The organism is Kitasatospora sp. NPDC029367, assembly GCF_055569135.1.
Genome location: NZ_JBVHYH010000034.1, coordinates 1 through 57671, shown reverse-complemented (window position 1 = coordinate 57671; position 57671 = coordinate 1). Strand labels below are relative to the sequence as shown.

The 57671-nt window shown below is 73.2% G+C and carries 41 protein-coding genes and 1 tRNA gene (1 of these 42 running past the window's edge); 27 read left to right on the top strand and 15 right to left on the bottom strand.

The window, feature by feature from the left end; translation table 11 throughout:
- On the top strand, window positions 1-586 hold the 3' portion of the coding sequence (locus ACZ4W5_RS19870; protein ID WP_465655858.1) for a hypothetical protein. Its footprint begins 476 nt before the window's first position; 586 of the gene's 1062 nt are visible here — the last part of the coding sequence; its start codon lies beyond the left edge, outside the window; it ends in the stop codon at window positions 584-586.
- A 21-nt stretch (window positions 587-607) separates the two neighbouring features.
- Here ACZ4W5_RS19870 and ACZ4W5_RS19865 read toward each other — a convergent pair whose 3' ends face one another.
- The 7 genes from ACZ4W5_RS19865 to ACZ4W5_RS19835 form a co-directional block, all read right to left on the bottom strand.
- Window positions 608-1795, bottom strand: a complete 1188-nt coding sequence (locus ACZ4W5_RS19865; RefSeq protein ID WP_465655856.1) for an aminotransferase class V-fold PLP-dependent enzyme — start codon at window positions 1793-1795, stop codon at window positions 608-610.
- A 13-nt stretch (window positions 1796-1808) separates the two neighbouring features.
- Complete coding sequence (locus ACZ4W5_RS19860) at window positions 1809-3137, bottom strand: pyridoxal-phosphate dependent enzyme (RefSeq protein WP_465655854.1); 1329 nt, start codon at window positions 3135-3137, stop codon at window positions 1809-1811.
- Window positions 3134-4684 (bottom strand): Y4yA family PLP-dependent enzyme, encoded by a 1551-nt coding sequence (locus ACZ4W5_RS19855; RefSeq protein WP_465655852.1) that lies wholly within the window; start codon window positions 4682-4684, stop codon window positions 3134-3136. Before ACZ4W5_RS19855 ends, ACZ4W5_RS19860 begins: the two co-directional genes overlap by 4 nt.
- A gap of 208 nt (window positions 4685-4892) precedes the next feature.
- On the bottom strand, window positions 4893-5672 hold the full coding sequence (locus ACZ4W5_RS19850) for a class I SAM-dependent methyltransferase (RefSeq protein WP_360236893.1): 780 nt from the start codon (window positions 5670-5672) through the stop codon (window positions 4893-4895).
- 298 nt (window positions 5673-5970) lie between these two features.
- Window positions 5971-9558, bottom strand: coding sequence for a DNA polymerase III subunit alpha (dnaE, locus tag ACZ4W5_RS19845; protein ID WP_465655851.1), 3588 nt, complete (start codon window positions 9556-9558; stop codon window positions 5971-5973).
- A gap of 193 nt (window positions 9559-9751) precedes the next feature.
- On the bottom strand, window positions 9752-10441 hold the full coding sequence (locus tag ACZ4W5_RS19840) for a phosphonatase-like hydrolase (protein WP_465655849.1): 690 nt from the start codon (window positions 10439-10441) through the stop codon (window positions 9752-9754).
- A 5-nt stretch (window positions 10442-10446) separates the two neighbouring features.
- Window positions 10447-11208 (bottom strand): GntR family transcriptional regulator, encoded by a 762-nt coding sequence (locus tag ACZ4W5_RS19835; RefSeq protein WP_465655847.1) that lies wholly within the window; start codon window positions 11206-11208, stop codon window positions 10447-10449.
- 163 nt (window positions 11209-11371) lie between these two features.
- On the opposite strand from ACZ4W5_RS19835, the gene ACZ4W5_RS19830 reads away from it, so the two are divergent.
- Window positions 11372-12571, top strand: a complete 1200-nt coding sequence (locus ACZ4W5_RS19830) for a TIGR03364 family FAD-dependent oxidoreductase (protein WP_465655846.1) — start codon at window positions 11372-11374, stop codon at window positions 12569-12571.
- 146 nt (window positions 12572-12717) lie between these two features.
- Here ACZ4W5_RS19830 and ACZ4W5_RS19825 read toward each other — a convergent pair whose 3' ends face one another.
- Window positions 12718-13485, bottom strand: a complete 768-nt coding sequence (locus tag ACZ4W5_RS19825) for a maleylpyruvate isomerase family mycothiol-dependent enzyme (protein ID WP_465655844.1) — start codon at window positions 13483-13485, stop codon at window positions 12718-12720.
- 284 nt (window positions 13486-13769) lie between these two features.
- Between ACZ4W5_RS19825 and ACZ4W5_RS19820 the strand changes: the two genes are divergently transcribed.
- Window positions 13770-15986: a terpene synthase family protein gene (locus tag ACZ4W5_RS19820; protein ID WP_465655842.1), complete on the top strand. Its 2217-nt coding sequence runs from the start codon at window positions 13770-13772 to the stop codon at window positions 15984-15986.
- Window positions 15987-16071: 85 nt separating this feature from the next.
- Here the strand turns inward: ACZ4W5_RS19820 and ACZ4W5_RS19815 are convergent, their stop codons facing one another.
- Together ACZ4W5_RS19815 and ACZ4W5_RS19810 are read right to left on the bottom strand one after the other, a co-directional pair.
- Window positions 16072-16446: a cupin domain-containing protein gene (locus tag ACZ4W5_RS19815; RefSeq protein WP_465655840.1), complete on the bottom strand. Its 375-nt coding sequence runs from the start codon at window positions 16444-16446 to the stop codon at window positions 16072-16074.
- A 72-nt stretch (window positions 16447-16518) separates the two neighbouring features.
- Window positions 16519-16941 (bottom strand): SsgA family sporulation/cell division regulator, encoded by a 423-nt coding sequence (locus tag ACZ4W5_RS19810; protein ID WP_360236869.1) that lies wholly within the window; start codon window positions 16939-16941, stop codon window positions 16519-16521.
- A gap of 295 nt (window positions 16942-17236) precedes the next feature.
- Between ACZ4W5_RS19810 and ACZ4W5_RS19805 the strand changes: the two genes are divergently transcribed.
- From ACZ4W5_RS19805 to ACZ4W5_RS19710, 20 genes are all read left to right on the top strand, one after another.
- Window positions 17237-17713, top strand: coding sequence for a cupredoxin domain-containing protein (locus ACZ4W5_RS19805; protein WP_465655838.1), 477 nt, complete (start codon window positions 17237-17239; stop codon window positions 17711-17713).
- A 6-nt stretch (window positions 17714-17719) separates the two neighbouring features.
- Complete coding sequence (locus ACZ4W5_RS19800) at window positions 17720-18175, top strand: hypothetical protein (RefSeq protein ID WP_465655836.1); 456 nt, start codon at window positions 17720-17722, stop codon at window positions 18173-18175.
- A 160-nt stretch (window positions 18176-18335) separates the two neighbouring features.
- The gene (locus tag ACZ4W5_RS19795) at window positions 18336-20027 is read left to right on the top strand and encodes an enoyl-CoA hydratase-related protein (RefSeq protein WP_465655834.1); all 1692 of its coding nucleotides are present in this window, start codon (window positions 18336-18338) and stop codon (window positions 20025-20027) included.
- A 133-nt stretch (window positions 20028-20160) separates the two neighbouring features.
- Complete coding sequence (locus tag ACZ4W5_RS19790) at window positions 20161-21207, top strand: NADH-quinone oxidoreductase subunit B family protein (protein ID WP_402487793.1); 1047 nt, start codon at window positions 20161-20163, stop codon at window positions 21205-21207.
- A 106-nt stretch (window positions 21208-21313) separates the two neighbouring features.
- Window positions 21314-23101, top strand: coding sequence for a nickel-dependent hydrogenase large subunit (locus tag ACZ4W5_RS19785; RefSeq protein WP_360236854.1), 1788 nt, complete (start codon window positions 21314-21316; stop codon window positions 23099-23101).
- Entirely contained in the window at window positions 23098-23565 is a 468-nt protein-coding gene (locus tag ACZ4W5_RS19780; RefSeq protein WP_360236851.1) for a thioredoxin, read from the top strand. Before ACZ4W5_RS19785 ends, ACZ4W5_RS19780 begins: the two co-directional genes overlap by 4 nt.
- Window positions 23562-24209 (top strand): DUF5947 family protein, encoded by a 648-nt coding sequence (locus ACZ4W5_RS19775; RefSeq protein WP_402487787.1) that lies wholly within the window; start codon window positions 23562-23564, stop codon window positions 24207-24209. Before ACZ4W5_RS19780 ends, ACZ4W5_RS19775 begins: the two co-directional genes overlap by 4 nt.
- Window positions 24206-24850 carry a DUF6084 family protein gene (locus ACZ4W5_RS19770; protein ID WP_465655832.1) on the top strand — a complete coding sequence of 215 codons (645 nt, stop codon included), beginning with the start codon at window positions 24206-24208 and terminating at the stop codon, window positions 24848-24850. Before ACZ4W5_RS19775 ends, ACZ4W5_RS19770 begins: the two co-directional genes overlap by 4 nt.
- Window positions 24847-26229, top strand: a complete 1383-nt coding sequence (locus ACZ4W5_RS19765) for a hypothetical protein (protein ID WP_465655830.1) — start codon at window positions 24847-24849, stop codon at window positions 26227-26229. The genes ACZ4W5_RS19770 and ACZ4W5_RS19765 overlap by 4 nt, the downstream gene beginning before the upstream one ends.
- Entirely contained in the window at window positions 26226-26801 is a 576-nt protein-coding gene (locus ACZ4W5_RS19760; RefSeq protein WP_360236839.1) for a hydrogenase maturation protease, read from the top strand. The genes ACZ4W5_RS19765 and ACZ4W5_RS19760 overlap by 4 nt, the downstream gene beginning before the upstream one ends.
- Entirely contained in the window at window positions 26795-26899 is a 105-nt protein-coding gene (locus ACZ4W5_RS19755) for a DUF6893 family small protein (RefSeq protein WP_380397724.1), read from the top strand. Before ACZ4W5_RS19760 ends, ACZ4W5_RS19755 begins: the two co-directional genes overlap by 7 nt.
- Window positions 26900-27015: 116 nt before the next feature.
- A complete protein-coding gene (hypA, locus tag ACZ4W5_RS19750; RefSeq protein WP_360236836.1) occupies window positions 27016-27396 on the top strand; it encodes a hydrogenase maturation nickel metallochaperone HypA in 381 nt (126 codons plus the stop codon).
- 5 nt (window positions 27397-27401) lie between these two features.
- Window positions 27402-28205, top strand: a complete 804-nt coding sequence (gene hypB, locus ACZ4W5_RS19745; protein WP_360236833.1) for a hydrogenase nickel incorporation protein HypB — start codon at window positions 27402-27404, stop codon at window positions 28203-28205.
- The gene (gene hypF, locus ACZ4W5_RS19740; protein ID WP_465655827.1) at window positions 28202-30538 is read left to right on the top strand and encodes a carbamoyltransferase HypF; all 2337 of its coding nucleotides are present in this window, start codon (window positions 28202-28204) and stop codon (window positions 30536-30538) included. Before hypB ends, hypF begins: the two co-directional genes overlap by 4 nt.
- A gap of 6 nt (window positions 30539-30544) precedes the next feature.
- Window positions 30545-30838, top strand: a complete 294-nt coding sequence (locus ACZ4W5_RS19735; RefSeq protein ID WP_360236827.1) for a HypC/HybG/HupF family hydrogenase formation chaperone — start codon at window positions 30545-30547, stop codon at window positions 30836-30838.
- On the top strand, window positions 30835-31977 hold the full coding sequence (gene hypD, locus ACZ4W5_RS19730; protein WP_360236824.1) for a hydrogenase formation protein HypD: 1143 nt from the start codon (window positions 30835-30837) through the stop codon (window positions 31975-31977). The genes ACZ4W5_RS19735 and hypD overlap by 4 nt, the downstream gene beginning before the upstream one ends.
- Before the next feature lie 7 nt (window positions 31978-31984).
- Window positions 31985-33082 (top strand): hydrogenase expression/formation protein HypE, encoded by a 1098-nt coding sequence (gene hypE, locus ACZ4W5_RS19725; RefSeq protein ID WP_402487840.1) that lies wholly within the window; start codon window positions 31985-31987, stop codon window positions 33080-33082.
- Between the two features lie 183 nt (window positions 33083-33265).
- A tRNA-Met gene (locus ACZ4W5_RS19720) sits at window positions 33266-33339 on the top strand.
- 297 nt (window positions 33340-33636) lie between these two features.
- A complete protein-coding gene (locus ACZ4W5_RS19715; protein ID WP_465655824.1) occupies window positions 33637-35334 on the top strand; it encodes a phospholipase D-like domain-containing protein in 1698 nt (565 codons plus the stop codon).
- Window positions 35335-35461: 127 nt separating this feature from the next.
- Entirely contained in the window at window positions 35462-37138 is a 1677-nt protein-coding gene (locus ACZ4W5_RS19710; RefSeq protein ID WP_465655822.1) for a DUF885 domain-containing protein, read from the top strand.
- Window positions 37139-37163: 25 nt separating this feature from the next.
- Here ACZ4W5_RS19710 and ACZ4W5_RS19705 read toward each other — a convergent pair whose 3' ends face one another.
- The 5 genes from ACZ4W5_RS19705 to ACZ4W5_RS19685 are packed head-to-tail and all read right to left on the bottom strand — an operon-like array spanning window position 37164 to window position 47430.
- Complete coding sequence (locus ACZ4W5_RS19705; protein WP_465655820.1) at window positions 37164-38078, bottom strand: ATP-grasp domain-containing protein; 915 nt, start codon at window positions 38076-38078, stop codon at window positions 37164-37166.
- Window positions 38075-38863 carry a hypothetical protein gene (locus ACZ4W5_RS19700; protein ID WP_465655819.1) on the bottom strand — a complete coding sequence of 263 codons (789 nt, stop codon included), beginning with the start codon at window positions 38861-38863 and terminating at the stop codon, window positions 38075-38077. Before ACZ4W5_RS19700 ends, ACZ4W5_RS19705 begins: the two co-directional genes overlap by 4 nt.
- Before the next feature lie 7 nt (window positions 38864-38870).
- Window positions 38871-39875 carry a hypothetical protein gene (locus ACZ4W5_RS19695; protein WP_465655818.1) on the bottom strand — a complete coding sequence of 335 codons (1005 nt, stop codon included), beginning with the start codon at window positions 39873-39875 and terminating at the stop codon, window positions 38871-38873.
- A 37-nt stretch (window positions 39876-39912) separates the two neighbouring features.
- Window positions 39913-43749, bottom strand: a complete 3837-nt coding sequence (locus ACZ4W5_RS19690) for a hypothetical protein (RefSeq protein ID WP_465655816.1) — start codon at window positions 43747-43749, stop codon at window positions 39913-39915.
- Window positions 43750-43752: 3 nt separating this feature from the next.
- Entirely contained in the window at window positions 43753-47430 is a 3678-nt protein-coding gene (locus ACZ4W5_RS19685; RefSeq protein ID WP_465655814.1) for a PLL family lectin, read from the bottom strand.
- 772 nt (window positions 47431-48202) lie between these two features.
- Here ACZ4W5_RS19685 and ACZ4W5_RS19680 point away from each other — a divergent pair.
- The 4 genes from ACZ4W5_RS19680 to ACZ4W5_RS19665 all read left to right on the top strand — a co-directional run bounded on the left by ACZ4W5_RS19680 (window position 48203) and on the right by ACZ4W5_RS19665 (window position 57543).
- Window positions 48203-53866, top strand: coding sequence for a PA14 domain-containing protein (locus ACZ4W5_RS19680; RefSeq protein ID WP_465655812.1), 5664 nt, complete (start codon window positions 48203-48205; stop codon window positions 53864-53866).
- Between the two features lie 119 nt (window positions 53867-53985).
- Window positions 53986-55044, top strand: coding sequence for a ricin-type beta-trefoil lectin domain protein (locus ACZ4W5_RS19675; RefSeq protein WP_465655810.1), 1059 nt, complete (start codon window positions 53986-53988; stop codon window positions 55042-55044).
- A gap of 206 nt (window positions 55045-55250) precedes the next feature.
- The gene (locus tag ACZ4W5_RS19670) at window positions 55251-56576 is read left to right on the top strand and encodes a Tim44 domain-containing protein (RefSeq protein ID WP_465655808.1); all 1326 of its coding nucleotides are present in this window, start codon (window positions 55251-55253) and stop codon (window positions 56574-56576) included.
- Between the two features lie 49 nt (window positions 56577-56625).
- The gene (locus ACZ4W5_RS19665; protein ID WP_465655806.1) at window positions 56626-57543 is read left to right on the top strand and encodes an alpha/beta fold hydrolase; all 918 of its coding nucleotides are present in this window, start codon (window positions 56626-56628) and stop codon (window positions 57541-57543) included.
- Window positions 57544-57671 lie beyond the last annotated feature (128 nt).

The window sequence follows — 57671 nt, the reverse complement described above, 5'->3', positions numbered from 1 at the left end:
CGTCAGCCTGCTGCTGGACGAGTGCGGCGAGGTCACCGGGGTGAAGGTGTCCGGCGGAGGCGAGGCTGACACCCGCTACCGGGCGGGCTGGGAGTCCGGCGCCGTCGTCCTGGGCGGGCGGATGCCGCAGGACGCGGAGGCCGGCCACCTCCCGGCCGAGCGCGAGTACCTGGGCGCGTCCCCGCGGCAGACCCGCTGCATGAGCGTCGACCGGAGGGGACGGGACGTCAGCTGGCACGAGCTGCCCTCCTACCGGGTCATCGCCTCGCTGCGGCTGAGCGACTTCCCGGCCCCCGGCACCGGCGACTGCTCGGTGCACAACGACCCGTCCATCTCCTCCTGGAGCGGGTTCGTGGACGACGACACGGCGATGGTGACGCTCCACAACACCTACGACGAGGCTGCGGTGTACGTCTTCGGCGAGGAGCGCTGGCGCGAGCACAGCCACTGGCTCGCCGACCCCGCCACCGGCACCCTGCACGGCCGCGTCGAGTACCCGATGCCCGAGGTCGACGAGGTGATCCCGCTCGGTGACGGCACCTGGATCAGCAGGGACTGGAACACCTACCACCGCTGGCGCCGCTGAGCGCCCCTGCCACGGCCCGGGCTACAGGTCGGGCAGGACGGCCAGCAGCCGGTCGATCTCCTCGGGGGAGTTGTAGGCGTGCAGGCTGACCCGGACCGAGGTGTCGGTCTCGCCGGCGCGGCCCTGGCAGTGGCCGTCGGCGCGGACCATCAGGCCGTGGCTGGCGAGGACGAAGCCGAGGTCGTTGGAGGGGATCGCGCGGTGCCGGAAGGTGACGATGGCCTCGCGGCGCTGCACCGGGGAGTCGGCGGCCAGGCTCCGTTCGCAGCCGAGCACCCGGTAGGCGTCGGAGCCGCGCAGGCCGTCGGTGAGGCGGCCGGCCAGGGCGGTGGTCCAGCGCTGGATGCGGTCGGTGCCGGCGGCGTCGAGCCAGTCCAGGGCGGCCTCCAGGCCGGCGATCCCACAGGTGTTGGGGGTGCCGCTCCAGCCGCCGGGGCGGAACTCCGGACCGCGGGTGTTGCGGGCCCAGATCGCGCCGGTGCCGGGCAGGGCGAGCGCCTTGTGGCCGGAGAAGACCACGAAGTCGACGTCGAGCCGGCCGACGTCCACGGGCAGGTGGCCGACGCTCTGCGCCGCGTCCAGGCAGATCGGTACGTCGGGGCCGACGGCGGCCCGGATCCGGTGGACGTTCATGTCGGCGCCGTACACGTGGTGGACGTGGGTGGCGGCGACGAACGCCGTCCGCTCGGTGACGAGTCCGGGCAGCGCCCGGTGGTCGTAGTCGTGCGAGGCCGGGTCGTACGGGAGTTCGCGGACCCGGACGCGCACGCCGCGTTCGGCGAGCAGTTGCTGCGCCTCCAGCCAGGGCAGGGCGTTGGCCTGGTGGTCGGCGAACGGCACGATGATCTCGTCGCCGTCCCGCAGGTGCCGGGGGAGCCAGTCCCGGGCCACCGCGCGCAGGCCCTCGGTGGTGCCGCCGACGAAGTGCACGCCGGAGGGCTGCCCGGGCGCCGGGTCGCCGAGGAAGGCGGCGACCCGGGTGCGGGTGCGTTCGACCAGTGCGGTGGTGGCGTTGGCCCAGGTGTAGGTGCCGCGCCCGGCGTTGGCGTTGGCGGTGGTGAGGTAGCGGTGGACGGCGTCGAGCACCGCCCGCGGCTTCTGGGCGGTGGCCGCGCTGTCCAGGTAGGCCTGCTCGGGGGCGCCGGTGATGATCGGGAACTGCTCCCGCAACTCCCGGTGCCAGCCTTCCAGTTCGTCGAGAGTGCTCATTCGCGGCCTCCGCTCAGTCCCGGACCAGCGGCGCGCCCGCGTCGCGCCAGTCGATGATGCCGCCCGCCAGACTGCGGGCGTCCTGGTGCCCCATCCGGGTGAGCAGCGCGGCGTACCGGACCGACTTCTCGCCGACCGGACAGGCCAGCAGGACGGGCTGGCGGGTGCCGAACGGCAGGCCGCCGTGCAGGAGTTCGTCGAACAGCTCGTCGACGATGTTGACCGAGCCCTCGATGTGCAGCGCGGCGTAGGCGAAGGGGCCGCGCAGGTCGATCACCAACGGGTGCTCCTCGGCGATCCACTTGCGGGCGGCGTCCACGTCGACGGCCCGGGCGGCGGCCAGTTCGGCCTCGGTCAGGGTGCCCACCGAGTTCGGCCGGGCGGGCCGCTCGAACAGTTCGGGGCGGCGGTCGCGGACGTAGCCGAGGTAGCTCTCGACCCGGTCGCAGACGATGAACACGGCCGTCCGGCGCTCCTCGGTGTCCGCCAACTCGGCGTCCAGGGCGCGGAGGTGGCGCAGCGCGCCGTAGTAGGCGCCGCCGCCGGTCGGGCCGGCCAGCAGGCCGCAGCGGCGGACCAGGGTGAGCATCCCGTCGATGGCCTGCTCGGCGGTCACCGACGCGATGCTGTCGTAGGTGTCGGGGTCGAACAGGCCGACCTCGTGCACCTCGTCGATGGTGCGGATGCCGGGGATGAAGTCGGACTTGTGGGCGACCAGTCCGAGCACCTCGACCGCCGGGTTGTGGGCGCGCAGCACGGTCGCCACGCCGGTGGAGGAGCCGGCGGTGCCGACGCAGGCGATGAAGACGTCCGGGGCGCGGCCGTCGAGGTCGCGGACGATCTCCGGCCCAGTGCCGGTGAGGTGGGCGTCGAGGTTGAGCGGGTTGAAGTACTGGTCGGTGTGCAGGTAGCCGGATCCGGCCGTGGAGAGCATCCGGTGGATGCGGGTGAGCGGGTCGTCGGTGTCGGTGGGGTCGAGGCACTCGGCGCGGCCGGGCAGCTCCTCGATCTCGGCGCCGAGCAGCAGCAGGAGGTCCTTGATCTCGGGGACCTTCATCCGGTTGGTGACGCTCTTGAACGGCAGTCCGTGCATGCCGGCGATCAGCGCGAGCGCCTTGGCGGTGTTGCCGCTGGAGAGTTCCACGACGGTGTCGCCGCGGGCGACGGCGGCGGGGAGCGCCTCGCGGGTCATGTTCCAGGCGGCGCGGTCCTTGACCGAGCCGAAGGGGTTGAGCAGTTCGAGCTTGGCGTACAGGTCGATGTTCCGCAGACCGGTCACGGCCGGGTCGATCCGGACCAGCGGGGTGTCGCCGATCGCGTCGGTGATGCTGTCGTACCTCATGCCCGTCCGTCCCCCTGGGGTGTCGCGGCCCCCGTGGCGTCGAGGGGCCAGTACTGCTCGTCGAGGCGCCAGTGCCAGGCGCCGTCCTGCCGGTAGGCGGCGACCTTGCGGGCGACGGGCTGCCGGATGGGCCCGCCGGCGTTGAAGTCCATCAGGTAGCCCGCGGTGTTGGCGAAGGCGAGCAGGTCGCCGGGGGCGGGGAGGCGGGGGAGGTGGACCACCCGACGGGTGATCAGGTCCGCCTCCAGGCAGAGGTTGCCGAGCAGGTGGACGCCCACCGGGCTTCCCGAGCCGTCGGACGGAGCGGGCCCGCCGGAGCGGGGGATCAGCACCGGGTCCATCAGCACCCCGTGGTCCTCCAGCCCGGCGTCCCGGGCGTTCATCTCCAACCGCACCAGCCGGGGGCCGTCCGGGCCGTCCGGCCCCCGCCGCACCTCCAGGACGCGGGCGAGGGTGGCCCCGCACTGGTCGACCAGCGCCCGGCCGGGTTCGACGGCCAGGTCGTACATGTTCTCCAGCAGCAGGGTGGCCAGCGGCCGGCCGAGGGTGGGCGCCGGGTGGGAGAGCAGTTCGTCCAGGTAGGCCTCGGCGGCCACCGGGCGGTGCGCCGGGTACAGGCCCAGGGCGCCGCGCAGGGTGCCGGACTCGTTGCGCAGCCCGTAGCCGTGCCCCTGCCAGGTGAGCGGGGGCCGCCGGCCCAGGACGGCGTCGGTCAGTTCGGTGGTGTACCGCTCCCACTGGGCGGCGTCGGCCAGGTAGTTGACGCCGAAGCCGCCGCCGATGTCGATGGTGCGGGGGTGCAGGCCGCGGCGGTGGCAGTCGTCCATGATCCGGATGCAGGCTTCCAGGGCGACGGCCTTCTCGGTGATGCCGGTGGTGTCCAAATGGTAGGCGACACCGGTGAGTTCGACGGTGTCACGGTGGCGTTCGAGGGCGTCCAGCAGTTCGTCGAGTTCGTCGGCCGGGACGCCGAAGCGGCTCGGCCGGGTGAGGACGGTGACGCCGGGCGAGCGGAAGCCGGAGAGTCGGGGCATCACGGGCACCCGGGGGAGGGCGTGCTTGCGCACCAGGTCGGCCAGCTCGTCGAGTTCGGCCAGCGAGTCCAGGTGGACGGTGGCGCCGGTGCGGGCGGCCAGCCAGAGGAACTCGCGGTTCTTGGGGCCGGTGGCCATGATCCGCCCGGGGGCGCAGCCGGCGCCGAGGGCGTGCTGGAGCTCGCCGAGGGAGGCGGCGTCGATCCCGGCGTCGAGCCCGGTCTCCGATCTGGTGCCCGGTCCGGTGCCCGGCCCGGCGTCGGTGGCGGCGAGCCGACGGACCAGGGCGCTGGAGCGGTTGGCCTTGTGGGCGAAGTAGATCCGCCCGGTGAGGCGGTGCTTGCGGTAGACGGACCGGAAGCGGGCCAGGTTGTCGGCGAACTGTTCGGGCAGCAGCAGGTTGAGCGGTGACCCGAGCGCGTCGACCAGGGTGTGCAGGAGGTCGGTGGTGTCCAGCAGGGATCGGAGCCGTGGCTCCAGCCGTGGTTCCAGGTACAGCGGTGAGGGCCGCATGGCGTTCAGCTTCCCGTCGGTGGTCCGGGGTGAGGGGCACACGGCACGCCGACGGGCTGCCCCGGCCGGTCGACGACCGAGGGAAACGGTAACTGTTTTCAGTTTGAATCAACAGCGATTTCTGTCACGCCATAGCAAAGACTGTGCCAATACGAACGCACCCAATCCGTTTGTGACAACAGGAAGTTGGGTCCGCGGTCAACTCCCGTCAGCGCACCGCCACCAGGACGGAGCTGGCGCCGTACTGCCAGACCGATCCGGCCTGGCGGAAGCCCGCCAGCCGTAGCAGTCCGGCGTGCTGGGCGGCGGACAGGCCGTTGCCGTCGCCCTCGCTGGGCGGCAGCTGCCGCTCGCGGGCCGCCAGCAGTTCGGCGAACTCCGGGATCCGGCGGGCGGCGTCCCACCACTGCGACCAGTCCTCGGCGCCGCCGACGCCCCGGCGCTGGGAGCGGCGCCGGCCGATCGCCAGCGCGAGCTCGGCGAGGGAGGGCTCCTCGGGGATCAGGTGGTCGCCGTTGACCAGGACGGCGCCGGGCCGCAGCGCGCCCGCGAGGTCACGGTAGATCCCGAGCAGCGCCTCCGGCGGCGGGTAGTGCAGCGCGGTGGAGGAGAGCACGGCGTCCAGCGGACGGTCGAGCCCGAGGTCCTCGATCCAGCCGGGGCGCCCGATCAGGGTCTCCACCCAGCGGGTCACCCGGGGGTGTCCGGCCCGGCCGAGCGCGAGCAGCAGCGGGTCGATGTCGACGGCGACGACCTCGGCGTGCGGCAGCCGTTCGGCGACCCGCGCGGAGAGCGAGCCGGGACCGCTGCCGAGGTCCGCGATCAGCGGCCGGGCGCGGTGGCCGACGACCTGCTCCACCACGTCGACCATGACGGTGAACCGCTCCTCGCGCCCCACCGCGTACCGCTCCTGCTGGCGCTCCCAGCGTTCCAGCCAGGCCCCGGCCAGGCTCGCGTCCACCGGCATCCCGACTCCCGCTGTGTCCATGCGCATTCGCGTTCCCCGTTTCGATGCCAATGTGTGTCATGTCCATACGGATTGGCAATGGAATCGACCGGCACGATCCACTGCCCGCGCCATAATGATATCCGTTTTCATCTGGGGCTCGTGCGACCACGGGAATTCACGAAGCGCCCGCCCGAGCGGGGCGGGACCGAGCGGGGCGGGACCGAGCGGGGAGGGTCAGGGTCGGGGTGGGGCGGGCCGGGGCCGGCGTGGAGCGGGCCGGGGCCGGGGCGAAGCGCAGCAGCGCCCCGACCCGACCCCGGCCCGTCCGGCGGCGCCCCTACCGCCCGGCGGGCTGCTCCGCGGCGGCGCGTACGGCCGCGCCCGCCCAGGCGCGGTTGCCGAGCAGGGTCTTGACGTCCGAGGCGAGCCCGTTGTCGGGGTTCACCCGGAAGCCCAGCTCGTACAGGGTGTTCTTGTCCCAGTTGGTGGTGAGCAGCCGGATCGGGACGTCCCCGGGGTGGGCCTGGAGGGCGAGCTTGAGCTCGGCGACCACCTCGGGCGTGATCCGGGAGGCCGGGACGGTGATCTGGACCGGCGGCTTGGTGCCGAGCTCGGCGGAGGAGACGTCCAGGGTGGTGATCTCCTGGCCGAAGATGCTCAGCGAGCCGTCGCGCTCGTTGAGGCGGCCGCGGACCGAGATGACGTTGTCCTCGATCATCTGCTCGGCCATCAGGTTGTAGGTGGCCGGGAAGAACAGCACCTCGACCGAGCCGTCGCGGTCGGACAGGGTGATGATCGCCCAGGCGTTGCCCGCCTTGTTGATCCGCCGGTCCACGCCGGTGATCAGCCCGGAGAGCCGGACCTCGCCCTCGGAGCGGCCGGAGCCGAGGAGTTCGGCGATCGAGGTGTCGCGGTTCTGGGAGAGGATGTGCTCGGCGCCGTCCAGCGGGTGGCTGGAGACGTACAGGCCGAGCATCTCGCGCTCCAGGGCGAGGAGTTGGCGTCGGGGCCACTCGTTCTCGGTGAGCTGGAAGTCCAGCCCGATGGCGGGCGCGCCGTCGCCGCCGTCCAGGGCGCCGAACAGGTCGTCCTGCCCGATGGCCTGCTGCTTCTTGACCCCGGTGACGGCGTCGATGGCGCTCTCGTGGACGCTGCTGAGCGAGAGCCGGGTGTGCCCGAGCGAGTCGAAGGCGCCGGCCTTGATCAGCGAGTCGATGGTGCGCTTGTTGCAGACCACCAGCTCGACCTTGTCCAGGAAGTCGGCGAAGGAGGTGTACTTGCCCTTCTCGTCGCGGGTCCCGACCAGGGATTCGATCACCGGCACGCCGACGTTGCGCACGGCCTTGAGGCCGAAGCGGACGTCGCTGCCGACGGCGGTGAAGTCGACCACCGACTCGTTGACGTCGGGGGAGAGGATCTTGATGCCCATCTGCCGGCACTCGGCCAGGTAGACGGCCATCTTGTCCTTGTCGTCGGCGACCGAGGTGAGCAGCGCCGCCATGTACTCGGCCGGGTAGTTGGCCTTGAGGTAGGCGGTCTGGTACGAGACCAGGCCGTACGCGGCGGAGTGCGATTTGTTGAACGCGTAGCCGGCGAACGGGACCAGGACGTCCCACACCGCCTGGATCGCCTCGTCGGAGTAGCCGCGCTCCTTGCAGCCCGCGTGGAAGGGCACGAACTCCTTCTCCAGCACCTCCTTCTTCTTCTTGCCCATCGCGCGGCGCAGCAGGTCTGCCTGTCCGAGCGAGTAGCCGGCCAGCACCTGGGCGGCTCGCTGCACCTGCTCCTGGTAGACGATCAGGCCGTAGGTGGGGCCGAGGACGTCCTTGAGCGGCTCCTCCAGCTCGGGGTGGATCGGGATGATCTCCTGCTGGGCGTTCTTGCGCAGCGCGTAGTTGGTGTGCGAGTTCATGCCCATCGGGCCGGGCCGGTACAGCGCGGAGACGGCGGAGATGTCGGCGAACTCGGTGGGCTTCATCAGCTTGAGCAGGGCGCGCATGGGGCCGCCGTCGAGCTGGAACACGCCCAGGGTGTCGCCGCGGGCGAGCAGCTGGTACGTGGTGGGGTCGTCGATCGGGATCTTCTCGATGTCGACGTCGATGCCCCGGTTGGCCTTCACGATCTTGATGCAGTGGTCGATGATGCCCAGGTTCCGCAGACCCAGGAAGTCCATCTTGATCAGGCCCATGGCTTCGCACGACGGGTAGTCGAAGCCGGTGATGATCACGCCGTCCTTGTCCCGCATGTGCAGCGGGATCAGGTCGAGCAGCGGGGTCGAGGAGAGGATGACGGCCGCGGCGTGCACGCCGGTGCCGCGGATCAGGCCCTCGATGCCGCGCCCGGTGTCGATGATCTTCTTGACGTCGGGCTCGTTCTGGTACAGCGCCCGGATCTCGGTGCCCTCGTTGTACCGGGGGTGCTTCTCGTCGAACAGGTCGGCCAGCGGCACGCCCTTGCCCATGACGTCCGGCGGCATCGCCTTGGTGATCCGGTCGCCCATCGCGAACGGGTAGCCGAGGATGCGGTTGGCGTCCTTCACGGCCGCCTTGGCCTTGATGGTGCCGAAGGTGTTCACCTGGGCCGTGTACGCGGCGCCGTACTTCTCGGTCACGTAGCGGACCATCTGGTCGCGCTGGCGGTCGTCGAAGTCGATGTCGACGTCGGGGGGGTTGATGCGCTCGGGGTTGAGGAAGCGCTCGAACAGCAGGTCGTGCTCCAGCGGGTCCAGCTGGGTGATGCCGGTGAGGTAGGCGACCATCGAGCCCGCCGCCGAGCCACGGCCGGGGCCGACCGGGATGCCGTTGTCCCGCCCGTACTGGCAGATGTCGGCGACCACGAGGAAGTAGGCGTCGAACCCCATCGGGGTGATGACGCCCATCTCCAGCTCGATCCGGTCCAGCACCTCCTGGCTCGGGCTGTCGCCGTACCGGTGCTTGAGCCCGATCTCGATCTTCTTGCGCAGGTAGGAGGCCTGGGTCTCGCCCTCGGGCACGTCGAACTGGGGCATCCGGTCGACGTAGGTGAAGACCTCCTCGTACGACTCGATCCGCTCGGCGATCGCGAGGGTGTTGTCGCAGGCCTCCGGCAGCTCGCGGAAGAGCTCGCGCATCTCCTCGGCGGTCTTGACGTAGTAGCCGGTGCCCTGGAACTTGAACCGGTTCGGGTCGTCCTTGTTCTTGCCCACGCCGACGCAGAGCAGGCTGTCGTGGGCGTCCGCCTGGTCGGCCGTCACGTAGTGGGAGTCGTTGGTGGCCAGCAGCGGGATGTTCAGGTCCTTGGCCAGGCGCAGCAGGTCCTCGCGGACGTCCTTCTCGATGTCGAGGCCGTGGTCCATCAGCTCCAGGAAGTAGTTCTCCCTGCCGAAGATGTCCTGGTAGGCGCCGGCCGCCTTGACCGCCTCGTCGTACTGGCCGAGCCGCAGCCTGGTCTGCACCTCGCCGGAGGGGCAGCCGGTGGTGGCGATGATGCCGGTGGCGTTGGCGGCGATCAGCTCGCGGTCCATCCGGGGCTTCATGTAGTAGCCCTCCATCGACGCGAGCGAGGAGAGCTTGAAGAGGTTCCGCAGGCCGGTGGCGTTCTGCGCCCACATGGTCATGTGGGTGTAGCGGCCGCCGCCGGAGACGTCCTTGCCGCCCTCGCCGTCGGCGCCGGTGGGGCGCTGGCCGCCGGGCGACCAGAACACCTGCTTCTTGAGGAAGCGGGAGGCCGGGGCGACGTACGCCTCGATGCCGATGATCGGCTTCACCCCGGTCTTGGCGGCGGCGTGGAAGAACTCGTACGCGCCGAACATGTTGCCGTGGTCGCTCATCGCGATGGCGGGCATGCCCTGTCTCTCCGCCTCGGCGAACAGCTTTCCGTTCTTCGCCGCCCCGTCCAGCATCGAGTACTCGGTGTGGACGTGCAGGTGCGCGAAGCTGTCGGACACGGCGCTTTGCTCCTCGGTGGACCGCTGGTACGGAAGCCGCCCACGTTAGCGCCTCGGCGCTGGGGGTGCGGCATTCCGGGGGGCGGGGGCGGCGGACCCTGACGAGATCCTCTCGCCGTCTTGACACCTGCTCCCGCCGCCGGGGCGCGATCCGGTGGCGGGAGCAGCGGGAGCAGCGGGGCGAGCCGTGGGGTCAGGCCGTGGGGGAGGTCTCGGGCAGGGCGGGGATCTCGGTGACGCTCGCCAGCACGTGGGTGTGCGGGTGCCCGTCGAAGTCGGCCCGCGTGAGCTCCCCGGTCAGCACCCCGACGACCACGCCGGCCCCGGCGTTGCGGCCGGCCTCGACGTCGACCACGGTGTCCCCGGCGGTCAGCACCCGGCGGGTGTCGATCACCCCGGTCTTCTCCATCGCCCGGTGGATCATGTGCGGGGCCGGGCGGCCGCGCGGGACCTCGTCCGAGGTGACGACGGCGTCCAGGTTGCCGCCCTCGCCGGTGGACCAACCGAGCGACTCCAGCAGCGGGTGGGCGACGTCGTCGCTGAACCCGGTGGTGAGCGCGACCTTGATGCCGCGGCGGCGCAGCTCGGCCAGGGCCTCCTCGACGCCCTCGATGGCCTGCGGGGGGTTGGCGCGGTAGGCCTCGCGCAGGAACTCCGCGAAGGCCGCGTAGCTCTCCTCGACCAGCTCCGGGGTGGGGGTGCCGCCGCCGATGCGGACCAGGGCGGCGATGGCCTCGCGCTTGTCGGTGCCCATCCAGGTCTGGAGGTCGGCCTCGGCGACGGCCACCCCGTTGCGTTCGACGGCGGTGCGCAGCGCGCGGTACACGGCGCCGGACTCGTTGATGGTGGTACCGGCCATGTCCAGGGCGGCGAGCTCGATCACGGTGTTCAGTCCTCTTCGGTGCGGTAGCGGCCGATCACGGTCCGGCCTTCGACGGTGTTCTCGATGGTGAAGGTGGCCATCGCGGGCAGGTAGCGGTCGTCGGCGTACTCCAGCGGCACGCCCCGGCCGGAGGTGGTGAGCCGGCGTACCCGCAGCAGCGGGTCCCCGGTGGCGATCCGCAGGAGCTCGGCGTCGCGCGGCCCGGCGGCGACGGCGTCGATGGTGTGCCGGGCGTGGTGCAGGTCCACCTCGCGGCGCAGCAGCTCCTGGTAGACCGAGCCGGTGTCCGGGTCGAAGTCGAACAGGACCCGGCCGACCTCGTGGACGAAGGTGGAGCGTTCGAGCATGGCCGGGACGCCGTCCAGCAGCCGCAGGCGGACGAGTTCGACCACCGGCTCGCCCTCGGCGAGGCCGAGCCGGGCGGCCGCCTCCGGGGCGGCCCGGCGGCGGGCCACCTCCAGGGTGTGCTGCCCGGGCTCGCGGCCGATGCTGCGGGCCCACTGGGTGAAGGACAGGAAGGTGCCGAAGGGCTGGGAGGGCGTGGTGCGGTGGGCCACGGGCGGTTTGCCGCGTCCGCCGACCAGGCTGCCCGAACTCCGCAGCATCGCCAGGGCCTGGCGGACCGGGCCGCGGGAGGTGCCGAACTCGGCGCAGAGCTGCGACTCGCTGGGCACCGGCTCGCCCTCCGGCCACTCGCCGGACTCGATGCGGCGCAGGAACTCCGCGCCGAGCCGTTGGTGGAGAGGGAGCTCCTCACTTGTCTTCACAAGTTGACTATGACACCCCGGGCCGGAACTTCTCAAGGCCGGTCCACCTGCGGATTCCCCTGTTCGTCCAAGCTCCACCGAAGATCGTCCGGCGGGTGAACAGGGGGTGACTTGTACATACATCTCTTGACTCCGGCGCTCGCCGGCCGCTTGGCTGGAGCCCATGAGCAGCAGCACCGCATCCGCAACCACCCCCGCCGCCTCCCCCTCGCGCGACACCGCCGGCGCGCCCGGCCGCAGCGACGTGGTGATCGTCGGCGCCGGCATCGTCGGCCTGGCCCACGCCTTCGAGGCGCTCGGCAACGGACTGTCCGTCACCGTGGTGGAGCGCGACCGGCAGCCGGTCGGTGCCTCGATCCGCAACTTCGGCCACTGCTGCATCACCGCCCAGGAGGGCGAACTGCTCGGCCTGGCCCGGCGCTCCCGCTCCGGATGGCTGCGCGCCGCCGCGGCGGCCGGCTTCTGGGCCGAGGAGGCCGGCGCGCTGGTGGTGGCCCGGTCGGAGACCGAGGCGGCCGTGCTGGCCGAGCTGCGGGCCGACCGGGGCGGGGACGCCGTGCGGCTGCGCACCGCCGGGCAGACGGCCGAGGCGCTCGGTCGCGCGGACGGCGCGGCCGACGACCTGGTCGGCGGCGCGCTGCTCCCCGCAGACCTGCGGGTCAACCCGCGCGAGGCCGCGCCCGCGCTGGCCCGCTGGGTCGCCGAGCACCCGCGCGGCCGGGTGCTGTGGGGCACCGCCGTCACCGGCGTCGAGTCCGGCGCGGTGCACACCACCCGCGGCCCGGTGCAGGGCGACCGGATCCTGGTCTGTGTCGGGCACGACCTCGACTACCTGTTCCCCGACGTCGCCGAGGAGCACGAGATCGAGCGCTGCCGCCTGAGTATGGCCCGGGCCGAGGCCCCAGCCGGGTTCCGCACCAACGCGGCGGTGCTGACCGCCACCTCGATGCTCCGCTACGACGCCTTCACCACCCGGCCGTCGGCCGCTCCGCTGCGCGCCGAGGTGCTCGGCCACAGCGCGGAGCTGCTGGGGATCGGCGCCAATGTGATGTTCACCCGGCTGCCGGACGGCACCGTGCTGGTCGGCGACTCGCACCACTACGACGCCACCACCCCGCCGTTCGTCGAGGAGCGCACCTACGAGCTGCTGATCGCCGCCGTCGCCCGGGTGCTCGGCGTGCCGGACCTGCGGATCCTGGAGCGCTGGCAGGGCGTCTACGCCAGCAGTGCGCGCGGCCCGCTGCTGGTGCGCGACCTGGCCCCGGGCGTACGGGCGATCTCGGTCACCTCGGGCGTCGGGATGACCCTCTCCTTCGGCCTGGCGGCCGCGACCTTCGACGACACCCTGGCCGCGACGGACTGAGCCCTCCCGCCCGGACCGCCGGGCGGGCGGGCGGACGGGAGGTCGGCCGACCGTGCCAGTGGCCCGCCGGTGGGGTGGAACGACAGCACCGGCCGAGCCCCGACGGGCCCGGCCGGTGACGTCTCCGGACGAGTGCCCGGCGCGGCTCAGAACGCCGAGTGGGCGAACCAATGCGCCAGCAGCTCCTCGTCCCCGGCGAGCTCGACCCCGGCGGCGGCGCGGTCCAGGCGCCCGTACAGGAGCAGCAGCAGCTCGGCGGCGCCCGCCCGGACGGTGGCGTCGGCGGCCGGGCCGGAGCCGTCGGGGGCGGAGTCCTCCAGGCCGAAGCCGTCGGGGCGCAGCCGGACGAGCCAGTCGCCCTCGCCGTCGGTGCGGGTGAAGCGGATGGTCCGGTTCTCGGCGCGCAGCTCGGCCGTCCCGGGGGCGAAGAGGGTGGCGAAGGGCAGGTTGGTCAGGAACTCGGCCACGCCGTCGGCGGCGAGGGCCGGGTCGATCTCCGACTCCAGGCCGAGCGCGGTCTCGGCGTCGACGCGGTGGACCAGGGTCTCGAAGAGCATCCGGCGCACCCAGAACCGGGCGTGCTGGTCGGCGCCCCAGGCCCACATCGGCTCGTCGAGGTCGCCCTCGGCGAACGCGGCGGCGGACTCCCGGGCGGACTCGGCCAGCCAGGCCGGGTACTGCTCGACGCCCTCGGGCAGTTGCAGGTCGACGTCCCGGCTGCGCGGCGGCTGCTGGATCCGCTGCCGGAGCAGGACGGTGAACCAGCGGTGCACGCTGCCGGTGTGGCGGACGAGGTCGGCGAGCGTCCAGCCGGGGCAGCCGGGCACCGGCAGAGCCGGGTCGGCGTCCTGGACGGCGGTGACGAAGCGGGCGGTCTCGGCGGTGACGGCGGCGCCGTGGTCCAGCGGGGTCATGAGGGCTGTCTCCAGTGCTTACGAGAGTGGGTGCGCGTGCTCGCGAGCGTGGCTGTGAGGTCTCGCGGCTTCCCGGGGCGGATCGCGCCCGATGGCTTGCACTCTCAATTTTTCATCAGCTGAAACAATCGGGACGACGCTAGGCCTGAAAGGTTGAGCTTGTCAAGTAAATCTGCACAGTCGCCGAGGTTCGGGTGCCGAGGTCCGGGCGCCGGCGGTGACCGGGCCCGGCGGGGGTCGTTGAGCAGGGGGCCGGACGTCCCCGCGAGAAAGCGTGCAGCCACGTGCCCCAGCCCTTCGAACTCCCCGCCTTCTACGTGCCGTACCCCGCCCGCCTCAACCCCCGACTGGAGGAGGCGCGCGAGCACTCCCGGCAGTGGGCCCGGCGGATGGGCATGCTGGAGGGCTCGGGCATCTGGGAGCAGCGGGACCTCGACGCCCACGACTACCCGCTGTTGTGCGCCTACACCCACCCGGACTGCGACGGGCCCGAGCTCTCGCTGATCACCGACTGGTACGTGTGGGTGTTCTTCTTCGACGACCACTTCCTGGAGACCTTCAAGCGCACCCAGGACCGGGCGGGCGGCAAGGCGTACCTGGACCGGCTGCCCGCCTTCATGCCGCTGAACCTCCCCTTCTCGATGCCCGAGCCGCAGAACCCGGTCGAGGCGGGCCTCGCCGACCTCTGGCTGCGCACCGTCCCCGGCACCTCGCGGGAGTGGCGCGAACGCTTCGCGCTGAGCACCGGGCACCTGCTCGACGAGTCGATCTGGGAGCTGTCGAACATCGGCATCGGCCGGATCCCCAACCCGGTCGAGTACATCGAGATGCGCCGCAAGGTGGGCGGCGCGCCGTGGTCCGCCGGGCTGGTGGAGCACGCGGCGGGTGCCGAGGTCCCGGCGGCGGTCGCCGGCACCCGGCCGCTGCGGGTGCTCCGGGACGCCTTCTCGGACGCGGTGCACCTGCGCAACGACCTGTTCTCCTACCAGCGCGAGACCGAGGAGGAGGGCGAACTGAGCAACGGCGTCCTGGTGTTGGAGACCTTCCTCGGCATCACCACCCAGGAGGCGGCCGACCGGGTCAACGACCTGCTGACCTCCCGGCTCCAGCAGTTCGAGGACACCGCGCTGACCGAACTGCCCCCGCTGTTCGCCGATCACGGCCTCGGCCCGGAGGAGGCGGCCCGGGTGCTCGCGTACGTCAAGGGGCTGCAGGACTGGCAGTCGGGCGGGCACGAGTGGCACCTGCGGTCGAGCCGCTACATGAACGGCGGAGGCGTCAACAGTGCTGTCCCGAAGACGAGTTCGGGACCCCCGCTGGGCGGCCTCGGCACCTCGGCGATGGACCTCAAGCGGCTGGGGGCCGCGACCGGCGCGCAGCGCGTACGGAACTTCTCCTTCGTCCCGCACCGGCGCACCGGGCCGTCCCTGGTGCCCGCACTCCGGTCCCCGGCCGAGGTACGGATCAGCCCGCACCTGGCGCAGGCCCGGCAGGGGTCGCTGGAGTGGGCCGAACGGATGGGCATGCTCGCCCCCGAACCGCGCGCCGGCGGCCGGCCGGTGTGGAGCGAACGGACCCTCACCCGCTCCGACTTCGGACTGCTGGGCGCCGTCACCCTGCCGGACCTCGGCGCCGAGCAGCTGGCCGCCGCCGTCAGCTTCATCACCTGGGGCTGCTACGGCGACGACTACTTCGACGCCGCCTACGGGCAGTCGCGCGACCTGGCCGGGGCCAAACTGGCCGCCGCCCGCCTGCTGGCGCTCACCGCACCGGACCCGGCCGCACCCGTCGCCCCCGCGGACGCGCTGGAGCGCGGCCTCGCCGACCTCTGGTCCCAGCTCGCCGCGCAACTGCCGTCCGCCGCGCAGGACACCGTCCGGCGCGTCCTGACGGACCTGTTCGAGGGCTGGGTGACGGAGGTCGCGAACCTGGCCCACCACCGCATCCCCGACCCGGTCGACTTCCTCGAGGTGCGTCGGCAGACCGTCGGCGGGGAGTTCTTCACCATTGTCCCCGGCCTGCTGCGCGGCGGGGCGCTCCCGCCCGAGGTCCGGGCCAGCGGCACGATGCGGGCGGTGGAACTCGCGGCGATCGACCACGCCGCCCTGGTCAACGACCTGTACTCGTACCAGCGGGAGGTCGAGTTCGAGGGCGACTTCCACAACTCGGCCCTGGTCGCGGAACACTTCTTCGACTGCGGCTACCGGGAGGCGGCGCACGTCGTCGCCGACCTCGTGGACGCCCGGCTGGACCAGTTCGAGCACCTGGTGGCCGCCGAACTGCCCGTCCTCTGCGAGGATTTCCGGCTCGGTGCGGCCGCCCGGGAGGCCGTCGACGAGCATGTCCGCCACCTGCGGGCCTTCCTGGCCGGCAACCTGGACTGGCACGGTCGCAGCGCCCGCTTCTCGGAGGCCGAACTGCGCCGCCACCACGGCCGCGAGCTCACGGGCCCGACCGGCCTCGGCACCTCCGCCACCCGGCTCCCGCTGCCGGCCCGCTGAGCCGGGGGGCGGGGGCCAGGGGTCGGGCGGCCTCCCCGGCCGGTAGCCGCCCCGGCCCCGGAGCCGCACCGGGCGCCGGGCGCGGCTACCCGGCCTGGGCGGGGCGCACGGTGAGGCCGGGCCGGCGGCGGTGGACGGTGAGGTAGACCAGGCCGTCCTCACCCGCGCTGACGGCCCGCCGCGCGCCGTGCGGCAGCCAGGCGGTGCAGCCGGGGGAGAGCAGCTGCCGGCCGTTGGCCGTCTCCAGGTGGCCGCTGCCGTCGAGCACCTGGACCAGCACGTCGAGGTCCGGCTCCACATGGGCCGCGACCTCGGCGTTCGCCGGCAGGCGGACGATGTTGGCGTCGAGTTGGCGGCCCTCCTCCTGCAACCGCCACAGCGCCCCGCCGCGGTCGGCGGGAGCCAGGTGGAGCAGGGACTCCAGGTGGGTGAGCACACCTGGTCCGGGGTGGGACGTCAACGCGGCCTCCTGCGGGCGAGCGGCGGTGCGGGGATCGGCCCGTGGATTCTACGGAGGAGCACCGGAAGCCCCTCAGTCGGCGGCGAGCAGCCGGTCGACGGCCGCGTCGACGTCCAGGTGGTCGGACTCCGCCCCGGCGGGCACCAGCGCGAAGCAGTCCGAGAGGAACGCCGTGACGAGGTCCTCCGGGGCGCTCACCACGGCCCGGCCGACCGGCCCCAGGAGGGTGATCAGCACCTCGCCCACCGCCCCCGGGCGGATCCGCACGTCCCCGCTGCCGACCGGGCCGAGCCGGCCCTCGTTGAGCAGCTCGCGGCTGAAGTACCAGCACACCCGGGCGGCGTCGCCGGTGCACCGGCACGGGGTCAGCGGGAACGCCAGGCAGGCCGCGTACGGGAGGCTCGCGTCGAAGCGGAGCTCGGCCTCGACCGGGACGTCGGGCGCCGGGCCGTCGGGGAAGGTGACGGGCACCGGGCGGACGGTGGACAACTGCATCGGTTCGGCCTCCTGCGATCGCGGCACGCCGGACCGGGGCGGCCCGCCGTACCCGGGGCGCCTACCCGGTGCACCGACCGGCAGCGGGCCGGGGAGGAACCTGCACAATTCCCCCGCATCGCCGGGGCGTCGGACCTCGGGTGCCGGGCGGCGGTGCGGGGCCGTCGCATTCACTCGCACGGATGAAACGGTGGGCTGTCCGGCGTCCTCGGCGTAGCCGCTACCGGCCCGTGGCGGCGGAGGCTGGGAAGCGCGCCGCTCCCGCCGCCGCACCCCTCCCGAACGGAGCCCGTCCGTGACCAGCCCCCGGCCCCTCCAGACAGCCGCCGCGCTGCTGCTCTCCGCCGCCCTCGCGGCCTGCTCCAGCTCCGGCACCCCGTCCAACGGCACCACCTCGAACGGTGCGCCCTCGAACGGCGCGCCCTCGGGCGCGGTCACCAGCCCCGTGCAGGGCGGCGGCGTCGCCACCAGCCCCGTGCAGAGCGGCGGCGTCGCCAGCAGCCCCGCGCAGAGCAGCACCGGAGCCCTCCAGGTCGTCATCAAGAACTTCGCCTTCGCCCCCGCGGCCCTGACGGTGAAGGCCGGCCAGACCGTCACCGTGGTGAACCAGGACTCCACCGCCCACACCCTGACGGCCTCCGACAAGTCCTTCGACACCGGGACGATCCAGCCCGGCGCCAGCGCCACCTTCACCGCCCCGCAGCAGACCGGAGACCACCCGTACATCTGCACCATCCACCCGTTCATGCACGGCACCCTCACCGTCGGCTGACCCGCCGTGGCTCCCCGCACCCACGCCCGCCCCCGCGAGGGCCGGCGGCCCGCCGAACTCCTCCTGCGCCTGCTGGCCGTCGCCGGGCTCGCCGTGGACGCGGCCGTCCACGCCCGGCTCGCCGACCGGTACGACGCCATCGGCGACAGCATCAGCCAGGGCACGCTGTTCCGGGCCGAGGCCGCCGCCGCCAGCCTCGCCGCGCTGTTCCTGCTGCTCGGGCGCCGCCGCTCCGCCGTCCTCTTCGGCTGGCTGGTCGCCGCCTCCGGCCTCGGCGCCCTGCTGCTCTACCGCTACGTCGACGTCGGGACCCTCGGACCGCTGCCGAACATGTACGAGCCGATCTGGTTCGCCGACAAGACCCTGGCCGCCTGGGCCGAGGGCGTCGCCACGGCGACGCTCACCGTCCTGCTGCTGCTCGGCTTCCGCCGCCGACGCCAGGGACCCGAGGAACCCGCCTGAGCGGAGGGACCGCTCGAACGGGTGCTCGCGGTGGGCGCGCCCGGGCCGGGCCCCGCCGCTCGGGTGAACGGGCGGCGCGGCGGGGGTGACGAGCCCGGTGGCGGATGGGGCGGAGGCGATGATCGCCGGGTTCCCCGGGCCCTCACCGTCGGAGGCGGACATGCGGATCCTGCTCCTCGCCAGCGCGTTCAACAGCCTGAGCCAGCGGCTGCACGCCGAACTGCGCGACCGCGGTCACCGTGTCGATGTCCAACTGGCGGGTGATGACGAGGAGTTGCTGGCGACGGTGGCCCGGCTGCGACCGGAGCTGGTGCTCGCGCCGATGCTTCGCAGCGCGATCCCGCGCACGCTCTGGGCCGAGCTCACCTGCCTGGTCGTCCACCCCGGCCCGCCGGGCGACCGCGGCCCGTCCTCGCTGGACCGGGCGGTCCAGGAGGGCCGCACCGAATGGGGCGTCACGGTGCTCCAGGCCGAGGCGGAGATGGACGCCGGACCGGTCTGGGCCTGGGCGCCCTGCCGCTTGCCGGAGCGCGGCAAGAGCGACCTCTACCGCAACGAGGTCTCCGACGCGGCCGTCACGGCCGCGCTGCTCGCCGTGGAGCGCTTCGCCTCCGGCACGTACACCCCGCAGCCGCAGTACGGCCCCGGCTGGCACGGGACGGTGTGCACCCGGCCGTCGCTGCGCCAGGAGGAGCGCCGGATCGACTGGACGGCCGACCCCACCGAGGAGGTGCTGCGCCGGCTCCGCGCCGCGGACTCCCGGCCCGGAGTGCTGGACGTGCTGTGCGGCGCCGAGTGGTACCTGCACGGCGGCCACCGGGAGCCGCTGCTGCGCGGACGCCCGGGCGAGCTGCTCGCCACCCGGGCCGGCGCGGTGTGCCGGGCCACCCCGGACGGCGCAGTGTGGCTCCCCGAACTGCGCCGCCGCCGCACGCCGGGCGGGCCCGCGACGGTCAAGCTCCCGGCGGTGATCGCGCTCGGCGCCCTGCTGCCGCCCCTGCCGGAGCACCCGGCACCGCTGACGGCGGACGAGGGCGAGCACCCGGGCTGGTCGGACCTGGGCTACCGCGAGGACGGCCCGGTGGGCTTCCTGCGGTTCTCCTTCCCCGGCGGGGCGATGTCCGCCGGGCACTGCCGCCGGCTCCTGGCCGCGTACCGCTTCGCGCTCGGCCGCCCGACCTCGGTGCTGGTGCTCGGCGGCGGCCGGGACTTCTTCTCCAACGGCATCCACCTCAACGTGATCGAGGCCGCGCCGGACCCGGCCGCCGAGTCCTGGGCGAACATCACCGCGATGGACGACCTGGTCGCCGAGGTGCTCACCACCACCGACCGGCTGGTGGTCGCCGCCGTCGGCGGGAACGCCGCAGCCGGCGGGGTGATGCTGGCGCTGGCCACCGACGAGGTGTGGTGCCGGGCCGGATCGGTGCTCAACCCGCACTACCGGCTGATGGGACTGCACGGCTCGGAGTACTGGACGTACACCCTGCCGCGCCGGGTGGGCGCGGCGCAGGCGGAGCGGCTGACCGAGCGGGCCCTGCCGGTGTCCGCGGCGGCCGCCGAGCGGATCGGCCTGGTCGACCGGGTGCTCGACGCCGGACCGGAGGAGTTCGGGGCGCACACGGCCCGGCTGGCGGGGCTGCTGGCCGCCTCGCCGTCCGTCCACCGGCGGATCGCCGCGAAGAAGGCGGCGCGCGAGGCCGACGAGCGGGCGAAGCCGCTGGAGGCGTACCGGGCGGAGGAGCTCGCGGTGATGCGCCGGCAGTTCTTCACACCTGAATCGCCGTACCACGCGCTGCGGTCCGCGTTCGTGCGCAAGCAGCCCGTGCCTGCCGGGCTCCGCGCCGAGCCGTGACCCGAACGGCCCGCTCGGCTTGCGCGCTCCGGGCGGTCCCGCCGGGTCGGTGGACCGGCGGAAGGCCCGAAGCGTTGCTATGACTGGGTCCGAGCCATTTTCGTCCGGCTCCCATCCCCGAGGAGGCATCCTCATGGGTGCTGCAACAACCGACACCGACGTGGTGCACATTCTCTGGATCAACGCCGGCCTCAGCTGCGACGGGGACTCCGTCTCGCTGACCGCCGCGATGCAGCCGAGCATCGAGGAGATCGTCACCGGCGCGCTGCCCGGTCTGCCGAAGATCGCGGTGCACTGGCCGCTGATCGACTTCGAGTGCGGACCGGTCCAGGGCGCCGACAACTTCGTCGAGTGGTTCTTCAAGGCCGACCGCGGCGAGCTCGAACCCTTCGTGCTGGTCGTCGAGGGGTCGATCCCCAACGAGAAGATCAAGAAGGAGGGCTACTGGTGCGGCTTCGGCGACGACCCCGCCACCGGCCAGCCCATCACCACCAGTGAGTGGCTGGACCGGCTCGCCTCCAAGGCGACCGCCGTGGTGGCGATCGGGACCTGCGCCACGTACGGCGGCATCCACGCGATGGCCGGCAACCCGACCGGCGCGATGGGCGTGCCGGACTACCTCGGCTGGGACTGGAAGTCCAAGGCCGGACTGCCGATCGTCTGCGTGCCGGGCTGCCCGATCCAGCCCGACAACTTCGCCGAGACGCTCACCTACCTGCTGTACCAACTGGCGGGCTCGGCGCCGATGATCCCGCTGGACGACAAGCTGCGGCCCGCCTGGCTGTTCGGCGCCACCGTGCACGAGGGCTGCGACCGCGGCGGTTACTACGAGCAGGGCCAGTTCGCCACCGACTACGGCACCCCCGAGTGCCTGGTGCGGCTCGGCTGCTGGGGCCCCGTCGTCAAGTGCAACGTCGCCAAGCGCGGCTGGATCAACGGCGTCGGCGGCTGTCCGAACGTGGGCGGCATCTGCATCGCCTGCACCATGCCGGGCTTCCCCGACAAGTTCATGCCCTTCATGGACCCGCCGCCCGGCTCGCACATCTCGACCGGTGCCAGCGCCGCGTACGGCTCGCTGATCCGCCGGCTGCGCGGGATCACCCAGAAGACCGTCGACAAGGAACCGAAGTGGCGCCGCCCCGGGAGCCACCTGACCACGGGCTACCGCCCGCCCTGGTGACCGGGGAGGGCCGCACACCTCCCGGTGTGCGGCCCGCGTCGGCCACCGCCCGGCCCGTCGAACCCGCCCAACCCGTAGACCCCGTAGACAAGGACACCCAGAGACGATGGCAACACCGATGACCAGGGCGGCCGGCGACGGCAGCGGCCTGACCGAGATGTCGTGGGACCCGATCACCCGGATCGTGGGCAGCCTGGGCATCCACACGAAGATCGACTTCAAGCAGAAGCGGGTCGCGGAGTGCTACAGCACCTCGTCGGTCTTCCGCGGCTACAGCGTCTTCATGCGCGGCAAGGACCCGCGGGACGCCCACTTCATCACCAGCCGGATCTGCGGGATCTGCGGCGACAACCACGCCACCTGCTCGGTCTACGCCCAGAACATGGCGTACGGCGTGAAGCCCCCGCACCTGGGGGAGTGGATCATCAACCTCGGCGAGGCGGCCGAGTACATGTTCGACCACAACATCTTCCAGGAGAACCTGGTCGGGGTCGACTACTGCGAGAAGATGGTCCGCGAGACCAACCCCGGCGTCCTGGAACTGGCCGAACGCACCGAGGCCCCGCACGCCGGCGACCACGGCTACAAGACCATCGCCGACATCATGCGCTCGCTCAACCCGATCGAGGGCGAGTTCTACCGCGAGGCGCTCCAGGTCAGCCGCTACACCCGGGAGATGTTCTGCCTGATGGAGGGCCGCCACGTGCACCCCTCCACGCTCTACCCGGGCGGCGTCGGCACCGTCGCCACCGTGCAGCTGTTCACCGACTACCTGACCCGGCTGATGCGCTACGTCGAGTTCATGAAGAAGGTCGTGCCGCTGCACGACGACCTCTTCGACTTCTTCTACCAGGCCCTGCCCGGCTACGAGGAGGTCGGTCGGCGCCGCGTCCTGCTCGGCTGCTGGGGCAGCCTCAACGACCCGGACCACTGCGACTTCACGTACCGGAACATGACGGACTGGGGGCGGCGGATGTTCGTCACCCCCGGCGTCGTGGTCGACGGCAAGCTCGTCACCAACGACCTCACCGAGATCAACCTCGGCATCCGGATCCTGCTCGGCAGCTCCTACTACGAGGACTGGCAGGGCAAGGAACTGTTCGTCACCCACGACCCGCTGGGCAACCCCGTCGACCCCCGGCACCCGTGGAACCAGCACACCATCCCGCAGCCGCAGAAGCGCAACTTCGACGACAAGTACAGCTGGGTGATGTCCCCGCGCTGGTTCGACGGCAAGGAGCACCTCGCCCTCGACACCGGCGGCGGCCCGATCGCCCGGCTGTGGTCCACCGCGCTGTCCGGCCTGGTCGACATCGGCTACATCAAGGCCACCGGCCACAGCGTGAAGATCAACCTGCCCCGCTCGATGACCAAGCCCGAGGTCACCTTCGAGTGGAAGATCCCGCAGTGGAGCAACGCCATCGAGCGCAACCGCGCCCGCACCTACTTCCAGGCCTACGCGGCCGCCGCCGCCCTGCACTTCGCCGAGAAGGCGCTCGACGAGGTCCGCGCCGGGCGCAGCCAGACCTGGGAGCGCTTCGAGGTGCCGGACGAGTCGATCGGCTGCGGCTTCACCGAGGCCGTGCGCGGGGTGCTCTCGCACCACATGGTGATCCGTGACGGCAAGATCGCCAACTACCACCCGTACCCGCCCACCCCGTGGAACGCCAGCGTGCGCGACAGCTACGGCACCCCCGGCCCGTACGAGGACGCGGTGCAGAACACGCCGATCTTCGAGGAGAACTCCCCGGAGAACTTCAAGGGCATCGACATCATGCGCGCCGTGCGCAGCTTCGATCCCTGTCTGCCCTGCGGCGTGCACATGTACGTCGGCAACGGCCGCACCCTCAAGACCATGCACGTGCCCACCGGCCTGAGCGGGCTCACCGCATGACGGCCGAGCAGACCGGGCAGCGGATCCAGCAGGCCCTGGACGCCCTGGCCGGCAGCGGCGCCGAGCAGGCCGGCGAGCAACTCGTCCGCGAGCTCATGGAGTTCTACGGCGAGGGCCTGGCCCGGTTGGTCCCCGCGCTGCCCCCGCCCGCCCTGGAACGGATGCTGGACGACCCGGCGGTGGCCGGACTGCTGCTCCTGCACGACCTCCACCCCGAGGACGTCACCGCCCGGATCGACCGGGCGCTCGCCAACCTGCCCGAGCGGATCGAGGTGCTCGGCTTCACCCCGGAGACCGGCGCCCTGCGGCTGCGCCGGACCGCCTCCGGCTGCGGCTGCGGCGAGCCGGAGGTGGAGGCTGCCCTCGCCTGCCACGCCCCCGAGGTGACGGCCCTGGAACTGGAGCGCGCCCCGCAGCTGCTCCAGATCGGCACCCGTCCGCCCCAGCCCGCGGAGGCGCGATGAACACCCGGAGGGTCTCCCGGGACGGGACCGCCCTGCTGCGCCGGCTGCGCGAGCCGGCACCCCCGCGGCCCGAGCAGTGCGGCCTCTGCGGCCGCGACCTGCCGCCCGGCCACCGCCACCTGGTGGACGTCGAGGAACGCGCCCTGGCCTGCACCTGCACCGCCTGCGGCCTGCTGTTCCAGCAGGAGGGTGCGGCCGGCGGCCGCTACCGTACGGTGCCCGACCGCTTCCTGGTCGACCCGGACGGCGCGCCGGACGAGCGGGTCTGGTCGGTGCTCGGCGTCCCGGTCGGCACCGTCTTCCTGTTCCGCAACGCCGTGCTGGACCGGCTGCTCGCCTTCTACCCCGGCCCGGCCGGCGCCACCGAGAGCGAGGTGGACGAGGAGGCCTGGCAGCGCGCCCTCGGCACCAGCCGACTGGCCGCCGCCCTGGAACCGGAGGTGGAGGCGCTGCTGCTGCGCCGCACCGAGGGCCGGGTCGCCTGCTACCTGGTGCCGATCGACGTCTGCTACGAGCTGGTCGGCCGGCTCCGCCGGTGCTGGCACGGCTTCGACGGCGGCGCCGAGGCCCGGGCCGAACTCGACGCCTTTTTCGGCCGGTTGGCCCTCCGGGCCCGCCCGCTCCCCGCGGCGGTGACGGCATGACGACGCTCGGCTTCGCCTGCACCGGGGTGCGCTCCGACCCGTACGCGGCCGGGCCCACCCTGGTGTTCCGGCTGCGGATCACCGGGCCCGCCGACACCCGGGTGCACGCCCTCGCCCTCCAGTGCCAGCTGCGGATCGAACCCGCCCGCCGGCCGTACGGCGAGGCCGAGGGGGAACGGCTGGGTGACCTGTTCGGGGAGCGGGAGCGCTGGGGGAGCACGCTCAACCCGATCCAGTTCGCCACCGTGCCGCTGCTGGTGCCCGGCTTCACCGGCGAGACCGAGGCCGACCTCGTGGTGCCGTGCAGCTACGACCTGGAGGTGGCCTGCGCCCGGTACTTCCGGGCCCTGGAGGGCGGCGAGGTGCCGCTGCTGCTGCTCTTCTCCGGCACCGCCTTCGCCGGGCCCGGCGGGTTCCAGGTCACCCCGGTGCCCTGGAACCAGGAGGCCCGGGTGCGGATGCCGGTCCGGGTCTGGCGCGAGGCCGTCGACCAGCACTTCCCCGGCTGCGGCTGGCTGCGGCTGCCGGAGGACCTGATGGACGCGCTGCTGGCGCACCGCTCCCGGCGGGCGCTGCCCTCCTGGGAGGCGACGGTGCGCGACCTGCTCGCCACCGCGGCCGTCAGGGAGGGGGTCCGGTGAGCGGGCTCACGGTCGAGCTCCCCGAGGGGATCGAGCGCGGCTTCGCGGCCGCCCGGCAGATCGCCGACGCGGTGCTGCTGGAGGGCTACGTGCTCTACCCGTACCGCGCGTCGGCCGCCAAGAACCAACTGCGCTGGCAGTTCGGCGTGCTGGTGCCGCCCGAGTACACCCGGCAGGGCGGCGAGCACTCGCACCAGCGCACCGAGTGCGTCATGGAGGCGCGGCAGGGCGACCGGCTCGCGGTCGAGCTGCGCTTCCTGCGGGTCCAGCGGCGCACCGTCGAACGGGCCACCGCCGGCGGCGGGTTCGAGCCGGTGGAACGGCTGGAGCTGGCCGACCGGGTGCTGGTCGAATGGGACGAGGGCGCTGAGGAGCGGATCGAACTGCTCGTGCCCGTCGAGGAGTTGGCCGGCGCCGGGGTGCAGCGCGACTTCCGGCTGCCGGGCGTCGGCTCCACCGAGCTGGTGCACGAGCACGGCAGCGCCGTCGGCCGGCTGGTACGGCGGCGCGAACAGGTCGACGGGCTGGTCCGGTTGCGGATCGAGGAACTGCCCGGCCCGTACCGGGCGCAGCGGCTGACCGCCGAGGTGGAGAACGTCTCCGGCTGGACACCGCGCCGCAAGACCGGGCGTGAGGAGACGCTGGCGCGCTCGCTGGTCTCCGCCCACCTGCTGCTCGGGCTGGAGCACGGCCGCTTCGTCTCGGTCACCGACCCGCCCGAGTGGGCCCGCCCGGCCGTCGAACGCTGCCGCAACGACCGCACCTGGCCGGTGCTGGCCGGCCCGGACGGCGGGTACCAGGTGATGCTGTCCTCGCCGATCATCCTGGAGGACCACCCGCGGATCGCCCCGGAGAGCCTCGGCACCCTCTACGACGCCACCGAGATCGACGAGATCCTGGCCCTGCGCACGGCGGCGCTCACCGAGGAGGAGAAGCGCGAGGCGCGGGGCACCGACGACCGGGCCGGGGCGGTGATCGACCTCGCCGAGTCCATGCCGCCCGAGGTGCTGGAGCGGCTGCACGGCGCCGTCCGCGGCCTGCGCGAGATCACCGGCTCCGGGGCGGACTCCGAACAGCCCTGGTGGGATCCGGGCAGTGACCCGGAGGTCGACCCCGAGCGGGACAAGGTGCTGGTCGACGGCCGGGCGGTCGGCGCGGGCAGCCGGGTACTGCTGCGGCCCGGGCGACGGCGCACTGACGCCCAGGACCTCTTCCTGGACGGGCGCGCCGCCGTCGTCGAGGCCGTTCTGCACGACGTGGACGGCTCGGTGCACCTCGCCGTCACGGTCGAGGACGACCCGGGCGCCGACCTGTGGCGGGCCCAGGGGCGCTTCCGCTACTTCCAGCCGGACGAGGTCACCCCGCTGGAGGAGTCGTGACCGGCGGCGCGGTGCTGGTCGCCGGGGTCGGCAACATCTTCCTCGGCGACGATGGCTTCGGGGTGGAGACCGTCCGTCGGCTGGCCGGCGTCGGGCTGCCGGACGGCGTCGAGGCGGTCGACGTCGGGGTGCGCGGCGTCGACCTCGCGTACCGGCTGCTCGACGGCTACCGGACGGCCGTGCTGGTGGACGCCACCTGCCGGGGCGGCCCGCCCGGCACCCTCTACCTCATCGAGGCGGCCGCCGAGCCGCTGGAGGTGCCCGCCCTGGACGGCCACCGGATGGGACCGGACGCCGTGCTCGGCCTGCTGGCCACGCTGGCGGCCGGCACCGGGGCCGAGCCGCCCGGGCGGGTGCTGGTGGTCGGGTGCGAGCCGGCCTCGCTGGAGGAGGGCATCGGGCTGAGCGAGCCGGTGGCCGCCGCCGTGGACGGGGCCGTGCGGATGGTGCTGGAGGCCGTCGAGGAGGCGGTGCGCCCGGTGGCGTCGAGTGCGTCGGGAGTGTCGGGTGCGTCGAGTATGGGGCCCGAGCGGTCGAGTGCGGAGCCCGAGAGGAGGACAACACCATGCTGAGGAAACTGTTCTGCGCCGCCCTGCTGGCGGGCATCGGCGCACTGGTCTGGCAGAGCCTGCCCGACCTCAAGCGGTACCTGAGGATCTCGCGGATGTGAGCCGCGGATTGCTGCGAACGGTGCAGCCCCGGACCGGGTGGCGGCGCGGCTTCGAGCCGTGGCCGCCACCGACCCCTGTAATGGGGCGCGTTGCCGCCCGCCGTGGGAAGGGACCGATGCACGAGATGTCGATCGCCGCCGCCGTCGTCGAGCAGGTGGACACGGCCGCGCGCGAACACCGGGCCCCCGGCGTGTCCCGGGTCCGGCTGCGGGTCGGCGAGTTGGCGGGCGTGGTGCCGGAGGCCCTCGACTTCTGCTTCGAACTCGCCTGCGCCGGAACGCTGGTGGAGGGCGCGGTGCTGGACACCGAGTCCGTCGCGGCACGAGCCCGCTGCTCGCCCTGCGCCGTCGAGTGGGCCGTCGGCATGCCGCCGGACCTCGGGTGCCCGGACTGCCGCTCCGGCGTGGGCGTCGAGCTGCTCGCCGGGCGCGAGCTCCAGATCCTCGACGTCGAGTGGGCCGCGGGCCCCGGCGTCCCGGCCGAACAGAAAGGCTGAAACCGATGTGCCAGTCGGGCCACACGGTCGACCTCCGCCGGGCGGTGCTCGCCCGCAACGACGACAGCGCCCACGAGCTGCGGGCCGCGCTGACCGCCCGCAGGACGGTCGCTGTCAACCTGCTCTCCAGCCCCGGCAGCGGCAAGACCGCCCTGCTGGAAGCCGAGTTGGGGCTGGCCCGGCGGCGCGGGATCCCGGTCGCCGCGCTCACCGCCGACCTCGCCACCGAGAACGACGCGCTGCGGCTCGCCCGTTCGGGCGCACCGGTGAAGCAGGTGCTCACCGACGGGCTCTGCCACCTGGAGGCGCGGATGCTCGCCGGGCACCTGGACGGCTGGCTGCCGCAGGACTGCCGGCTGCTGTTCGTGGAGAACGTCGGCAACCTGGTCTGCCCGGCCTCCTACGACCTCGGCGAATCGCTGCGGGTCGTGCTCGCCTCGGTCACCGAGGGCGAGGACAAGCCGCTCAAGTACCCGACCGCGTTCGGGCTGGCCAACCTGGTCCTGGTGACCAAGGCGGACCTCGCGGCGGCGGCCGAGTTCGACGAGGCGGCGTTCCTGGCGAACGTCCAGCGGGTCAACCCCGGGGTGGAGGTGGTGCCCACCTCGGCCCGGACCGGGGACGGCGTGGGGGCGCTGCTGGACCGGGCGCTCGCGGTGCTGGACGGCGCGGCGCCGCACCGGCCGGTGATGGCGGCCGGGCAGGGCGAGCACGCGCACGGCGGTCACGCGCACGGGGGGCACGCGCACGTCGGGCAGCCGGGGCACTCGGACGCGGAGCACTCGCACGCGGTGCCGGGGACGCCGTGACGGCGCTCGACCGTGAACGGCGGCGGGTCGCCGTCCGGGGGCTGGTGCAGGGCGTCGGCTTCCGGCCCTTCGTCTTCGCACTGGCCGGGGAGCTCGGGCTGGCCGGCAGCGTCACCAACACCGGGGAGGGCGTCCTCGCCGAGGTCGAGGGCAGCCCGGCCGCGCTGGACGCGTTCTGCCGCCGGGTGGCCGCCGATGCGCCGCCGCTCGCCCAGGTCGCCTCCGTCGAGCACGCGCCGCTCGCCGCCACCGGCGCCACCGGGTTCGCCATCACCCCCTCCCGCACCGACGGGCCCCGGGCCACCCTGATCCCGCCCGACGTCGCCGTCTGTGCCGACTGCCTGGCCGAACTCACCGACCCGGCCGACCGGCGCCACCGCCACCCGTTCATCAGCTGCACCAACTGCGGCCCCCGGCACACCATCGTCACCGGCCTGCCCTACGACCGGGCCAACACCACCATGGCGGGCTTCCCGATGTGCGCGGACTGCGCCCGGGAGTACACCGACCCGGCCGACCGCCGCTTCCACGCCCAGCCCGTGGCCTGCCACGCCTGCGGGCCGCAGCTCGCTCTCACGCTGCGCGGACGCGCCGAACCCGGTGAGCTCGGCGGCCTCGGCGGGCTCGGCGGCGAGGATGCCCTGGCGCAGGCCCGGCGGCTGCTCGCCGACGGGGCGGTGCTCGCCGTCAAGGGCATCGGCGGCTACCACCTGGCCTGCGACGCGCGCGACGCCGCGGCCGTCGCCCTGCTGCGGCGGCGCAAGCGACGCGGCGACAAGCCCTTCGCCGTGATGGCCCGCGACCTCGCCACCGTGGAGGCGCTCGTCCCGGTCGGGCCGGTCGAACGGGAACTGCTCACCGGCGCCGTCCGGCCCATCGTCCTGCTGCGCCGCCCCGGGGGCTTCGCCGCGGACCTCCCGGCCGTCGCCCCGGGCAGCCCCGACCTCGGGGTGATGCTCCCGTACACCCCGCTGCACCACCTGCTGCTCGCCGCGCCCGGGCCCGACCTGCTGGTGATGACCAGCGCCAACCTCTCCGGCGAGCCGATCGTCACCGACGACCGGCACGCGCTCGAAGCGCTCGCCCCGCTGGTCGACGGCTGGCTCACCCACGACCGGCCGATCCACGTGCCCTGCGAGGACTCGGTGGTGCGGGTGGTGGACGGCGAGCAGCTGCCGCTGCGCCGCTCGCGCGGGTACGCCCCGCTGCCGCTCCCGCTGCCGGTGCCCGTGCGGCCGGTGCTGGCGGTCGGCGGCGACCTCAAGAACACCTTCGCGCTCGCCCGCGACGGCTACGCCTGGCTGTCCGGCCACATCGGCGACATGGACGACCTGGCCACCCTGCGCGCCTTCGACCGGGCGGTGGACCAGCTCGGCCTGGTCAGCGGGGTGCGGCCCGAACTGCTGCTCGCCGACCGGCACCCCGGCTACCGCTCGCTGCACCACGCCGAGCGCACCGCCGCCGGCCGTCCGGTGCGCCGGGTGCAGCACCACCACGCCCACGTCGCCGCCGTCCTGGCCGAACACGGCCTGGACGGCGGGCGGCCGGTCCTCGGCGTCGCTTTCGACGGCACCGGCTACGGCGAGGACGGCGCGATCTGGGGCGGTGAGCTGCTGCTGGCCGACTACGACGGGTACCGCCGCGTCGCCCACCTCGGCTACGTGCCGCTGCCGGGCGGCGATGCCGCGGTCGAGCGCCCGTACCGGGCGGCGCTCGCCCACCTGCGCGCCGCCGGGCTGCCCTGGGCGGCCGGGCTGCCGCCGGTGCGGACCTGCCCGGAAGACGAACTGCGCTTGCTGGAGCAGCAGTTGGAGCGCGGGTTGAACTGCGTGCCGACCTCCAGCATGGGCCGGCTGTTCGACGCGGTGTCCTCGCTCGCCGGGGTCTGCCACCGGGCCGGGTACGAGGCCCAGGCGGCGATCGAACTGGAGGCGGCCGCGGTGGAGTTCGGCCCGGCGGCGGGCTACTACGCCTTCGGGCTGGCGGAGCGCGCGGGCGGCTGGACCGTCGAACCCGGGCCGGTGCTGGCCGGGGTGGTGGCGGACCTGGCGGCCGGTGCGCCGACCGGGCTGATCGCCGCCCGCTTCCACGGCGCGGTCGCCGGGGCCGTCCGGCGGGTCTGCGCGAACGCCCGCCGGGAGTACGGGATTTCGACGGTGGCGCTGAGCGGCGGGGTCTTCGCCAATGCGCTGCTCTCCTCGGCCTGCGCGAGCGGCCTCGGGGAGGACGGCTTCACCGTGCTGCGGCACCGCCGGGTGCCGCCCAACGACGGAGGGCTGGCGCTCGGCCAGCTGATGGTGGCCGGCCGGTCGTCGGCCGCCCGGGAGGAGTGACAGCGGATGTGCCTGGCAGTGCCCGGCAGGGTGACGGAGATCGAGGAACGCGACGGGACCAGGATGGCGGTGATGGACTTCGGCGGGGTGGTCAAGGACGTCTGCCTGGAGTACCTGCCCGACCTGGCGGTGGGGGAGTACGCCATCGTCCACGTGGGGTTCGCGTTGCAGCGCTTGGACGAGGAGTCGGCCCGGCGGACCCTGGAGCTGTTCGAGGAACTCGGGCTGCTGCAGGAGGAGTTCGGCGATCCATGGGAGGCGGCGGGGCAGCCCGCGGCGGTCGAGGAGGCGGGGCGGTGAAGTACCTGGAGGAGTTCCGCAACCCCGAGCTGGCCGAGGGGCTGCTCGCCGACATCAGGGCGACGGTCACCCGGCCCTGGGCGCTGATGGAGGTCTGCGGCGGCCAGACGCACAGCATCATCCGGCACGCCATCGACCAACTCCTCCCGGAGGAGGTCGAGTTGATCCACGGTCCGGGGTGCCCGGTGTGCGTCACCCCGCTGGAGGTGATCGACCGGGCGCTCGCCATCGCCGCCCGCCCAGGGGTCATCTTCTGCTCCTTCGGCGACATGCTGCGGGTGCCCGGCACCGACCGCGACCTGTTCCGGGTCCGGGCCGAGGGCGGTGACGTCCGGGTGGTGTACTCGCCGCTCGACGCGCTGCGGATCGCCCGGGAGAACCCGGACCGGGAGGTGGTCTTCTTCGGCATCGGCTTCGAGACCACCGCCCCGCCGAACGCGATGGCCGTCCACCTGGCCCGCAAGCAGCGCCTGGGCAATTTCAGCATGCTGGTCTCGCACGTCCGGGTGCCCCCGGCGATCGATGCGATCATGGAATCGCCGGACTGCCGGGTCCAGGCCTTCCTGGCCGCCGGGCACGTGTGCAGCGTGATGGGCACCGCCGAGTACCCTGCGCTCGCCGAACGCCACCGCGTCCCGATCGTCGTCACCGGCTTCGAGCCGCTCGACATCCTGGAGGGGATCCGGCGCACCGTACGGCAGTTGGAGCGCGGCGAGCACGCCGTCGACAACGCCTACCCGCGGGCCGTCCGCCCGGAGGGCAACCCGGCCGCCCGCGCCATGCTGGAGGACGTCTTCGAGGTGACCGACCGGGCCTGGCGCGGCATCGGGGTCATCCCGCAGAGCGGCTGGAGGCTCTCCCCGCGCTACCGGGACCACGACGCCGAGCACCGCTTCGACGTCGGGGGCATCCGGACCAGCGAACCCGCCCAGTGCCGGGCCGGCGAGGTGCTCCAGGGGCTGCTCAAGCCCCACCAGTGCGAGGCCTTCGGCACCGTCTGCACCCCGCGCACCCCGCTCGGCGCCACGATGGTCTCCAGCGAGGGGGCCTGCGCCGCGTACTACCTCTACCGGCGGCTGAGCACGCCGACCGGGTCGAGCACGCCGAGCCCCGTCCAGGAGGCGAGCCCCGTTGGCTGACACCGAACTGCTCACCGAACAGGCCGACGGCGCCGGTGCGCCTGGCTCGGCCGGTGCGCCGGACTTCGCCGGCTGGAGCTGCCCGCTGCCGCTGCGCGACCACCCCCGGGTGGTGATGGGGCACGGCGGCGGCGGGGCGATGTCCGCCGAGCTGGTGGAGAACATCTTCGCGCCCGCCTACGGCAGCCGGGCGCTGGCCGGTCTCGGCGACTCCGCGGTGCTCGACCTGGGCGGCGCCCGGCTGGCCTTCTCCACCGACTCCTACGTGGTGCGGCCGCTGTTCTTCCCCGGCGGCTGCATCGGCGACCTCGCCGTCAACGGCACCGTCAACGACCTGGCCATGAGCGGGGCCCGGGCGGCCTACCTGTCCTGCGGCTTCATCCTGGAGGAGGGGGTGGAGCTGGCCGTGGTGGACCGGGTGGCCCGGGCGCTCGGCGCCGCCGCCCGCACCGCCGGGGTCGAGGTGGTCACCGGCGACACCAAGGTGGTCGAGGCCGGGCACGGCGACGGCGTCTACCTGAACACCGCCGGCATCGGGCTCGTCCCGGCCGGGGTCGACATCCGGCCGCAGCGGGCCCGCCCGGGCGACGTGGTGATCGTCAGCGGGCCGATCGGGCTGCACGGGGTGGCGATCATGAGCGTTCGGGAGGGGCTGGAATTCGGGGTCGAGGTGCGCAGCGACTGCGCGGCGCTCGGCGGACTGGTCGAAGCCATGCTCGGGGCGACCCGTGACCTGCACGTGCTCCGGGACCCCACCCGGGGCGGGCTGGCGGCGGCGCTCAACGAGATCGCGGCGGCGGCCGGGGTGGGTGTGGTGCTGAGCGAACGCGCCGTCCCCGTGCCGGACCCGGTGGCCAACGCCTGCGCCGTCCTGGGCCTGGACCCGATGTACATCGCCAACGAGGGCAAGCTGGTGGCCTTCGTCCCGCGCGTCGAGGCGGACGCCGTGCTCGCCGCCATGCGGGCCCACCCGCTGGGCGCGGAGGCGGTGGTGATCGGCGAGTGCGTCGAGGACCACCCGGGGATGGTCGTCGCCCGCACCGGCTTCGGCGGCACCCGGGTCGTGGACCTGCCGATGGGCGAGCAGCTGCCGCGGATCTGCTGACGGCGTTGATCACCCGTCTACCGACGACTGATCAGCTGTGGGCACCGAATCCCTTCGGGCTCCTACGAGCCCCTCGAACCCCGGAGACGGGAGGGCCGGGGAGCCTGGAAGGGAAGGCCGAGGAGCCCGCCGGGAAACCGATTTCCGTTTTCGCCCGGGGGTGGCCTATGGTTGGGACATCGACGCGGGGTGGAGCAGCTCGGTAGCTCGCTGGGCTCATAACCCAGAGGTCGCAGGTTCAAATCCTGTCCCCGCTACTCAGTAGGAGCCGGGGTCGGCGCACTTGGTGCGTCGGCCCCGGCTCCTTTTTGCGTCCGGCGACGGTGCAGCGCCGCCGCGCTGGTCAACAACGCCGCCTCCGCACCGGATCGGTGCGGAGGCCTCTTTGCCTTCGGGTAGCTGAGTGGTCATCAGGGTGATGCGACGTGAAGTCGGTTGGTGTGCGGTCGAGTTGACGGAATTGATGGGACCCTGACAGCGGATTTGGTTACTTTAGGGTAATTTAAGGGTGTCGTCCGGGTGAACGTCCCCGGCCTCGCATGAAGGACTCGTACGTGCTCTCTCCTCATTCCCGTCGCTCCGGCCGCCGCCGTTCGGCCGGTACCGCGCTGGCCCTCGCCGCCGCCGTCGGTGTGCTGCCCGTTGCTCCCGCCTTCGCCGATTCGGCTCCTGCCCCGGCGCCGACCGCCTCGGCATCGACCGCACCGGCGTCGACCGTGCCCGCCGAGGCCACTCCGTACCTGGACGCGGTGGAGCGGACGCTGCGTCAGGTGTCGCCCGGGCTGGAGGGAACGGTCTGGCAGCGGACGGCGGGCAACCGGCTCGACGCGCCGGCCGGGAACCCGGGCGGGTGGCTGCTGCAGACGCCGGGCTGCTGGGGCGACGCCTCCTGCGCCGAGCGGACCGGCACGAAGCAGCTGCTCGACCGGATGCGGGAGACCATCGGGCGGGCCACCCGGACCGTCGACATATCAACCCTCGCCCCCTTCCCGGACGGTGCGTTCCAGGACGCCATCGCCGACGGCCTCAAGGCCTCGGTGGCCGCCGGGAACACCCCGCACGTGCGGGTCCTCGCCGGGGCCGCGCCGCTGCTCAACATCACCGCGCTGCCGTCCAGGTACCGGGACGACCTGGTCGCCCGGCTCGGCAGCGCCGCCGGCCACGTCACCATCGAGGTGGCCTCGATGACCACCGCGAAGACCGCGTTCTCCTGGAACCACTCCAAGCTGCTGGTGGTGGACGGGCAGGGCGTCATCACCGGCGGCATCAACAACTGGAAGGGCGACTACCTCGACACCGCCCACCCGGTCACCGACGTCGACCTCGCGCTCAGCGGCCCGGCCGCCGCCTCCGCCGGTGCGTACCTGGACACCCTGTGGGACTGGACCTGCCGCAACACCGGGGTGCTCTCGGCCGCCTGGTTCGCCGCCACGAACGGCGCGAGCTGCACCCCCGACCTGGAGAAGCGCCGCAACCCGGCGGTCGGGCAGGTGCCCGCGACCGGCAGCGTCCCGGTGATCGCGATCGGCGGCCTGGGTGTCGGCATCCGCGACGCCGACCCCGCCTCCGCCTACCGCCCGGACCGGACGGCCCGGCCGGACGACGTCAAGTGCGGCCCGATCGGCCTGCCCGACCGCACCAACGACGACCGCGACTACGAGACGGTCAACCCCGAGGAGAACGCGCTGCGCGCCCTGGTCGCCGGTGCCGCCAGCCGGATCGACATCTCCCAGCAGGACATGACCGGCACCTGCCCGCCGATGCCCCGCTACGACGCCCGGCTCTTCGACCTGCTCGCGGGCAAGCTCGCCGACGGGGTCAAGGTCCGCATCGTGGTCAGCGACCCCGGCAACCGCGGCGCGGTCGGCAGCGGCGGCTACTCGCAGATCAAGTCCCTGAACGAGATCAGCGACACCCTCGCGGCCCGGCTCACTGCCCGCCTCGGCGACCCGGCGCAGGCCCGCACCGCGATGTGCCGCAACCTCCAACTCGCCCCGTTCCGGGCCTCGTCCGCCCCCACCTGGGCCGACGGCCACCCGTACGCGCTGCACCACAAGCTGGTCTCGGTCGACGGCTCCGCCTTCTTCATCGGCTCCAAGAACCTCTACCCGGCCTGGCTCCAGGACTTCGGCTACGTCGTGGAGAACCGCACCGCCGCCGCGCAGCTGGACCAGCAGCTGCTGGCCCCGCAGTGGCAGTACTCCCAGGCCGCCGCGACCTTCGACTACAGCCGCGGCCTCTGCCAGGGCTGAGCCCGCAGCCCCGCAGCCCCGCAGCCCCGCAGCCCCGCAGAGCCGCAGCCCCGCCGACCCGCCGACCCGCCGTCCGGAGCCGAGGCGCCCTGGACGGCGGGTCGGCCGCTGCGCCAGCATGGGGCGCATGCCCGAGACGCCGGAGTCCGCCCGCAGCATCGCCGACCGGTACGTCGCGCAGGTCGCGGCACTCGACCCGGCGACCTCGACCAGACTCGGCCTGCACCCGGAGGACGACCGGCAGCCGGACCTGTCACCGGAGGGCTTCGAGGCGCTCGCCGAACTGGGGCGGCGGACGCTGGCCGCGCTCGACGGTGCCGACCACGGGGCGGCGGACCGCGCCGACCAGGACTGCGCCCGGCTGCTGCGGGAGCGGCTGACCGCCGAGCTCGCCGTGCACGAGGCCGGGGACCACTTCCGCCAGCTGCGCAACGTCAACTCCCCGCTGCACAAGGTGCGCGGCGTCCTCACCATGATGCCCACCGAGACCGAGGAGCACTGGGCGGCCGTCGCCGGCCGGCTGCGCAAGGTCCCCGGAGCGCTGGACGGCTACCGCGCCACCCTGACCGAGGGCATCGCCCGGGGACTGCTGAGCGCACCCCGGCAGGCCCGCGCGACCATCGCCCAACTGGACGCCTGGTCCGGCCGTTCCGGCGGCGGGAGCTGGTTCAACGGCTTCACCGCGGCCGCCCCCGCCCGGCTGCGCCCCGAACTGGACGCCGCCGCCGACCGCGCCACCGCCGCCACCGCGGCCTTCCGCGACTGGCTGCACGACACCTACCTGCCCGCCGCCGACGGCACCCCGGACGCCGTCGGCCGCGAGCGCTACCTGCGCTCCGCCCGCTGGGCCAACGGCGCCGACCTCGACCCGGCCGAGGCGTACGCCTGGGCCTGGGAGGAGTTCCACCGTACGGTCGCCGAGATGCGCACCGAGGCGGACCGCATCCTCCCCGGCGCCGGCCCCCGGGCCGCCATGGACCACCTCAACCGGCACGGCCACGCCGTCGAGGGCGAGGAGAACGTCCGCGCCTGGCTCCAGCAGGTCGTCGACGAGGCGATCGACGCCCTCGACGGCACCCACTTCGACATCTCCGGCCCGCTGCGCCGGGTCGAGACCAGGATCGCGCCGCCCGGCAGCTCGGGCGCGCCGTACTACACCGGCCCCAGCCTCGATTTCAGCCGCCCCGGCCGCACCTACCTGCCCACCCTCGGCCGGCGGTCCTTCCCGACCTGGCAGCTCGTCAGCACCTGGTACCACGAGGGCGTCCCCGGCCACCACCTCCAGACCGCCCGCTGGACGGCCTCCGCCGACCGGCTGAGCAGCTACCAGATCACCCTCGGCGCGGTCAGCGCCGACAAGGAGGGCTGGGCGCTGTACGCCGAGCGCCTGATGGACGAACTCGGCTTCCTCACCGACCCCGCCCGGCGGCTCGGCTACCTGGACAAGCAGATGCTCCGGATCATCCGCGTGATCGTGGACCTGGGCATGCACCTGGAACTCGCCGTCCCCGCCGACAGCGGCTTCCACCCCGGCGAGCGATGGACCCCGGAACTCGCCACCGCGTTCATGGCCGCCCACCACGGCAGCGAACTCCCGCGCCGCAGCAGCGAGATCGACCGCTACCTGGGCTGGCCCGGCCAGGCCATCGGCTACAAGCTGGGCGAACGGGTCTGGCTGCGGGGCCGCGAGGAGGCCCGCCGCCGCCAGGGCGCCGCCTTCGACCTCCGGGCCTGGCACGGCACCGTCCTCGCCCAGGGCTCGCTCGGCCTGGACGCCCTGGCGGCCCGCCTCGCCGAGTCGTAGAGCCCCCGGGGGTCCTCTCTGCTCGTCAGCCCCGGGCGAGTGCGCGGGCGACGGCGCGGGCGATCGGCTGGCCGGTGTGGGACTCGTAGTAGGTGAAGGCCGGGCAGGGGTTGACCTCGAAGCAGTAGACCTCGCCGTCGTCGGCCAGCATCAGGTCGATCCCGGCGAGGGCGAGCCCGAGCCGGTCCGCGAGGCGCAGACAGCGCTCGGCGAGGTCGTCGGGAGGCTGCCAGGCGGAGAGTTCGGCGTGGCCCCCGTCGCTGTGGGCGTAGCGGTAGTCGACCCGGTCGGCCTCGACCCGGGTGGCGAACACCTCGTCGCCGACCGTGTGCACCCGGACGTTGGTGCCGGTGAGGCGGCGCTGGAACTGCACCGGGCAGTAGCGGATGAGCGGCAGCCGGTCCAGGGCCTGCCGGTCGAGGGTCCGGACGATCGAGCGCACCCCGCTGATCGACTTGTAGACCAGTTCGCCGTGCTGCTCCCTGAACTCCTGGACGAGGTCCGGGTCGTTGGTCACCAGGGTCTCCGGGACCAGGAACCCGGACCGCTGGATCCACTGGGCCTGGTGGGGCTTGGACATGTTGGACGCCATCGCGCTCTCCCGGTTCATCACGCAGCCCGGGGCGAGCTCCAGCCAGGTGCTCACGGCCGCGTGCCAGGACGCGCAGCCGCGCACGGTGGACTCGCCCGCGTCGCGGACCTCGGGGAGCCTGCGCCAGTCCATCAGCCGGAGGTAGACACCGGTGACGTCGGCGCAGTCGACGGATCCGCCGTCGTACCGGATCCGCCCCCGGACGGCGGTGCCGGTGGCCTCCAGCTCCAACGGCTGCTCCTGGAAGCGCCGTTGGTGGAGCATGGCGAACGGCAGGCCGAGTGCGTCGAGTTCGGCGGTGACCCGGGCGACCGGCGACTCGCTGGCGATGCCGCAGACGATGATCACGGCGCACCCGGCGAGAGCGCGGTGAGGTGCTTGAGCAGGCGGTCGAGGAAGGGATCGCCGCCCGGGCGGAGGTCGGGGAGCGGGCTCGCTCCCGCGAAGACCGCCGGTGGCCCGTCGCCCTCCCCGTCGTCCCCCTCCCCGTCGTCGCCCGTCACGTCGTCGTCCTTCCCGTCGTCGCGGTGCAGGTCGATGCCGAGGAGGTCGGCCTCGGCGAGCCGGGCGAGCCGGACGTACGGCTCCTCGTCCTCGGCCGCGGGCACGCCGAAGACGTGCTCGCCGAGCACCAGGACGTCGCCGCGCCCGGGCGGGGCCGTGGGCGGTTGGGCGTCCGGGTCGCTGGAGATCCGGGCCGGCGGCACCGGCAGCCCGGCGGCGGCCGCGAGCGCGGTCCACTCCGCGGTCGAGCGCCAGGCCCCGCACAGCCCGTAGCCGCAGGGGCGGTTGACCGAGACGGGGGCCAGGCAGGTGAGCAGGCTGAGCAGGAGCGCGCTCAGCTCCTGCGCGGCGTACACGGCATCGGTGTGCGTGCTGAACGGCAGGATCCCGAAGGGCGCGGAGGCCACCCGGTTGAGCACGCCGTCGACCTCGCGGCTGTCCAGGACGCGGCCGTCGGGCAGGGTGAGTTCGAAGCGCGCGCCGAGGCGGTCGACCCGGTGGGCCGTTCTCGTGGAGCCGAGCAGGGTCTGCGGGGAGAGCAGTTCCAGCGGTTCCAGGCCGCGTTCGCGCAGCCCCTGGTACGCCCACAGTGCCGGTTGGTCGGCCGGGTCGCAGAGCACCAGCCACATGCGGCGCCTACCCTTCCGTCCGCCCCGGTTCGGGGGGTTCGTACCGGAGGGCGCTGTCGGCGAGGTCGGGGCGCTGGGTCGGGGGGATGAAGTGCTCGGGCGGGGGGCTGGCTCCGGCGGCCGCGTCGAGGAACTCCCTGGGGCTCTCCTTGCCCGAGTCCTTGCCGTCCTTGTGGTCCTTCCTGTCCTTGCCGTCCTTGTCCTCCTTGTCCTCCTTGTTGACGTCCTTCTGGTCCTTGTCCTCCTTGCCCTTCTCGTCGCGGGACAGTTGCAGGGTGACCTCCCGGGTGACCGGATCGTCGCAGTCCAGGACGAAGGTGGCGGTCACCATGGCGGTGGCGGGCGGGACGGACGCGGCGTCGACCGTGATGTCGAGGTGGTCGCAGCCGTTGGGCGGGATACTCGGTGGGACCGTGTGCAGCCGGTAGCCCGCGCCCATGGCCTGGTCGGCCTTGGAGTTGATGGTCAGCGGCCCGGTGCCGATGTTGGAGATCGGGATCGAGATCGTCGGCTGGGCCTTGCCCACGATCGCGGTCGTCCGGAGCGGGGTGGTGTCCATGACGACCCGGGGCTGTCGGGCCTTGTCCGCGCTCGCCGCGGTGGACCAGACGAAGCCGAGTTCCACCGGGTCGGTGTTGGTGAACCGCACGGCCCAGGGGCGGTCGTCCGGGTTGGTGATGTGGATCGTCACGGTGAAGACGTCGAAGGGGCCCCTGGTCCAGGAGGCGGTCCCGACCGCCGCCAAGGTCTCGTCGACGATCGAGGCGGTGGCGGGTGCCTGCGGGATGTCGGTGAGCGGCCCGTGTCGCACCGGCCCGGGTCCCGCCGGTCTGGTGCCCGTCTGGATCTCGATCTGCGGTGGCCGCGCGCCCAGGGGTGCGCAGTCCGGTCCGATGGCCACCACCAGCAGGGCCCAGGCCGTCGCGACCTGGTCCACCACGAAGGGGGACACCTCGGAGGAGGCGAGGTGCGCCAGCCGGATCTGGCCGGTGTCGGGAAAGATGTCTACCATGATCGCTTCTCCCGTGGTGGAGGTGCGGCGGCGTCCGTCACCACGTTCCCAGTGGCACGACGTCGAGGAAGACCGGCCGCCCGGTGGCACTGCCGGTGGGCACGGGTTCGAGCTCGAACTCCCGGACCACCAGGCGCTGGGCCCGCTGCCCGGTGTCCGGAAGGCTGATCACGTTGGTCTGTCCGAGCACGGCGGAGGCCGTCAGCACGGTGGACCAGCCGGTGACGCCGTCCGGCGCCGTTACCCCGGGGTCCTGGACCTGGAGTTCGGTCCGGACGGTGTTCCCGGCCCCGCCCGGCCCGAGACCCTCCAGGACGACGCTCGCCCGCCCCGCGCTCCGGGTGACCGTCAGCCGTCGCTGCGGGGCGAGTTGGACGGGTTCGGTCAGCACCACCGGCGAGACGTCGGGGACGCGGGCGAGGGTGTACGGCTGGTAGCGGGCCAGGGCGAGCCGGACGAACGGGAAGTAGGAGGAGGCGACCACCGGCGCCAGGTCCAGGTCGGCGAACCAGCGGTCGCCCTCGGCGTCGAACTCGACCGGGTAGAGGGCGGCGTCCAGTTGGCGCTGCAGCTCGGGGAGGGTGACCTGGGCCCGCTGCGCCGCGTTGACCTGGGCAGCGGTGAGGACGGCGGGCGGCGCCCCGGTGTCCCGGATCGGGTCGCGTCCGGCGACCGTGACGTACCGCAGGGCGTCGGGGAGCACCGGCCCGGGCGGGAAGGTGAGGACGGCCAGGGCCTCGTCGTTGCCCGAGACGTACCAGGGCCGGTCGAGCAGGACCCGGAGGCCGCCGCCGTGGCGCAGCCGGGTGAGCGACCGCTGCCCGTCGGTGGTCCTGGTCCAGCCGAACGACGGGACGCAGCGGACCAGTCGGGGGGCGGGCGGGCGTACGGTGCTCGGCACGTCGAGGTCGGCGAGTTGCCCGGTGGAGGTGCAGGCGCCGGGGTCGGAGGCGAGGACGCGGGCGAAGCAGTCCTCGAAGCGGGACACGGCCGTCACGGTGTAGCTCACGTGGTGGTGGCGGGTGTCGCCGAACTCCTGGCGGATCTCCGGGACCGCCTCCAACAGCGCCAGGTGCTGGACCTCGTAGGAGCCGACGTGTGCCGTCCGCCGGGTGGTGGTGGGTGCGGCGGGCGGGTTGTCGTCCTGGTCGGTCCACTCGGCGTGCAAATCGATCCGCCCGGTGCTCGGGATGTCGATCGCGAGGTTGTCCCGGCCGAGGACGGTGTCGCGGTCGCCGGGCCCCCGTTGGGCCGTCAGCTTCCCGCCCGGGTCCCTGAGGGGGCGTTGCACCGCGTGCACCAGGGTGACGGTGCGCGGCGGGGTGATCAGGCGGTTCCGGCCGGCGACGATGTTCTGGAAGGCCGAGTCGTGCGGCACCGACGGGTTGACGCCCTGCCAGAGGGCGATGCCGAACAGGGCGACGTCGTCGTAGCCGGGGCAGGACGGGATGTCGAAGGTCACCTGCTCGGCCGGGCCGAGCGCGACCGTGACGTGGCGCGGGTCGGTCCGGCTGACCGTGCAGCCGCTCGCGGCCGCCTCCAGCCGGACGGACGCGGTCTGCAGGTCGGGCCAGGCGCCCTGCCAGATGGCGATCACTGCCTTGTCGGGCGGGACGATTTCCCCGGGCCGGCCGGTGCGGGGGTCGATCGGCCGGGGCCGGGCGTTCAGTGCGGCGCAGACGCCGCTCCGGTCGGCCAGCCAGGGCAGTGCCGCGTCGGTCTCGGGCACGATGACGTACGGGGACGGCACGGCCGGTCCGGCGGGGACGGTCCGCGCGCCCGGGATGTCGGTGAGCTCGCGGTCGGCCCGGGTGGCGATGTCGAAGAGCCCGGTCACCACGGCGTCGGGCACCGCAGGGCCCAGCGCGGCGTCGAAGGCGCCGTCGTACTGCATCGCCAGGGCGAACGAGCACTTCGCCGGGAGCAGGTGCCGCAGGTCGTAGGGGCGGTAGCCGTGGAGGGTCGCGTAGTCGGCGGCGGAGATGCCGCGGTCGCTGCGGATGACCATCCGGTCCTGGCCGTCGCCGTCGTCCCACTCCCTGGTGGGCGCCAGTTCCGGGGGCGGCAGCGGCTCGAAGCGGTAGTAGGTGATCGGGTCCGACCGGGCCTCGGTGGGGCCGACCTCCTCGACGCGCGGTCCGCCGCCGGCGAGGTCGGCGAGCCGGACCCGGACCCGGTACGTGCGGCCGAACCGCAGCCGCGGCAGGGAGCCGGGGTCGCACTCCACGGTGGTGTCGAGGGCCGAGGCCACCGGGGTGGGCATGGTGTCCCCGGTGCCGGTGACCCGTTCGGGCCGCTGGGCCACCTGGCTCCAGCCGTCCCAGCGGGCCACGATCTCGTGCAGGTACAGCGTGTCGGCGTCGCCGAAGCCGGTGACCACCGCGCCGGGGCGCAGGTAGCCCTCGTCCAGCAGGCCGTCCGGCAGCAGCGGCACTCCGCCGACGGTGTAGTGCACCCGGCGTCGGCACAGCGAGTGCCAGGTCTGGTGCTTGTCGTCGAACACGTCCATCCGGTAGCCGCCGAGGAGGGAGTCCGCGAGCAGGGCCGAGGCCATCAGACCGGCCGGGGTGGAGCGCTGCTGCGCCCGCCGGATCTGCTTGCCGTGCTCCTCCTGCCGCGCCCGGTCGACCAGGGCGAAGCCCGTCGAGTGCAGTGCGGGCAGCGCCCCGACCGGGACCGGGGAGTTCCCGTCGGGCGGGGCCGACGAGGCGTCCGACCGGGCCGTGCTGACCAGCCGCAGGGCGGCACCGTCCACGTCGAAGGACAGCAGCTCGAAGCGGGGGTTCGCGGAGGGTGCGAGACGGGCGCCGGTCAGCGGCAGCAGGCCGTCGCTGAACCCGGTGGAGGTCGGGCCGTCGACGGAGGAGGGCACGAAGCGGGTGCCGGTCAGGGTGTAGGCGGTGGCGGGGGAGAGGTCGGTCTGGGTGGCCGCGCCCCAGCCGGGCAGCGGGTGCGGGCCCGGGGCGGGCCACAGCGGCACCACGCTGAGCTCCGCCGGGTGAGCCTGGTCCACCGGGGTGAGCGCGGAGGCCGGGACGGCGAGGTCGAGCAGCAGACCGAGTGCCCGCAGGACGACGGGGTGGTCGGCCAGGTGGGTGACGGTCTGGTGGAACTCGGGCACGGGCGCGGCGTCGGGGGCGAACCGGCGTGGTGGCGCGGTGGTGCCGGGGGCGCCGCGCCGGTAGAAGGCGTAGGCCTGGGCGAGCGCCGGCGTGGCACCGGTCGGGACGTCAGTGGGGGCGGCGTCGGTCGGGGCGGCGTCGGCCGGGGCTCCGACGGGCGCCAGCAGGCCGGGCTGCCATTGGTCGGCGATCGCGCGCAGCGCGGCCCGGAGCCCGGGGTGGCTCTCCGGCGCCGCGCCTCGGTGTGCGGCGTGGGCCTGGGCGGTGGCGGTGTAGATGCCCTTGACGTCGGTACCGGCCTGGCCGGCCGGGAAGGCCGTGGTGTCGCGCCCGTCGAAGCCGCTCGGCCGGTACGGCTCCACCGGCATCGTGCCGGTGATCAGGGCGTGCCAGACGGCGAGTTGCCGCTCCGGCGGGAACTGGACGGTGCTTCCGTCGAGGGCGGTGTACGGGATGCGCACGGACCGCAGTGACCGTCCGGCGCGGCGGATGTCGAAGCCCGTGACGGCGAGCCACTTCGGCCAGTCCTGCAGCCCGAAGTCCGTGACGGTGAGCGCCGTTCCGGCCGGGCCGATCAGGCGCGGTGTCAGCAGCACCGACAGCAGCGCCATCGGTTCGGACTGCCCGGGGACGGCCGTCACCCGGCCCGCCGGGATCACCGTCCAGACGAACTGCCGCTCCAGGCCGGTCGAGTCGTGCGGGCCGGTCGAGTTTTGTGCGCCGGTCGAGTCGTGCGGGCCGGTCGATGACATGGCTCACTCCCCTGCGAAGGCCCGGCAGTAGGTCTGCCACGGGAAGGACTGCCCCTGCGGTCCGAGCGCGGCCCGGACCGAGGGGTCCGCGGTGGCCGGGGCGCCGGGGAGGGTGGCGCGTTGTCCGACGGAGGGCGGGCAGTTGCCGAAGCACTTGTGGCACTCCAGCGTGAAGGACTTGGAGAAGAAGGTCAGGTCCACGGTGACCACGAGCCGCGCCGAACCGCTCAGCGACCCGCTGGTGGCGTCGTACGTCAGGGCGAGGGTCAGCTCGATCGAGACGCTGATCAGCCCGAGCAGGGAGACGCTGCCGCCGATCCGCAGATAGCCGGTGACCTCGGTGTCGGTCCCGTTCTTGGCGAACACGACGCCGCCGAAGACGTGCACCTCCGCGGAGACGATGACGAAGTCCATCGCGATGGCGGCGCCGAACTCGATCCCGCCGGTGAAGCGTTGCAGGCCGCTGTCGGCCCCGCCGGCGCTCAGGCCGAGTTCCAGGTACCCGCCGCCGCCGAAGCCGGACACCGTGACCAGGAACGGCCGCTCCCGGGTGCCGAACGCGAAGTCCATCAGGAGGGGCCGGCCGGTCAGGGAGAGCGTGACGCCGACCTGGATGGTCAGGTTCTGCAGGCTGAACACCAGCAGGCCGAGGCTGGGGACGGCGACGGTGTACGAGGCCGTGATGCCGGTGGCCGAGGGGTCGATCCTCGGGCCGTCCTCCCCGAACGAGAGGTACCGCTCCAGGGTGGCGAGGAAGCCGAGGTCCCCGCCGAGTGTGACGTCCGAGAGCCGGACCTTGAGGTCCAGCCGTTTGCCGGGGTCGGCGGTGAAGGTCACCGACGGGAAGGTGAGGGTGACGTACGCGGGGGCGTTCGGCTCGGGGACGATCAGCCGGAAGTCCGTGATCACCCCGGTGGCGTGCATCTCCGCTCTGCCGTTGACCAGTTGGGACCTCACGTCGATGCTCAACGAGCAGTCGGGGCCGGGGTGGAACGGTCCGGCGTCCTTCGCCAGCCCCTGGTGCCAGGTCAGCTCCGCGGACGGGGTGGGCGTGCCCTCCCCGGTCCAGACGAGCGTCGGCGGGGCGGAGACGGCCTTGATCAGGCTGCTCAGCGGGACGACGCCGAACAGGGTGGCATCCGGGGCGAACAGCTTGGTGGGATCGGTCCGGAAGGCGTCGCTGACGGCCGGCCCGAGCGTGCGGGAGATCTGCGACACGGTCATGTTGGGCGCCGACAGCCCGCCGACCCGGGCCCCGGCGGCCCCGAAGTCGAGCGGCAGGGGCGTCACGAGCTGGAGCAGCGCGTCGGGTGCCGGGCTGCCCCAGGGCGTGTCGACGAGCGCCTTCGAGACGGTGGCGGGCAGCGCCGGGAGCGGGCCGAGGAGCCGGCGGACGGCCGGCAGGCCGACGGCGAGCTGGGTGACCTGCGGGTAGAAGCCGACTCCGCTGGGGGAGAGCCCGGCACCGGTCCCGCCGAAGGTCATCGACTGCACCTCCTGCACCGCGCCCTCCACGGCTCGGGTCGCCGATGCCATGGCGAGCGGGACGCGGACGCCGAGGTCGGACAGCGGGCGGCCGGGGTTCGCGAAGGGCCCGGTGTGCGGGCCCGTCCCGTAGATCCGGTCGAGCGCCGCGCCGTGGTCGGCGCCGGTGGCGGCGTCCTCGACGAACAGCAGCGGCAGGTGCAGCTCCACGGACTGCTGCCCGGCCGTGGCCTGGAGGGTGAACACCACCGGGGCGCCGCCCCTGGTCGGCCAGAAGCACCTCGGCGGGATGGCCGAGGAGTCCGCCGGGATCCAGGAGGCGTCGTCGAGGCCGCCGGTCTGCCCGGGGTCGATCGAGACGCTCTGGAACGGGAACCGGCGCTCGTGCGGGCCGCCCGCGCCGATGCCGTAGTCGTCGCGGACGGGTTCGGTGACGATCAGGAACGCCTTGCGGTGCAGGGCGGCCACCGAGGGGTCCGTGCCGTCGAACCGGCGGTCGGAGACCTCGATGTAGGCGGCCCGGTGGCCGAACGGGAACAGGGCGCCGGGGACGGACACCTTGACGTGGAAGTCCCGGCCGAGCGCGGCGTCGTGGGCCCACTCCAGCCGGGGCCAGTGGGCGGCGGCGGAGAACCGGGCACCGTAGGCGCTGAGGATCAGTCGGTCGACGGTGAGGGGCACGGCCGGGGAGGCGGCGGCGGCCGAGATGATCCTGTCGTACCAGGTGTCCAGCGGAGTGCCGTGGTCGGTGCCGTCGGCCAGGGAGCGCAGGGGATGCGCCGTCAGGTGCCCGTCCGGGCCGGTGATCCGGCTGTGCCACAGTTCGGTGCCGCCGGCCGCGCCGGTGGCGGGCAGGGTGCGGTGGGTGCACCGGGCGTCCGGCTGGAGGGCGAGCAGCAGGTTCCAGGGGACTTCGAGCCGGGCCAGGAGGTCGGCGGTGGTGGCCGTCGTGACGAGCAGCGGCAGCCGGTTCATCGCGTCGAGCAGGCCGGCCACGGTGAGGGTGACCGGATCCGCGCCGACGGCGAAGCACAGGGTCGACGGCCCGGCCAGGAAGCCCCGGGGCGGCTGTCCGGACTCCACCACCGTCTCGGCCAGGTGCTGCGGGGGGACGTCCACCAGCAGGTGCCCGCCGCCCGGGTCGGCGACCAGTTGCACCGTGCCGTCGGGGAGCGTCCGCTGGTGCAGGCCCTGGCTCCGGACCGTCAGGGTGACCAGGTCCTCGGGGCGCAGCACGGGGTAGCTGTCCGTGGGCGCGGCCGGCAGGTCGAGGAGCTGCCAGTCCTGCCAGCCGCGGTCGAAGCGGCGGTGCATCAGGGCGGTGCCGGACCAGACGGCGAACACGTCGAGGCGGCCGCCGCCGGAGGCGACGGCGGCCAGCCGGGCGTCGGTCGGGCCCCGTGTGCTGGTCGGGGCCCCGGCGGTGAGGTCGCCGCCGAGCTGCTCCCAGCCGAGCCAGGGGGCCAGGGCGGAGTGGTGGAGGCCGTGGTCGCCGCCGAGGAAGACGTCACGCTCCGTCGCGGCGAGGCAGGTGAAGGAGCGTTCGTCGCCGTCGGGGAGCGGACCGAGCGCCTCCCAGGGCGGTGGCTGGTGTGTCGGCGGGGTGTCGCCCTCCAGGCGGGCGTGGAGCAGGAGGTGTTCGCGGGGGTCGGTGAGGAGGAGGTCGACTAGGCCGGGTGCGGTGGCCGTGGCCGTGGCCGCGAGGTGGCCGGGTGGTCGCTCGCCCGTGCGGAGCACAATTGGCCCCTTGCTCGGGTGGGCGTGCAGATGCTCCCAGGTGGGGGCGCCGGTGTCCGGGAGGGTTTCCAGGACGAGGTGGACCTCGCCGGGCCGGCCCGGCACGACCGTGAAGCCGGTCACCGGGCCACGGCCCAGGGCGGGGGCGCCGAGTGACGTCCAGTGCGGGTGCTCCCCGGCGCCCGGGCGCAGGCACCACAGCTCGCCGTCGGCACCGAGGGCGAACACCTCGACCGGGCGGCCTTCGACCGCTGTCGCGCTCAGCCAGTTGAAGCCGGGGGCGCCGGTGGCCCCGGGGGTGCCGGGCGCGGGCCAGGGGCGGTCCAGGGTGTGCCAGGGGTGCCAGCCGCCGTCGAAGGCCTGGTGCCGTACGGTGCCGTCCTCCGCGCCGACGAAGAGGTGGAGTCTGCCGTGCCCTGGCGAACAGACGGCCAGGGCCCGTGCCGGGTGGGTGTGCATCGGGCGCCCCCAGCAGATTGAACACAGCAGATGAACGCAGCGGATGAACGCAGCACATGGACACGGCGGATTGACGCCGTGCCGGTCGGCGGGGGCGGAGTACGGACTGCCGGGGCCCGCCAACTCGCGGTGCTTCCAGGCTATTCCCGGTTCGGATGCGGATCAATTCCTGGCCCTGGCCTTGGTCCTGGCCCGCTGCCCCGGCCCGCCGTCCGGGCCGGGCGGCGTCACTGCGCGTAGGCGGACCGGGGACCGCGCCGACGGTCGCGCGCCATCGGCCGGGTGCTCGACGGGCCGTACGGTTCCGGCCAATTGGGGCACCCGCGCCGGGCGGTTCCACAACTCCGCTTAGGGATGCCCAGGGGCACGATCTTTACCATGTCCCTGACAGGAGGGCCGGCGGTGACGGCCGGGCCCTGCGGCGGGTGTTCCGTTTGGCGGCCCGGAGATCCGGTGGTTCCGGCCAAGGTGCACGGCACCTGTTCCCCGGGGCCCGCCGGTCCCGGAGGATGCCAGTCGTTGCGTATGCCTCCCGGTCGGGAGTGCAGGAGCGTTGGCCCGCGCCCTGACGTGTCGCGGGTTCCGGCGGGCGTCGACGGCGTTGGAGGGGGCCTTGTCCAGAGGTGCCGGCATGGCGCGGGGGTCCGCGCGCTCGTGGTTCCGGTGGGTCGTGTTCATGGTGGCGACGGTGTTGGTGGCTTCGCTGGCCCAGGCGGGAGGCCTGCCATCGGCGCAGGCGTCGGCGTCCGCGCCCCTGCCCGAGCCCGCATCCGTGCCCGAGTCCGCCCCGGCGAGGACGGTCCCACGGGACCTGCCGATCCTGTCGGTCCCGTCGGCGGCCGAGCAGAAGCCGCAGGCCGAGGTGGGGCAGCCGAAGGCCGACTTCGCGCCCTTGGCGACGGGCGGGCATCCCCGGCCCGGCGCGCGCGGATCCGTGCGCGCCGCAGCCCCGGCGGCGCCGCAGACCAGTCTGGTGTCCCCGGTCGACGGTGCCGTGGTGGGTACGGAGACGCCCGCGCTGCAGGTGGCCGCGGCCGGTGACGGCGTCCTCTACTGCTTCAAGATCTCCACCGGGTTCGACGGCCGTTCGGGCAGCGTGGTGGACTCCGGCTGCCTCGACCAGCCGCAGTGGACGGTCCCCAAGCACGTGCTGCACGACGGCGGCCGCTACACCTGGACGGCGGCCACCGCGGTGTCCGGCGGGACGACCGCGACGCCGCCGCAGTGGGTCGGGCACTTCACGGTCAACCAGCGGGTCGGCGACCCGGGGCCGGCACCGACCGACCACCTGGGCCCGGTGACGGTGAACCTGTTCAACGGCAACGCCCACGTCGAGGCCGCCGGGCCGGCCTTCCGGACTGTCGGCGGATCGGCGGGGGTGAACCTCGCCTACAACTCCCGGGAGGGCGCCCCGCACGGCGTCCGCACGTCGTACTTCAACGACTCCCGGCACTCGGGCACCCCGGACGCGATCCCCGTGATGGTGCGCGGCGAGTCACAGGTCAACCTGGACTGGGGCATCCCGTGGACCGGCAACCCGGACAACCTGCCGTGGCGTGACAACCCGATGCCGCCCGCCCTGGACAAGAACTGGTTCGTCGTGCGCTGGGAAGGCCAGTTCAAGGCCCCGGTCACCGGGGACTTCCGGTTCGCCGGCGCCCACACCGACGGCGCCCGGATCTGGCTGGGCGACAAGCTCGTCTACGACAACCCCGGGCCCGCCGAGCCCGGCGACGACTTCCTGCTGCCCGGCCCGCGCCAGGACCACGACCTCGCGTTGAAGGCCGGCCAACTGGTGCCGATCCGGGTCGAGCTGTACCACCACTCCGACCAGCGTCCGCGCATGGTGCTGTGGGCCAAGAGCAGCACCGGCACCGACGACCAGCGCGCCCACAACCTGGATCCGAGGATCGTGCCGACGGAGTGGCTGTTCTCCGCGGATTCGCAGGCGCTCCCGGCGGGTTGGACGCTGTCGGCGCAGTCCAGCGGCTACAGCCGGGCCGAGATGCTGGACGGCTCGGTGGTGCTCACTGACGGCGCCGGCGGCAAGCACACCTGGGCCAAGGCCTCCACCGGCGGCTACGCGCCGCCGGTCGGCGAGGACGGGGTGCTCGCCTTCGACACCTCGGGCCGGATCACGCTCACCGAGGGCGACACCGTGTCGCTGTTCAACCCCGACGGCACCCTGGCGGCGGTGGAGTCGGTGCTGGACGGCAAGAAGCCGGCCGCACTGCAGTACGGCTACAGCGGGACGCCACCGCGGCTGACGCAGATCAAGGACCCGGTCTCCGGCCGGTCGCACCAGCTCTTCTACAACACCGACGGCAGCGACGGCTGTTACGGCGGAGTGCCCCGCCCGCCCGGCTCCGACCCGGCCCCGCCGCAGATGCTGTGCCGGGTCCGGTACTGGGACGGCAGCGAGACCAGGCTCTGGTACCAGATGGGCACCCTGGCCCGGGTCGAGAACCCCGGCGCGGTCATGCAGGACTTCGACTACCTGGGCCGGGCCTCGGCCAAGCAGCGCTACGACGAGGCCGGGGACAACGAGGAGGAGAAGCAGAAGGCCCTGGACAGCATCGGGCCGCTGGCCACCATCCGGGGCAGTCTGGCCTACGACTGGGTGGCGCACCAGGCCCCGTCCGCGGCGAACGGCTGCACCAACACCGGTGACACCGCCGCCGCCTGTACGGTGATCGGCTACGACTCCGTGACCGAACAGCCCCAGGAACCGCCCGCCCTGCGCGCGGTGCAGGTGCTGGCACCGGCCCCGGACGGCCGCTCCGGCGACAAACGCGCCGAGCACTTCTACCAGTACTACCTGGAGCGCAAGCAGGCCACCGTGGCCCTGGCCGGGGTGTACGACTCCACCCGCTCCCGCACCGTCACCTACGACGACGCCGGACGCACCCTGGTCACCACCGACTTCACCGGGGCGAGCATCGCCGCGGAGTGGAACACCAAGGACCAGGCCACCGCGGCCGTCGACAGCGCCGGCCGACGCTCCACCACGGTCTACGACCACGCCGACCGCCCGGTCGACAAGTACGGGCCCGCACCGGCCTCCTGCTTCACCGGCCAGACCCCGACACCCGCGTGCGCGGCGACGATGCCGCACACCCGCACCAGCTATGACGAGGGCTTGGCGGGGCTGTCGGCCGCCTTCTACGACAACCCGGAACTGGCGGGCGTCCCGACGGTGTTCGCCACCGGGGTCGGCGCCGCGGACGGGGCACTGTCACGGTCGTGGGGAACGAGCCCACCGGTGCCGAACACTGGTGGCTGGTCCGGGCGCTTCACCGGCGAGTTGCAGTTCCCGGCCGCCGGGCAGTACGGCCTCGGGTTCACCGCGGTCGACGGAGTCCGCCTCTGGGTCGACGACGTCCTGACCGTCGACGGCTGGGGCGACAAACCCGCCACCGCGGTCACCGGCACGTACGCCAACAGCACGGCCGGCAGCTGGCACCGGGTCCGCGTCGACTACTACAACCGCTCCGGCACGACGGGGGCCCTGGCCTTCACCTGGACCCCGCCCGGGGCCGGTGCCCCGGCCCCGGTGCCCGGCACGAACCTCGCGCCCCGCTACGGCTGGGCGACGGGCACCACCACCGACGACACCTCCGGCGGCGGCCAGGAGCGGGCACCGTCCAAGCACAGCACCAGCAGCTACTCGGACCCGGCGGCGGGCATCGACCCGGCGTACGGGCTCACCGTGTCCACCACGGGTGATCCCGGCGGACTGGGTCTGACCGCCCGAACCAGCTACGAGCGCCCGGGCGAGGGATACCTGCGCAAGCTGGCCTCGGCCATGCCCGCCGGTGACCTCGCCAACCCCGACAAGCGCAACACGACCGTCTACTACGGCGACTCCGAGACCCGCGCCAACCCCTGCGACCCGAGCGCTCCGGCCGCCAACCAGGGCGGCATGGCCAGGACCGCCACCGCGGCCAAGCCGGGCAGCGGGGCGGCGCTCACCGGCGAGACGGTGTACGACGAGGCCGGCCGAGTCGTCGCCGAACGTGTCAACGACGAAGCGTGGACCTGCACCGCCTACGACGCCCGCGGACGGGTGGTCAAGCGGAGTTCTCCGGCCTACGGGGACAAGCCCGCACGCACCGTCACCACCGACTACGCCGTCGGCGGTGACCCGCTGACGGCGAGGACGACCGACGAGAACGGCTCGATCACCACGGCGATCGACCTGCTCGGCCAGGAGGTCGGGTACACCGACGCCAACGGCGTCACCTCCACCTCCACCTACGACCAGGTCGGGCGCCTGATCACGGACACCACCACCGTCAAGGGCGTGACCAGCACGGTGGCGTACGCCTGGAACGACGCCAACCAGTTGACCGACGTCAAGGTGGACGGGACCACCGTCGCCACCCCCTCCTACGACGCGGCCACCGAACTGGCCGGAGTCGCCTACGGCAACGGATCCCGCCTGGACTCGCTGGCCCGCAACGGATCGGGCAAGCCGACGGCGCTGACGTGGAGGACAGCCGCGTCCACCGTGGTCGACACGGTGACCCGCTCTCGGGACAACCGTGTCACCGACGACGTGGTGACGGCGGACGGGAAGCCCGCCGCGAACTACTCCTACACCTACGACGCCGTGGGCCGACTCGTCGCGGCGGTCGTCCCGCACCACCGACTCACCTACCGGTTCGACCCGGCCGACGGCTGCGGACCGGCGCAGACGGCGGGGTCGAACACCAACCGCACCGCATTCACCGACAGCCGCGACGGCGGCCTCGCGGTCACCACCGTCTACTGCTACGACGGTGCCGACCGGTTGACGTCCACCAGCGGCGGCCTGACCCTGGCCCTCGCCTACGACACCCACGGGGACACGGTCAGACTCGGGGACGATGCCCTGGGTTACGACTCCACCAGGCGGCACATCCAGACCACGACCGCGTCCGGTACCACCATCTCGTACACCAGGGACCCGGCCGACAGGTTGACGGCCCGTACCGTCACCGGCGCCACCGACGCAGCGAAGAACGGAACCACCCGCTACTCCTACAGCTCCAAGCACGACGACGCGGACCTCGTCCTGGACAAGGACGGCAAGCTGCTGCAACGCATCGTCGCGCTGCCCGGCGGGGTCCTGCTGACCAAGAACTACGACAAGGCCGCCACCACCAACTGGTCCTACCCCAACATCCACGGAGACGTGCTGTTCACCGCGGACGGGGCCGCCACTCGCACCGGTGACATCCGCCTCTACGACCCGTACGGCCAGAACATCGACCCCGGTACGGGTGCCTTCACCGACATCCCCGCCCCCGCGACGGTCGCCGGCGGGATGGACTTCGGGTGGCTGGGCCAGCACGAGCGGCCGGTGGAGCACCTGGCCGGCCAGCAGGCGATCGAGATGGGCGCACGCGTCTATCTGCCGGTCCTGGGGCGGTTCCTGCAGGTCGACCCGGTACCGGGTGGGTCGGCCAACGACTACGACTACGTCAACGCGGACCCGGTCAACGGCCTGGACCTCGCCGGAACGTTCAGTTGGAAGTCGGTGGTCCGCGTCGGCACCACCGCAGCGGAAGTGGTGGCCTTCGTGCCGGGTCCGATCGGGACGGTCGCCTCCGGGGTGGCCGTGGCCGGTCAGCTGGCGCAGGGCAACAAGCAGGCCGCGGCGATGGACGCGCTGGGCATGATCCCCGGCGGCAAGCTCGCCGGCACCCTCGCCAGGGACGCTGCCAAGGAATCCTCGACACTCGGCAAAGCAGCCGAGGCCGTCGAGAGGTCGTGCAATTCCTTCGCGCTCGACACCCAGGTCGTGATGGCCGACGGCACTGTCAAATCGATCGGCGACGTCCACGAAGGAGACCAGGTCCGGGCAACGGACCCGGCGACCGGCCACACCGCGGCTGAACCCGTCGCGGACGTGATCACCGGTCAAGGCACCAAGCACCTGATCGACATCGGCATCGAGGGCCCGCAAGCGGTGACGATCACCGCCACGGACGGCCACCCCTTCTGGATCCAGGGTCACGGCTGGGCCGATGCCGGGGAGATCAGGACCGGTGACCTCATTCGTGGTGGGCCCGGCTCCGGGGTCGTCCGGGTCGCCACGGTCCACGACCGCGGCGAGGTCGTCGGCCAGACCGTCCACAACCTCTCCGTCAGCGGCGTCCACACGTACTACATCCAGGCCGGGGCGGCCCAGGTTCTGGTGCACAACTGCCCGGCCAAACGCCCCTCCACGCCGAACCAGATGAACCAGGAAGTGAACCTCGGGAGCGCCCCGTCGGGAGTCAAGCGGGTCGACAAAGGGATCATTCCGGGCGAGCAGGACCACGTTCACTTCACTGACGGAACGGCGTTGAACAGGGACGGGACCTGGAAGCACGACGGAAACGGAAGTCCGCGGCCGCCGACCAAGAGCCAGCAGAAGTGGCTGGAGGGGCACGGCTGGACGCTTCCGTGATCAATGAACCGCCTGGTCTTCGTCCCTTCCTCCGCAGAGTCCTGAGCGACGGTCAGAACGAAAGGATCCCACCGATGGAAACCACGCCTGCGAAGCACCCGAGACCCTCGTGGAGGAGGATGGCCGCCGTCGTCGTGGCACTGTTGGCGGCAGTGGGGCTCATGGCCGCCCCCGCCGCCGCGCGGGAGGAGAGCGGCACGTCGCTCACGGCGCTGATCCAGCTGACCTTCACCAACGTCAGCAACGGGAAGCAGCTGGACGTCCTGGACGGCAGCTACGACGACAACGCGCCCGTCTCGGTCAGCCCGGCGCCGGGGTCCGCCACGACGTGGCGTATCAACACGGGCATGAGCTTCGGCTCGGGGTTCGCCATCGTCAACAACACCACCGGCAAGTGCATGGACCTGACCACCGCCCGCTACCAGCTGCGGCAACAGCCGTGTGACGGGCGGGCGTCCGAGCAGTGGTACGTCCAGCCGGTTGCCGGATCGGCGCAGAAGGCGTTCAGGATCCGCCAGGTCGGCGACAACACCTGCCTGACGGTCCAGATACCGCCCGCCATGGACAACTGGGCGTACACCTACCGCTGCGACAACACGCCCTACCAGCAGTGGACGCTACCCGCCGAGGTCTACCAGACGGCGTGGAACATCGCCGTGGACTACGCGGCCGCCCGGTGCAACAAGGACACGGCGACCTGCTCGTGGTCCACGGCCAGCCAGACGCCGCCGTTCACGCTGCCGGAGGCGTGCGTCTCCCCGATCTGGTTCAACGACACCTCGACCACGATCCCGTGGGAGTTCTCGCTGAGCACCACCACGGGGTGGACCAACACCATCGGCTTCAAGCTGGGCGGGAGCCTGAGCGTCGGCGGAAACATCGGTCTCGCCAACGTCACGCTCGCAGTCACCGGCGAGATCAACGGTGCGACCACGGTGGACCTCAAACAGGAACTGGGCAGCAAGCTGACCGTGAGCGTGCCCCCGCGCCAGTACGGGTGGGTCACGCTGTCCGAACTGGCCACCAAGGCCACCGGGACCTGGACCTTCGACGCCCAGGGCTTCCCGTGGACCGCCGACGACACCATCACCGTGCCCCTCAAGTACGACACCAAGGGCGGCGCGAGCATCTACAGCGCACGGACCAGGCCCACCTTCACCAACTGCGCCGGAACGTAGCAGCGCCACCGGGCGCGGGGAGCCGGGCAGGGGGGTGTGGTGGCCAGGGCCACCACACCCCCTCGTCGCGTTGGGTGACCGGCCGGGGGCAGTGCGCGAAGGTGTCCGGCCGGCCCGACGGCGTGGGCGACGCTGCTTGTAGGCTCGTACGGAACAGCTCGGATTCTTGAAGGGGGAGCCCGGTGCGCGCCCGTCGGTGGACAACTGTGGTCGCTGGAGTCGTCACGCTGAGCAGCCCGGCGGTGGCGTACGCCCGCGGCGGGGGCGGTAGCCACGGGTTCAGCGGCGGGGGCAGCCATGGTGGTGGGGGCGGTGGCAGCCACGGCAGCGGCTTCCACGGCTCGACCGGCGGCGGCTTCGGTTTCGGTTTCGGCTCCGGAGTCGGCAGCGGTGGCGGCGGGCTCGTCCTCCTGCTGGTGATCGTGGCCGTCCTCCTCCTGGTCCTGTGGATCATGTACCGGCGCCGGAGGACGGCGCAGGCGGTCGGTCTGAACACGGTCTCGGACCGTACGGCGCACCGCGCGGACGAGCAGGCGCGCGAGCGCGCCGCCCAGGTCGGGGCCCGGGTCGACGCCATCGCCGACACGGACGCGACCTTCGACCGCGCCGCGCTCGAGAGCCGGGCCGTCTGGCTCTACGTGACCGCCCAGAACGCCTGGACCCGGCACGACCACGCCACGTTGCAGCAGATCCTGTCCCCGGTGCTCTACGGCAAGTGGGCCGACCAGCTGCGCGACTACGCGTCACGCGGCGAGGTCAACGTCGTGGAGATCGTCTCCGGCCCGGTGGTCGAGCTGGTCGACGTCGCGAATCGCGCGGGCGAGGAGAACGACACCGTCACCTTCCGGGTCACCGCGACGCTCCGGGACTACGTACGCCGCGGCGACGGCGCGGATGCCGTCCGAAAGGACGGCTCGACGCGACCGGTCGAGTACTGGACGCTGCGCAAGAACCGGGCCGGGGAGTGGATCGTGTCGTCGGTGGAGCAGGCGGCCGAGGGTGCGCACCACCTGACCGGTGCCATCGAGACGGACGGCTGGGACCAGAAGGAGGTCGCCCGCGAGGCGGTCCTCGAGGTGGCCGGCAGGACGGCGGTCCAGGGCGCGGGCGACATCCTGTCGCTCACCAACATCTCGTGGAGCACGGATGCCGACACCGCCGTCGGCGATCTGAGCGTGCTCGACGGCCGGTTCGACAAGGCGGTGCTCGAGGTGGCCGTCGAGCGGTTCCTCGAGGAGTGGGTGATGAACGACGGCAGCCTGGACTTCACCTCCGTCCGCACGGTCGACCGAACCGTCATGCGTGACGCCGTCGTCAGGTCCGTCACGGTGCGCTCGCTGGTCTCACGCGAGCCGATCGTCTTCCGCGTCGCGGTCGACGCGGAGGGCGTCTACTACGAGGTCGACCGTCGCACCGAGCAGGTGCTCCGCGGCGACGCGCGCGAGCGCCGGCCGATCACCTTCGCGTTCGACCTCCGGCTGGACGACACCTCGACCAAGGCGTGGACCGTGATCGCCACCCACGTGGAGTAGGGCGTCGAGGAAGCGGGCGTGACGTCAACTGGCATGCGAGCATGGCCGGATGACTGCGAGCATCGAAGAGGCACCCGAACTGCACCGGGTGACGACACCGGTTCTGGAGATCGCCTACCACCGGACCGGTGGGCGCCGCCGGGAGACCGACGCCCCGGTGATCCTGCTGCACGGCTTCCCCTACGACGTGCGGGCCTACGACGAGGTGGCGCGGCTGCTCGCCGAGGGCGGCCGGGAGGTGCTGGTGCCGTTCCTGCGGGGCTTCGGGCCGACCAGGTTCCTGGACGGGGGCACGCCGCGCAGCGGTGAGCAGGCGGCGCTCGGGCAGGACCTGGTGGACTTCATGGACGCGCTGGGGATCGACCGCGCCGTGCTCGCGGGCTACGACTGGGGCGGGCGGGCGGCCTGCGTCGTGGCGGCCACCAGCCCGGAGCGGGTCCACGGCCTGGTGGCGGCGGGCGGCTACACCGTCCAGGACATCGCGGGTGCGACGGAGCCGGCCGCCCCGGAGGCGGAGCACAACTTCTGGTACCAGTACTACTTCCACTCCGAGCGCGGGCGGCTGGGGCTGGAGCGCAACCGCGAGGAGCTGTGCCGGCTGCTCTGGCGGCTGTGGTCGCCGACCTGGGCGGGGGCGGAGGAGGCGTTCGCGGCCTCGGCGGCCAGTCTGCACAATCCGGACTTCGTCGCGGTGACGGTCCATTCCTACCGGCACCGCTACGGCCTGGTGGAGGGGGATCCGCGCTACCGGGCGCTGGAGGAGCGGCTGGCGGCCCGGCCGCCGGTCGGGGTTCCGACGGTGGTGCTGGTGGGCGGCGACAACGGGGTGATCGCGCCGGCCGACCAGACCGGCACCGAGCGGTTCACCGGTCCGTGCGAGCTGCGGACCCTGCCCGGGGTGGGGCACAACGTGCCGCAGGAGGCGCCGGCGGCCTTCGCCGAGGCGGTGCTGAGCCTGGGCTGCTGAGCCTGGGGTGGGGGGTGGGGGGGGGGGGGGGGGGCGGGGGGGCCCCCCCCCCCCCCGGGCGGGCGTTCGCCCTTCTTCCCGCCCCTTTTTTTTTTCTTTTGCCCCAAGCCCCCTAGGTCTAAAATGCC

Bases quoted from the DNA above. Each gene is read 5' to 3' on its own strand.
- ACZ4W5_RS19860 (WP_465655854.1), bottom strand. From the start codon at position 3,137: ATGAGGTACGACAGCATCACCGACGCGATCGGCGACACCCCGCTGGTC.
- hypB (WP_360236833.1), top strand. From the start codon at position 27,402: ATGTGCCAGTCGGGCCACACGGTCGACCTCCGCCGGGCGGTGCTCGCC.
- ACZ4W5_RS19780 (WP_360236851.1), top strand. From the start codon at position 23,098: ATGACGGCCGAGCAGACCGGGCAGCGGATCCAGCAGGCCCTGGACGCC.
- ACZ4W5_RS19755 (WP_380397724.1), top strand. From the start codon at position 26,795: ATGCTGAGGAAACTGTTCTGCGCCGCCCTGCTGGCGGGCATCGGCGCA.
- ACZ4W5_RS19810 (WP_360236869.1), bottom strand. From the start codon at position 16,941: ATGCAGTTGTCCACCGTCCGCCCGGTGCCCGTCACCTTCCCCGACGGC.
- ACZ4W5_RS19690 (WP_465655816.1), bottom strand. From the start codon at position 43,749: ATGTCATCGACCGGCCCGCACGACTCGACCGGCGCACAAAACTCGACC.
- ACZ4W5_RS19825 (WP_465655844.1), bottom strand. From the start codon at position 13,485: ATGACCCCGCTGGACCACGGCGCCGCCGTCACCGCCGAGACCGCCCGC.
- ACZ4W5_RS19855 (WP_465655852.1), bottom strand. From the start codon at position 4,684: ATGCGGCCCTCACCGCTGTACCTGGAACCACGGCTGGAGCCACGGCTC.
- ACZ4W5_RS19735 (WP_360236827.1), top strand. From the start codon at position 30,545: ATGTGCCTGGCAGTGCCCGGCAGGGTGACGGAGATCGAGGAACGCGAC.
- ACZ4W5_RS19830 (WP_465655846.1), top strand. From the start codon at position 11,372: ATGAGCAGCAGCACCGCATCCGCAACCACCCCCGCCGCCTCCCCCTCG.
- ACZ4W5_RS19695 (WP_465655818.1), bottom strand. From the start codon at position 39,875: ATGGTAGACATCTTTCCCGACACCGGCCAGATCCGGCTGGCGCACCTC.
- hypA (WP_360236836.1), top strand. From the start codon at position 27,016: ATGCACGAGATGTCGATCGCCGCCGCCGTCGTCGAGCAGGTGGACACG.
- ACZ4W5_RS19790 (WP_402487793.1), top strand. From the start codon at position 20,161: ATGGGTGCTGCAACAACCGACACCGACGTGGTGCACATTCTCTGGATC.
- ACZ4W5_RS19665 (WP_465655806.1), top strand. From the start codon at position 56,626: ATGACTGCGAGCATCGAAGAGGCACCCGAACTGCACCGGGTGACGACA.
- ACZ4W5_RS19700 (WP_465655819.1), bottom strand. From the start codon at position 38,863: ATGTGGCTGGTGCTCTGCGACCCGGCCGACCAACCGGCACTGTGGGCG.
- ACZ4W5_RS19675 (WP_465655810.1), top strand. From the start codon at position 53,986: ATGGCCGCCGTCGTCGTGGCACTGTTGGCGGCAGTGGGGCTCATGGCC.
- ACZ4W5_RS19775 (WP_402487787.1), top strand. From the start codon at position 23,562: ATGAACACCCGGAGGGTCTCCCGGGACGGGACCGCCCTGCTGCGCCGG.
- ACZ4W5_RS19850 (WP_360236893.1), bottom strand. From the start codon at position 5,672: ATGGACACAGCGGGAGTCGGGATGCCGGTGGACGCGAGCCTGGCCGGG.
- ACZ4W5_RS19785 (WP_360236854.1), top strand. From the start codon at position 21,314: ATGGCAACACCGATGACCAGGGCGGCCGGCGACGGCAGCGGCCTGACC.
- ACZ4W5_RS19770 (WP_465655832.1), top strand. From the start codon at position 24,206: ATGACGACGCTCGGCTTCGCCTGCACCGGGGTGCGCTCCGACCCGTAC.
- ACZ4W5_RS19710 (WP_465655822.1), top strand. From the start codon at position 35,462: ATGCCCGAGACGCCGGAGTCCGCCCGCAGCATCGCCGACCGGTACGTC.
- ACZ4W5_RS19865 (WP_465655856.1), bottom strand. From the start codon at position 1,795: ATGAGCACTCTCGACGAACTGGAAGGCTGGCACCGGGAGTTGCGGGAG.
- ACZ4W5_RS19795 (WP_465655834.1), top strand. From the start codon at position 18,336: ATGCGGATCCTGCTCCTCGCCAGCGCGTTCAACAGCCTGAGCCAGCGG.
- ACZ4W5_RS19685 (WP_465655814.1), bottom strand. From the start codon at position 47,430: ATGCACACCCACCCGGCACGGGCCCTGGCCGTCTGTTCGCCAGGGCAC.